This window comes from Streptomyces sp. NPDC012474 (assembly GCF_042955185.1).
Classification (GTDB): domain Bacteria; phylum Actinomycetota; class Actinomycetes; order Streptomycetales; family Streptomycetaceae; genus Streptomyces; species Streptomyces cahuitamycinicus.
This window is the reverse complement of sequence record NZ_JBIBEP010000011.1, coordinates 109,384-165,533: the sequence shown is the minus strand read 5'-3', so window position 1 is coordinate 165,533 and position 56,150 is coordinate 109,384. Positions and strand designations below refer to the sequence as shown.

Annotated in this window: 55 protein-coding genes and 1 riboswitch (2 of these 56 only partly in view); of the genes, 15 read left to right on the top strand and 40 right to left on the bottom strand. The window is 70.4% G+C overall.

Annotated elements, in window-relative coordinates:
• The 4 genes from ACFY9S_RS24190 to ACFY9S_RS24175 form a co-directional block, all read left to right on the top strand.
• Nucleotides 1–736, top strand: the 3' portion of a protein-coding gene (locus tag ACFY9S_RS24190) for a hypothetical protein (protein WP_391131838.1). The gene continues 950 nt to the left of window position 1, outside the view; 736 of the gene's 1,686 nt are visible here — the last part of the coding sequence; its start codon lies off the left edge, out of view; the stop codon is at nt 734–736.
• Between the two features lie 115 nt (nt 737–851).
• Nucleotides 852–1,259, top strand: coding sequence for a VOC family protein (locus ACFY9S_RS24185; protein ID WP_102907135.1), 408 nt, complete (start codon nt 852–854; stop codon nt 1,257–1,259).
• Between the two features lie 24 nt (nt 1,260–1,283).
• Complete coding sequence (locus ACFY9S_RS24180; RefSeq protein ID WP_391131836.1) at nt 1,284–2,405, top strand: LOG family protein; 1,122 nt, start codon at nt 1,284–1,286, stop codon at nt 2,403–2,405.
• A 153-nt stretch (nt 2,406–2,558) separates the two neighbouring features.
• Complete coding sequence (locus tag ACFY9S_RS24175; RefSeq protein WP_391131988.1) at nt 2,559–3,242, top strand: LAETG motif-containing sortase-dependent surface protein; 684 nt, start codon at nt 2,559–2,561, stop codon at nt 3,240–3,242.
• Between the two features lie 60 nt (nt 3,243–3,302).
• On the opposite strand, the gene ACFY9S_RS24170 is transcribed toward ACFY9S_RS24175, so the two are convergent.
• The 5 genes from ACFY9S_RS24170 to rlmN form a co-directional block, all read right to left on the bottom strand.
• Nucleotides 3,303–4,100, bottom strand: a complete 798-nt coding sequence (locus ACFY9S_RS24170; RefSeq protein WP_391131835.1) for a maleylpyruvate isomerase N-terminal domain-containing protein — start codon at nt 4,098–4,100, stop codon at nt 3,303–3,305.
• A 228-nt stretch (nt 4,101–4,328) separates the two neighbouring features.
• Complete coding sequence (locus ACFY9S_RS24165; protein WP_391131833.1) at nt 4,329–5,348, bottom strand: ATP-binding cassette domain-containing protein; 1,020 nt, start codon at nt 5,346–5,348, stop codon at nt 4,329–4,331.
• On the bottom strand, nt 5,348–6,949 hold the full coding sequence (locus ACFY9S_RS24160; protein WP_391131986.1) for an ABC transporter permease subunit: 1,602 nt from the start codon (nt 6,947–6,949) through the stop codon (nt 5,348–5,350). Before ACFY9S_RS24160 ends, ACFY9S_RS24165 begins: the two co-directional genes overlap by 1 nt.
• Nucleotides 6,950–6,987: 38 nt before the next feature.
• Complete coding sequence (locus ACFY9S_RS24155) at nt 6,988–8,025, bottom strand: thiamine ABC transporter substrate-binding protein (protein WP_391131984.1); 1,038 nt, start codon at nt 8,023–8,025, stop codon at nt 6,988–6,990.
• Between the two features lie 124 nt (nt 8,026–8,149).
• Nucleotides 8,150–8,256, bottom strand: a riboswitch (TPP riboswitch).
• 24 nt (nt 8,257–8,280) lie between these two features.
• Nucleotides 8,281–9,387, bottom strand: a complete 1,107-nt coding sequence (gene rlmN / locus ACFY9S_RS24150; RefSeq protein WP_102907140.1) for a 23S rRNA (adenine(2503)-C(2))-methyltransferase RlmN — start codon at nt 9,385–9,387, stop codon at nt 8,281–8,283.
• A 240-nt stretch (nt 9,388–9,627) separates the two neighbouring features.
• Between rlmN and ACFY9S_RS24145 the strand changes: the two genes are divergently transcribed.
• Both ACFY9S_RS24145 and ACFY9S_RS24140 read left to right on the top strand, forming a co-directional pair.
• Nucleotides 9,628–9,780: a hypothetical protein gene (locus tag ACFY9S_RS24145; RefSeq protein ID WP_391131831.1), complete on the top strand. Its 153-nt coding sequence runs from the start codon at nt 9,628–9,630 to the stop codon at nt 9,778–9,780.
• Between the two features lie 230 nt (nt 9,781–10,010).
• On the top strand, nt 10,011–10,475 hold the full coding sequence (locus ACFY9S_RS24140; protein WP_391131829.1) for a hypothetical protein: 465 nt from the start codon (nt 10,011–10,013) through the stop codon (nt 10,473–10,475).
• A 229-nt stretch (nt 10,476–10,704) separates the two neighbouring features.
• On the opposite strand, the gene ACFY9S_RS24135 is transcribed toward ACFY9S_RS24140, so the two are convergent.
• Nucleotides 10,705–10,914: an e9imm peptide gene (locus ACFY9S_RS24135; protein WP_391131828.1), complete on the bottom strand. Its 210-nt coding sequence runs from the start codon at nt 10,912–10,914 to the stop codon at nt 10,705–10,707.
• A 327-nt stretch (nt 10,915–11,241) separates the two neighbouring features.
• On the opposite strand from ACFY9S_RS24135, the gene murJ reads away from it, so the two are divergent.
• Together murJ and ACFY9S_RS24125 are read left to right on the top strand one after the other, a co-directional pair.
• Nucleotides 11,242–12,924 carry a murein biosynthesis integral membrane protein MurJ gene (gene murJ, locus ACFY9S_RS24130; RefSeq protein ID WP_391131826.1) on the top strand — a complete coding sequence of 561 codons (1,683 nt, stop codon included), beginning with the start codon at nt 11,242–11,244 and terminating at the stop codon, nt 12,922–12,924.
• 339 nt (nt 12,925–13,263) lie between these two features.
• Entirely contained in the window at nt 13,264–14,109 is an 846-nt protein-coding gene (locus ACFY9S_RS24125; protein WP_391131824.1) for a DUF3626 domain-containing protein, read from the top strand.
• A gap of 269 nt (nt 14,110–14,378) precedes the next feature.
• Here ACFY9S_RS24125 and ACFY9S_RS24120 read toward each other — a convergent pair whose 3' ends face one another.
• The 6 genes from ACFY9S_RS24120 to rpsB form a co-directional block, all read right to left on the bottom strand.
• Nucleotides 14,379–14,828 carry an SRPBCC family protein gene (locus tag ACFY9S_RS24120; RefSeq protein WP_391131822.1) on the bottom strand — a complete coding sequence of 150 codons (450 nt, stop codon included), beginning with the start codon at nt 14,826–14,828 and terminating at the stop codon, nt 14,379–14,381.
• Between the two features lie 115 nt (nt 14,829–14,943).
• A complete protein-coding gene (locus ACFY9S_RS24115; RefSeq protein WP_391131820.1) occupies nt 14,944–16,071 on the bottom strand; it encodes a phosphatidate cytidylyltransferase in 1,128 nt (375 codons plus the stop codon).
• Nucleotides 16,071–16,628, bottom strand: coding sequence for a ribosome recycling factor (gene frr, locus ACFY9S_RS24110; RefSeq protein WP_031120910.1), 558 nt, complete (start codon nt 16,626–16,628; stop codon nt 16,071–16,073). Before frr ends, ACFY9S_RS24115 begins: the two co-directional genes overlap by 1 nt.
• A 164-nt stretch (nt 16,629–16,792) precedes the next feature.
• Nucleotides 16,793–17,548 (bottom strand): UMP kinase, encoded by a 756-nt coding sequence (gene pyrH / locus ACFY9S_RS24105; RefSeq protein WP_391131818.1) that lies wholly within the window; start codon nt 17,546–17,548, stop codon nt 16,793–16,795.
• 184 nt (nt 17,549–17,732) lie between these two features.
• Nucleotides 17,733–18,569, bottom strand: coding sequence for a translation elongation factor Ts (tsf, locus tag ACFY9S_RS24100; protein ID WP_031103424.1), 837 nt, complete (start codon nt 18,567–18,569; stop codon nt 17,733–17,735).
• A gap of 185 nt (nt 18,570–18,754) precedes the next feature.
• Nucleotides 18,755–19,729, bottom strand: a complete 975-nt coding sequence (rpsB, locus tag ACFY9S_RS24095; protein ID WP_391131816.1) for a 30S ribosomal protein S2 — start codon at nt 19,727–19,729, stop codon at nt 18,755–18,757.
• 273 nt (nt 19,730–20,002) lie between these two features.
• Between rpsB and ACFY9S_RS24090 the strand changes: the two genes are divergently transcribed.
• Entirely contained in the window at nt 20,003–20,590 is a 588-nt protein-coding gene (locus ACFY9S_RS24090) for a peptidoglycan DD-metalloendopeptidase family protein (protein WP_391131814.1), read from the top strand.
• Nucleotides 20,591–20,735: 145 nt separating this feature from the next.
• Here the strand turns inward: ACFY9S_RS24090 and ACFY9S_RS24085 are convergent, their stop codons facing one another.
• The 17 genes from ACFY9S_RS24085 to ACFY9S_RS24005 all read right to left on the bottom strand — a co-directional run bounded on the left by ACFY9S_RS24085 (nt 20,736) and on the right by ACFY9S_RS24005 (nt 33,688).
• Nucleotides 20,736–21,293: a TetR family transcriptional regulator gene (locus ACFY9S_RS24085; RefSeq protein WP_391131982.1), complete on the bottom strand. Its 558-nt coding sequence runs from the start codon at nt 21,291–21,293 to the stop codon at nt 20,736–20,738.
• Nucleotides 21,294–21,386: 93 nt separating this feature from the next.
• A complete protein-coding gene (whiG, locus tag ACFY9S_RS24080; protein ID WP_102907147.1) occupies nt 21,387–22,229 on the bottom strand; it encodes an RNA polymerase sigma factor WhiG in 843 nt (280 codons plus the stop codon).
• Nucleotides 22,230–22,500: 271 nt separating this feature from the next.
• The gene (gene dprA / locus ACFY9S_RS24075) at nt 22,501–23,661 is read right to left on the bottom strand and encodes a DNA-processing protein DprA (protein WP_391131812.1); all 1,161 of its coding nucleotides are present in this window, start codon (nt 23,659–23,661) and stop codon (nt 22,501–22,503) included.
• On the bottom strand, nt 23,658–25,283 hold the full coding sequence (locus ACFY9S_RS24070) for an ATP-binding protein (RefSeq protein WP_391131810.1): 1,626 nt from the start codon (nt 25,281–25,283) through the stop codon (nt 23,658–23,660). Before ACFY9S_RS24070 ends, dprA begins: the two co-directional genes overlap by 4 nt.
• Nucleotides 25,284–25,685 (bottom strand): YraN family protein, encoded by a 402-nt coding sequence (locus tag ACFY9S_RS24065; protein ID WP_391131980.1) that lies wholly within the window; start codon nt 25,683–25,685, stop codon nt 25,284–25,286.
• Between the two features lie 85 nt (nt 25,686–25,770).
• A complete protein-coding gene (locus ACFY9S_RS24060) occupies nt 25,771–26,079 on the bottom strand; it encodes a DUF2469 domain-containing protein (protein ID WP_003993268.1) in 309 nt (102 codons plus the stop codon).
• Between the two features lie 56 nt (nt 26,080–26,135).
• Complete coding sequence (locus ACFY9S_RS24055) at nt 26,136–26,660, bottom strand: NUDIX domain-containing protein (protein WP_391131808.1); 525 nt, start codon at nt 26,658–26,660, stop codon at nt 26,136–26,138.
• Nucleotides 26,650–27,429 (bottom strand): signal peptidase I, encoded by a 780-nt coding sequence (lepB, locus tag ACFY9S_RS24050; RefSeq protein ID WP_391131806.1) that lies wholly within the window; start codon nt 27,427–27,429, stop codon nt 26,650–26,652. The genes ACFY9S_RS24055 and lepB (ACFY9S_RS24050) overlap by 11 nt, the downstream gene beginning before the upstream one ends.
• 51 nt (nt 27,430–27,480) lie before the next feature.
• Nucleotides 27,481–28,443, bottom strand: coding sequence for a signal peptidase I (lepB, locus tag ACFY9S_RS24045; protein WP_391131804.1), 963 nt, complete (start codon nt 28,441–28,443; stop codon nt 27,481–27,483).
• Nucleotides 28,331–29,422: a signal peptidase I gene (gene lepB, locus ACFY9S_RS24040; RefSeq protein ID WP_391131802.1), complete on the bottom strand. Its 1,092-nt coding sequence runs from the start codon at nt 29,420–29,422 to the stop codon at nt 28,331–28,333. Before lepB (ACFY9S_RS24040) ends, lepB (ACFY9S_RS24045) begins: the two co-directional genes overlap by 113 nt.
• Nucleotides 29,415–30,140 (bottom strand): signal peptidase I, encoded by a 726-nt coding sequence (lepB, locus tag ACFY9S_RS24035; protein ID WP_391131800.1) that lies wholly within the window; start codon nt 30,138–30,140, stop codon nt 29,415–29,417. The genes lepB (ACFY9S_RS24040) and lepB (ACFY9S_RS24035) overlap by 8 nt, the downstream gene beginning before the upstream one ends.
• 45 nt (nt 30,141–30,185) lie before the next feature.
• Entirely contained in the window at nt 30,186–30,536 is a 351-nt protein-coding gene (gene rplS, locus ACFY9S_RS24030; protein ID WP_184988735.1) for a 50S ribosomal protein L19, read from the bottom strand.
• A 135-nt stretch (nt 30,537–30,671) separates the two neighbouring features.
• A complete protein-coding gene (gene trmD, locus ACFY9S_RS24025) occupies nt 30,672–31,505 on the bottom strand; it encodes a tRNA (guanosine(37)-N1)-methyltransferase TrmD (RefSeq protein ID WP_391131798.1) in 834 nt (277 codons plus the stop codon).
• A complete protein-coding gene (gene rimM / locus ACFY9S_RS24020) occupies nt 31,506–32,048 on the bottom strand; it encodes a ribosome maturation factor RimM (protein ID WP_391131796.1) in 543 nt (180 codons plus the stop codon).
• Between the two features lie 81 nt (nt 32,049–32,129).
• Entirely contained in the window at nt 32,130–32,369 is a 240-nt protein-coding gene (locus ACFY9S_RS24015) for an RNA-binding protein (protein WP_005479813.1), read from the bottom strand.
• A 2-nt stretch (nt 32,370–32,371) separates the two neighbouring features.
• A complete protein-coding gene (gene rpsP, locus ACFY9S_RS24010; protein ID WP_102907158.1) occupies nt 32,372–32,791 on the bottom strand; it encodes a 30S ribosomal protein S16 in 420 nt (139 codons plus the stop codon).
• A gap of 294 nt (nt 32,792–33,085) precedes the next feature.
• Nucleotides 33,086–33,688 carry a hypothetical protein gene (locus ACFY9S_RS24005; RefSeq protein ID WP_031107038.1) on the bottom strand — a complete coding sequence of 201 codons (603 nt, stop codon included), beginning with the start codon at nt 33,686–33,688 and terminating at the stop codon, nt 33,086–33,088.
• 624 nt (nt 33,689–34,312) lie between these two features.
• Between ACFY9S_RS24005 and ACFY9S_RS24000 the strand changes: the two genes are divergently transcribed.
• Nucleotides 34,313–35,170, top strand: coding sequence for an SAM-dependent methyltransferase (locus tag ACFY9S_RS24000; RefSeq protein ID WP_391131793.1), 858 nt, complete (start codon nt 34,313–34,315; stop codon nt 35,168–35,170).
• 136 nt (nt 35,171–35,306) lie between these two features.
• Nucleotides 35,307–35,909, top strand: coding sequence for a hypothetical protein (locus ACFY9S_RS23995; protein ID WP_391131791.1), 603 nt, complete (start codon nt 35,307–35,309; stop codon nt 35,907–35,909).
• Nucleotides 35,910–35,987: 78 nt separating this feature from the next.
• Here ACFY9S_RS23995 and ffh read toward each other — a convergent pair whose 3' ends face one another.
• The 5 genes from ffh to ACFY9S_RS23970 all read right to left on the bottom strand — a co-directional run bounded on the left by ffh (nt 35,988) and on the right by ACFY9S_RS23970 (nt 43,614).
• Nucleotides 35,988–37,538, bottom strand: coding sequence for a signal recognition particle protein (gene ffh / locus ACFY9S_RS23990; protein WP_391131789.1), 1,551 nt, complete (start codon nt 37,536–37,538; stop codon nt 35,988–35,990).
• A gap of 80 nt (nt 37,539–37,618) precedes the next feature.
• Nucleotides 37,619–40,066, bottom strand: coding sequence for a [protein-PII] uridylyltransferase (locus ACFY9S_RS23985; RefSeq protein ID WP_391131787.1), 2,448 nt, complete (start codon nt 40,064–40,066; stop codon nt 37,619–37,621).
• 38 nt (nt 40,067–40,104) lie between these two features.
• Nucleotides 40,105–40,443: a P-II family nitrogen regulator gene (locus ACFY9S_RS23980; protein ID WP_003993253.1), complete on the bottom strand. Its 339-nt coding sequence runs from the start codon at nt 40,441–40,443 to the stop codon at nt 40,105–40,107.
• Nucleotides 40,440–41,780, bottom strand: a complete 1,341-nt coding sequence (locus ACFY9S_RS23975; protein WP_391131785.1) for an ammonium transporter — start codon at nt 41,778–41,780, stop codon at nt 40,440–40,442. Before ACFY9S_RS23975 ends, ACFY9S_RS23980 begins: the two co-directional genes overlap by 4 nt.
• A 337-nt stretch (nt 41,781–42,117) precedes the next feature.
• Nucleotides 42,118–43,614 carry a hypothetical protein gene (locus tag ACFY9S_RS23970; protein ID WP_391131784.1) on the bottom strand — a complete coding sequence of 499 codons (1,497 nt, stop codon included), beginning with the start codon at nt 43,612–43,614 and terminating at the stop codon, nt 42,118–42,120.
• Between the two features lie 445 nt (nt 43,615–44,059).
• On the opposite strand from ACFY9S_RS23970, the gene ACFY9S_RS23965 reads away from it, so the two are divergent.
• Nucleotides 44,060–44,725 carry a bifunctional DNA primase/polymerase gene (locus tag ACFY9S_RS23965; protein WP_391131782.1) on the top strand — a complete coding sequence of 222 codons (666 nt, stop codon included), beginning with the start codon at nt 44,060–44,062 and terminating at the stop codon, nt 44,723–44,725.
• Between the two features lie 121 nt (nt 44,726–44,846).
• Here the strand turns inward: ACFY9S_RS23965 and ftsY are convergent, their stop codons facing one another.
• Entirely contained in the window at nt 44,847–46,046 is a 1,200-nt protein-coding gene (gene ftsY / locus ACFY9S_RS23960; RefSeq protein ID WP_391131780.1) for a signal recognition particle-docking protein FtsY, read from the bottom strand.
• A 151-nt stretch (nt 46,047–46,197) separates the two neighbouring features.
• Here ftsY and ACFY9S_RS23955 point away from each other — a divergent pair, with 151 nt between their 5' ends.
• Nucleotides 46,198–47,169 (top strand): LLM class flavin-dependent oxidoreductase, encoded by a 972-nt coding sequence (locus tag ACFY9S_RS23955; protein WP_391131778.1) that lies wholly within the window; start codon nt 46,198–46,200, stop codon nt 47,167–47,169.
• Nucleotides 47,170–47,350: 181 nt separating this feature from the next.
• On the opposite strand, the gene ACFY9S_RS23950 is transcribed toward ACFY9S_RS23955, so the two are convergent.
• From ACFY9S_RS23950 to ACFY9S_RS23935, 4 genes are all read right to left on the bottom strand, one after another.
• Nucleotides 47,351–48,769 carry a sugar porter family MFS transporter gene (locus ACFY9S_RS23950; protein WP_391131776.1) on the bottom strand — a complete coding sequence of 473 codons (1,419 nt, stop codon included), beginning with the start codon at nt 48,767–48,769 and terminating at the stop codon, nt 47,351–47,353.
• A 222-nt stretch (nt 48,770–48,991) separates the two neighbouring features.
• Nucleotides 48,992–52,570, bottom strand: a complete 3,579-nt coding sequence (gene smc, locus ACFY9S_RS23945; RefSeq protein WP_391131774.1) for a chromosome segregation protein SMC — start codon at nt 52,568–52,570, stop codon at nt 48,992–48,994.
• 220 nt (nt 52,571–52,790) lie between these two features.
• Entirely contained in the window at nt 52,791–52,994 is a 204-nt protein-coding gene (locus ACFY9S_RS23940; protein ID WP_030852030.1) for a hypothetical protein, read from the bottom strand.
• 377 nt (nt 52,995–53,371) lie between these two features.
• Entirely contained in the window at nt 53,372–53,653 is a 282-nt protein-coding gene (locus tag ACFY9S_RS23935) for an acylphosphatase (protein WP_031138144.1), read from the bottom strand.
• 161 nt (nt 53,654–53,814) lie between these two features.
• Between ACFY9S_RS23935 and ACFY9S_RS23930 the strand changes: the two genes are divergently transcribed.
• Together ACFY9S_RS23930 and ACFY9S_RS23925 are read left to right on the top strand one after the other, a co-directional pair.
• The gene (locus tag ACFY9S_RS23930) at nt 53,815–54,948 is read left to right on the top strand and encodes a CAP domain-containing protein (RefSeq protein ID WP_391131772.1); all 1,134 of its coding nucleotides are present in this window, start codon (nt 53,815–53,817) and stop codon (nt 54,946–54,948) included.
• Between the two features lie 84 nt (nt 54,949–55,032).
• Complete coding sequence (locus tag ACFY9S_RS23925) at nt 55,033–55,431, top strand: winged helix-turn-helix transcriptional regulator (RefSeq protein ID WP_391131770.1); 399 nt, start codon at nt 55,033–55,035, stop codon at nt 55,429–55,431.
• Here the strand turns inward: ACFY9S_RS23925 and mutM are convergent.
• On the bottom strand, nt 55,421–56,150 hold the 3' portion of the coding sequence (gene mutM, locus ACFY9S_RS23920; protein ID WP_391131768.1) for a bifunctional DNA-formamidopyrimidine glycosylase/DNA-(apurinic or apyrimidinic site) lyase. Its footprint extends 131 nt past the window's final position; 730 of the gene's 861 nt are visible here — the last part of the coding sequence; the start codon falls outside the window, past its right edge; the stop codon is at nt 55,421–55,423. The genes ACFY9S_RS23925 and mutM overlap by 11 nt on opposite strands.

Here is a 56,150-nt window from a genome sequence, read left to right as displayed (position 1 = left end):
CCAGCGGCTCAGCGCGCACGCGGCGGCGCCGGACGCGGCCGGGGCCATCAGCCCCGCCGGGGCCCTGGCACAGCACCCGGGCCCCGAGGCGCCCGACACTCCCGATGAGGCCTCCGACGCGGCCCTGCCGGACACCATCGCCGCCCCCTCCGGTCTCCCCTGGGGCATCACCGTGCTGGCCGCGGGCCTCGCCGTGGTGAGCTACACGGGCCGTACCAGTCCGACACCCCCCGACCTCTCCTTCTCCGGCGCCTCCCCGGGCGTGCTGGCGGGCTGGGCGCTGGCCGCCGTCGGCCTGGCCCTGGCCGGTCCGGGCCTGACCCATCTGTGCGGACGGCTGCTCCAGGCGGCCCGCCCCGGCGCCCTGCGGCTCCTGGCCGGCCGCATCCTCATGGCGGAAGCCGTCCGCATCGGGCGCCCCCTGGGCGTCGTCTGCGCGGTGCTGTCCGCCGCCTGGGCCATGGCACTGCTGCACGCCCCGGACGGGCTCTCTCTCGGCCCGCTCACCACCCTCGGCGTGCTGCTCGTGACCGGCTGCACCACGGCGACGCTCCTCACGGCGGCCGTCGAGGCCAGGCAGGCCCGCGCCGGCACCACCGCCGCGCTGATGCGGCTCGGCGCCCCCGCCACGACACTGCGCGGCGCCGCCGCCCTCCGCGCGGGCGCGCTGCTCGCCGTGTTCGGTCCGCTCACCCTGACGGTCGCCGAACTGGCGGCGCTCCCCCTGGCACGCTGAGTCCCGCGGCGGCCGGAAAACCCGTACGAAAAACATCTCCGTGCGGCGATGAGTTCCGGCGGGGCGCCCGGTCTATACCCGCGTAACGACACGCACTTGATGGGAGAGACCTCGCATGTACCAGCAGATGATCTTCGTGAACCTGTGCACCGGCGACCTCGGCGCCTCCAAGAAGTTCTTCACGGAGCTGGGCTTCACGATCAACGAGCAGTTCAGCGACGACACCACCGCCTCGGTCGTGATCAGCGAGACCATCGTGGTGATGGTGCACACCAAGGAGAAGTACGCGCAGTTCACCAAGAAGGACATCGTGGACTCGACGAAGACCAGCGAGGTGCTGCTCGCGCTGAGCGCCGAGAGCCGCGAGAAGGTCGACGAGCTGGTCGAGAAGGCAGTCGCGGCGGGCGGTTCGGTCTCCGGCGAGACCCAGGACCACGGCTTCATGTACGGCCGCGCCTTCGACGACCTGGACGGCCACACCTTCGAGGTCGTGTGGATGGACCCGGCGGCCGTCCAGGGCTGACGGCGGCTGTGCCAGCATGGGCGCGTGCAGACGATGCCCGCCCATGCGGCCCACCACGACGACCGTGAGATCGAGACCCTCGAGGAGTTCGACGCGACCGTCTCGGCGCGGGGCACCCTCGCCGGATACCGCGTCCAGGCCGTCGATCTGACGGACCGTACCCGCGAGCTGCTCACCACGGACACGGCGGACGCGGTCTTCCTCGGCTGCGCGATGCGTGAGGACGCGGCCGCGAAGGTCCGCGGCGACGGCGCCCTGGTCTTCCCTCCGGTCCCGGGCCTGCCGTTCGACCCGTACCGCGGCCTGGTCTACTCGCCGGACGAACTCTTCGCGTCGCTGGCCGACGGCTACGAGGCCACGCCCGACGCCCTCGCCTACGCCTGGTTCCAGCGCACGAAGGCGGACCGCGACATCCACGCGTCGATGCTGCGCTCGATCCACGACGACTCCGTCTCGGACGCGCTCGACGAACTCCTGTCCGGCGCCCGGGTCGTGGGCGTCATGGGCGGCCACGCGATGGCCCGCGGCACCGAGGAGTACGCGGGCGCGGCGCGCCTCGGCCGGGAGCTGGCCCGCGCCGGCTTCACGATCGCCACCGGCGGCGGCCCGGGCGCGATGGAGGCGGCGAACCTCGGCGCGTACGCCGCCCCGTTCGGTGACGAGATGCTCAGCGAGTCGCTCGAACTCCTCGGCAAAACACCGCACTTCACCCCGTCGATCACCCAGTGGGCCGCGGCCGCCTTCGAGGTGCGCACCCGCTGGCCGCAGGGCGGCCGTTCGGTCGGCATCCCGACCTGGTTCTACGGCCACGAGCCGCCGAACGCCTTCGCCTCCCACATCGCCAAGTACTTCGCCAACGCCACCCGCGAGGACGGCCTGCTGGCCCGGTCCGACGCGGGTGTGGTGTTCCTGCCGGGCGCCGCCGGGACCGTACAGGAGATCTTCGACAACGCGACGCCCAACTACTACCAATCGCGCGGCGAGCCGACGCCCATGGTGCTGGTGAACCGCGTGCACTGGACGGAGAAGCTGCCCGCGTGGCCGCTGCTCCGGTCGCTGGCCCAGGGCCGCTCGATGGAGGCGCGCATCGCGCTGGTGGACCGGATCGAGGAGGCACCGGAGGCGCTGAAACGTCTCGGCGGTTAATAAGAAGGCAAAGCAAGTGCTTGCAACCTGCATATGCGTTGACACTGCTTATGCAGCGCTTATAGACCTGTGAGCCTCCGGTAGTGCTGATGTCCTGTCAACACTGCCTCAACCCCCCGCTTGAGCAATCCTGTAAGGACAAACGTGGCAGCTCTGTCCGTATCCCGCCGCGCACGTGCCGTGCGCGTCCTCGGTGTCGTCTCCGCCTCGGCCGCGCTCGCGCTCGGTACCGCCGGCAACGCGCTCGCCTGCGACATCAGCGAGTTCTCCGCCGAGGCGAAGTGCGATGGCGACAAGGGCGTCATCACCGTCACCGATGTCGACCCCGCCGGCATCGCGGCGACGGTCACCGTGTACCTGGAGAACAACGGTGCCGACGTCAAGAAGGTCGGCGAACAGGAGGTGAAGGGCTCGCGCGAGGGCACCACCATCACCTTCGCCGAGAACTGGAAGCCGAACGCCGAGTACCGCATCCACGTCAAGGCCGCCGGGTACGTCGACGAGGACATCAAGCCGAACCTCGTCACCCCGGCCACGGCCTGCAAGAAGGAAGAGGAGGAGCCTCCGGCTTCGACTCCCCCGGCGACGCCGACCCCGTCGGCGTCCCCCTCCAAGCCGGCCGAGAAGAGCGAGAACCCGGCTCCGGAACCGTCGGAGAGCCAGAGCACCTCGCCGGCGGGCAACGTGCCCGCCCCGGCCGGTGACTCCAACCTCGCCGAGACCGGTGCCGACTCCAACACCGGGATCATCGCCGGCATCGCGGCGGCCCTGGTCGTCGTCGGTGGCGGTGCGGTGTTCTTCGGCATGCGCCGTCGCGGGGCGAGCAGCGACAGCTGACGCCCGCGGCACACACCGGGACGTGGCCCGCCCCCGGCCGGGGGCGGGCCACGTCCCGTCTCAGCCGAAGGTGGCCCGCTCCAGCCAGAACTCCAGCAACTCCCGCTCGCCCAGGACCTCCAGCTCCTTCGCGTCCAGCGGCAGCCGGCGGTAGAACGCGAGCAGCACGAAGGTGAGCGGCCCGCGCAGGGCGACCGTGGCCTTCTCGTGGCCCCGGCGCCAGCGGACACCGTCCTCGGTGAGCTCGACGACCCATTCGGCGTTCAGGTCCGGTCCGGTGTCGGTGGCGTGCAGATGGATGCTGCGGCCGGGGCCGACCAGTTCCCCCACCACGTCCTGCGGCTCCGTCCGCTGCACGTACTCCACGATCTGGAGCCATTCGTCGATGGCGTCGGCGGCGACCTCGGGCGCGACCTCGTAGGGCAGCCCTGCGGCCAGTGCGGCGTCGGCGCGGTGCACGGTGATCTCGTGCGTCATCCTGCGGGCCCAGAACCCCGAGCTCTGTATCCCGGCCCAGCCCCACACCTTCGCGTCCGGTCCGGCCTCCCGCAGCGTGGCGACGATCTGCTCGCCCGTCTCCGCCAGCCAGGCGTCCAGTGCGGCGGCGTCACCGGCGGCCTGCGGACCGGCCCCGCCCGGCACCCGCTCCTCGGGCACCTCTTCCACGGCCCGGGTCCGCACCATCAGCTCCGCCCAGCGCAGGGCGGCGCCCGTGTGCCGGACGAGTTCCTCCAGCGACCAGTCCGGGCAGGTCGGCACCGTACCGGACAGGTCTGCCCCCGAGGTCACCACCTGTCGCAACAGGACGATCTGGTGGGCGATTTCGTCGCAGTAACGGTCGTGCGCGAGTGGCGTCATGCCTCGCACCCTAAGGGGTCCTTTCACTATGACCGTCCGGGTCGCGCGGCCTGGCACCGCACCTCGCCGCGTTGCCGAAACGCCCACGTGGCTCCTCCCCCAAGCTCTCGGCTTCGCTCGAACAGGGGGGACCCCCATCGAAGCCGCTCCGGCGCCTTGCGATGCACGGCACCAGACCACGCGACCTGATCGGACGCTCATAGTGAAAGGACCCCTGAGCGGGGACGGTCAGCCGAGCACCACGATTTCGGCGGCGTCGAAATCCACGCCGACCTCGTCCCCGACCTCCGGTGCCGCCCGCAGCGCGCAGGCCGCCTCCAGGCGCGGGGCGTCCTCGGGCTGGAGGTGCACGGCGACATGGGTGCCCCGGAAGGTACGCGCGGCCACCGTGCAGCGCAGGCCCGAGTCGGCGGGCACCAGGTGCACTCCGGCGGGCCGCACCAACAGGGTCCGCGCGCCCTGCGGAGCACCCTCCGGCACCGGCACCTTGCCCCAGGGCGTGTCCGCGGCCTCCGCCCCGACCGTCGCCTCGACCACGTTCTCGAACCCGAGGAAGCGGGCGACGAACGCGTCGGCGGGCCGCTGCCACACCTCCAGGGGCGTACCCGACTGGGCGATCCGCCCGTCCCGCATCACCACGACCCGGTCGGCCAGCGCGAAGGCTTCCCCCTGGTCGTGCGTCACGGCGAGCACGGTCGTGCCGAGCCGGCCGAACAGTTCCCTCAGTTCGACGACCAGCCGCTCCCGCAGCGACCGGTCGAGCTGCCCCAGCGGCTCGTCCAGCATCAGCAGCCGTGGACTCGGTGCGAGGGCCCGGGCCAGGGCGACGCGCTGCTGCTCTCCGCCGGACAGCGCGGCGACGGCCCGGCGGCCCGCGCCCGGCAGCCCCACGAGGTCCAGCAACTCCTTGACCCCATCGGCCTGTTGCCGCTTCGACTCGCCGTGCATCCGCAGCCCGAAGGCCACGTTCGCGCCCACGTCCCGCTGCGGGAACAGCTGGTGGTCCTGGAACATCAGCCCGACGCCCCGCTTGTGCGCGGGTACGCCCGCCTGGTCGCGACCGTCGAGCACCAGCCGCCCGGAGTCGAGGGGTTGCAGCCCTGCCACCGCCCGCAGCAGGGTCGACTTGCCGCTGCCGCTCGGGCCGAGCACGCACACGATCTCGTGCTCGGCGACCTCCAGATCGACGGCGTCCAGCACCGCCCGCCCACCGAAACGGACCGTCGCGCCCCGCAGAGCCAGCAGCATCAGAACTCCCCCGTCCGGTCCGTGCGAAGCCTCTCCAGTACCAGCAGGGCCACCGCGCACACCACCATCAGAATCGTCGAAAGGGCCATCGCCTGGCCGTAGTTGAGGTCACCGGGGCGTCCGAGCAGCCGGGCCACGGCCACCGGCAGCGTCGGCCGGTCGGGCCGTGCGATGAACACCGTCGCGCCGAACTCCCCGAGGGACACGGCGAAGGCGAACCCGGCCGCGATCAGCAGCGCCCGCCGCACGATCGGCAGGTCCACCTCCCGCCACACCCGCCAGGGCGAGGCCCCCAGCACGGAGGCCGCCTCCCGCAGCCGGACGTCCACCGCCCTCAGCACGGGCAGCATGGTCCGTACGACGAACGGCACCCCGACCAGGGCCTGCGCGAGCGGCACCAGGATCCAGGAGGACCTGAGGTCCAGCGGCGGCTCGTCGAGGGAGATCAGGAACCCGAAGCCGACGGTCACCGCCGATACCCCGAGCGGCAGCATCAGCAGCGCGTCGAAGCCGCGCACGAACCGCCCGGCGTCCCGGCGGGTGAGCGCGACCGCGGCGAGAGAGCCGATCACCACGGCGATCAGGGTGGCGGCGACGGCGTACGACAGGGAGTTGCCGATCGCCTCGATCGGCGGGACCAGGAAAACTCCGCCGTCCTCGCTGGTCAGCGCCCGGTAGTAGCCGAAGCCCGGCGCGCCCAGGGACCGCTGCACCAGGACGGCGAGCGGCAGCACGAGCAGCACGGCGACGGTGACGAGCACCCCGCCCAGCAGCGCCCACTGCCCCGCGCCACGCGGCCGGCGCGCCGTCACGGACGCGTCCACCAGCCGCAGTGCGGTCTCCCGCCGCCGCACGGTCCAGGCGTGCAGGGCGAGGATGGCGCCCACCGCGACGAACTGGATGAGGGTCAGCACGGCCGCCGTCGACAGGTCGAAGATCTCCGACGTCTGCCGGTAGATCTCCACCTCCAGGGTGGAGAAGGTGGGTCCGCCGAGGATCTGCACGACACCGAAGGAGGTGAAGGTGAACAGGAAGACCATGAGCGCGGCAGCGGCCACGGCCGGGGCGAGGGCAGGGAGCGTGACCTGCCGCCAGGCCCTCAGCGGAGACGCCCCGAGCATCCGCGCGGCCTCCTCCTGCCGCGGGTCCAGCTGCGCCCAGAGCCCGCCGACCGTCCGGACGACGACCGCGTAGTTGAAGAAGACGTGCGCGAGCAGGATCGCCCACACGGTGGTGTCCAGCCGTACGCCCCACTGCTCGTCGAGCAGCCCGCCCCGCCCGACCAGCGCCAGGAACGCCGTACCGACGACGACCGTCGGCAGCACGAAGGGCACGGTCACGACCGCCCGCAGGACCTGCTTGCCCGGGAAGTGGAAACGCGCGAAGACGTACGCGCCGGGGAGCGCGACGATCAGTGTGAGCGCGGTGGAGACGAACGCCTGCCAGGTGGTGAACCACAGCACGTGCCGGACGTCGGACTGCGCCAGTACCTCCCCGATCCGCCCGAGGTGCCAGGTCCCGTCGGCCTTCAGGCCGCGCGCGACGATCGCGGCGACGGGGTAGGCGAAGAAGACCGCGAAGAACGCGACGGGCACGGCCAGCAGGCCGGACCGAGCCGCCGCGCTCCGCCTCCGGGCGGCTACTTCAGTACGAGTGAGGTCCACGACTTGACCCACTGGTCACGGTGGTCGGCGATCTTCGCCGGGTCCATGGTCTCCGGGTCCTTCGCCTGCGGCCCGTACTTCACGAACTCCGGCGGCACCTGGACGCCCTCGCGCACCGGGTACACGAACATGTTCATCGGCATGTCCTCCTGGAACCTCTTGCCGACGAGGAAGTCGAGGAGGGCCTTGCCGCCCTTGGTGTTCTTGGCGTTGCTGAGCAGCCCCGCGTACTCGACCTGCCGGAAGCAGGTGCCCTCGGCGACCCCGGTCGGCGCCGTGCCGGGCCTGGGGTCGGCGAAGACGACCTCGGCGGGCGGCGAGGAGGCGTACGACACGACGAGCGGCCGGTCGCCCTTGGCCTTCCTGCCGCCGGCCGAGCCGGAGAACTCCTCGTTGTAGGCCTGCTCCCAGCCGTCGACGACCTTCACGCCGTTGGCCTTGAGCTTCTTCCAGTAGCCCTCCCAGCCGGAGTCGCCGTACTTCGCGGCGGTGCCGAGCAGGAAGCCGAGGCCGGGCGAGGAGGCGGAGGCGTTCTCGGTCACGAGCAGGTTCCTGTACTGCGGCTTCACCAGGTCGTCGAAGCTCTTCGGCGGCTCCAGCTTTTGGTCGGCGAAGTACTTCTTGTCGTAGTTGACACAGATGTCGCCGGTGTCGACGGGCGTGACACGGTGCTTGTCCTGGTCGACCCGGTACTCCGCCTTGATCCGGTCCGATCCCTTCGCCTCGTACGACTGGAAGAGGCCGTTGTCGAGGGCGCGGGACAGCAGGGTGTTGTCGACGCCGAAGAGGACGTCGCCCTGCGGGTTGTCCTTGGTCAGGATGGCCTTGTTCACGGCCTGCCCGGCGTCGCCGTCCTTGAGGACCCTGACCTTGTAGCCGGACTGCTTCTCGAAGGCCGCCATGACGTCCTTGGACGCGGCCCACGAGTCGTGGCTGACGAGCGTCACGGTCTTGGAGTCGCCGGATCCCTGGCCGCCGTCGGACGACCCGCACGCGGCGAGCGTGCCGGACATGCCGAGCGCGACGGCCGCCGCCGCCAGCCGCTTGATGTTGTTGCCCACTGGATTCCTCCTGGAGTGACCAGGAGAAGACGCGGCCCTGCCCGGGACCTCCGGGGTCCCGGGCAGGGCGCAACAGCTCGAGTGATGACCGATCTCCCTACCCAGAATGACCTGGGCCAGGTTCGGAGGGTCTGCGGCCGTGTGCCGCACTCTCAGCGCTGTGGCGCTCCCCTGTCGGAATATGCAGATGTTCTTATGGCGGTCAGACTACCGTTCGGTGGCCGCGAGCTGACCACACGCCCCGTCGATCTCCTGACCACGGGTGTCCCGGATCGTCACCGGCACACCATGGGCGGCGATCGCCTCCACGAACGCCTTCTCGTCCTCGGGCCGGGAGGCGGTCCATTTGGAGCCGGGTGTCGGGTTCAGCGGAATCAGGTTCACGTGCACGGGTTTGCCCTTGAGCAGCCGCCCGAGCCGGTCACCCCGCCAGGCCTGGTCGTTGATGTCCCGGATCAGCGCGTACTCGATGGACAGCCGCCGCCCCGACCTGGCGCTGTACTCGAAACCGGAGTCCAGCACCTCCCGGACCTTCCAGCGCGTGTTCACCGGCACGAGCGTGTCGCGCAGCTCGTCATCGGGGGCGTGCAGCGAGATGGCGAGGCGGCACTTGAAGCCCTCGTCGGAGAACCGGTGGATGGCCGGGACGAGCCCGACCGTCGAGACGGTGATGCCGCGCTGCGAGAGCCCCAGCCCGTCGGGCTCGGGGTCGGTGAGCCGCCGGATGGATCCGACGACCCGGTTGTAGTTGGCGAGCGGCTCACCCATGCCCATGAAGACGATGTTGCTGAGCCGCGCGGGACCGCCGGGAACCTCTCCGTCCCGCAGGGCCCGCATCCCGTCCACGATCTGATGGACGATCTCGGCGGTGGACAGGTTCCGGTCGAGGCCCGCCTGCCCGGTGGCACAGAACGGGCAGTTCATCCCGCACCCGGCCTGGGAGCTGATGCACATGGTCACCCGGTCCGGGTAGCGCATCAGCACGGACTCGACGAGCGTCCCGTCGAACAGCCGCCACAGCGTCTTGCGGGTGGTGCCCTGGTCGGTCGACAGATGCCGCACGACGGTCATCAGCTCGGGCAGCAGCGCCTCCTGCAGCCGCCCCCGGGCACCGGCCGGAATATCGGTCCACTGCTCCGGATCATGCGCGTACCGCGCGAAGTAGTGCTGCGAGAGCTGCTTGGCACGAAACGGCTTCTCCCCGACAGCGGCAACGGCCTCCTTGCGCTCGGCAGGAGTGAGATCGGCAAGATGCCGCGGCGGCTTCTTGGCTCCGCGGGGGGCGACGAATGTGAGTTCTCCGGGTGCAGGCATAACCCTCCCAGTGTCGCAGATCAACTCGGGGAGCCCAGGCCAGAGCGGGGTGGGGGTGGTCACCTGTGGGTGCCGCCCGTCGGCGTTGGTCGGCTTCGGACGGTCCAGGGACGGCCCAGGGACACCTGCTCCGGAGATGGGACGATCTCTCCGGAGGGGTGCGAGTGGACATGCTTGAGCTGATGGAGTGGCTGGCCGCGCGCGGAGTCACGACCGTCTTCAAGGTCGACGCCGGAGCGCATGGTCGAACGGAGGACGGCCTGGATGGTCATCGTCAGTGGTGGGCCGCTCGGCGAGGACTCGGTCTTCCGCTCTGACCTGGCCACGGCAGACGCCTGCCTTGACTCGTTGCTCGCGCACCTGGAGGGCAAGGGCCTGTCACCGCTCGCATGATCAGCATGACCAGTGCGGGCGTTGCCGGCGCTCGTAGCATTCGGCGAGTCGGGCATCCCGAGTGATCTCGAAAACCGGCGTGGCAGCGTTGTCACCGTGGGTCCAAATCCCACCGCCTCTGCGTGGTGAGCAGTGAGAACGGCCCCTGACCTGTGACTCCGGTCGGGGGCCGTTCTCATGCTGAGGCCCGCACACTGTGCACCCGCGTCTGACGCTTGTACCGTTCCGAAGTGGCCTGGATATCACTGCTTGCAACACTTACTGGTGGCGTGATTGCTCTGGGATCGGCACTTCTCGTGGAGCACAGAAGGGCGCGACGAGAGGCGGTGTCCGAGTGGCATAGGACACGGCGGGAGCTCTACTCAAGGTTTCTCGCGGCCCATGCCCAAGCTGGCAGCGATCTGCGGAACATTGCCGCCACGTCCGGCCTCGATGCGGGCGAGCGGTACCGGCTGACGCGGTCGGCCTACACCCACTGCTACGCATCACGCCATGAGTTGGAGCTCCTCGCGCCGCCCTCCGTCGTTCGCCCGGCTGAGGAATGCAGTCGGGCAGTGCGAATGATGCGCGATGCCGTGAGCGAGGGGGCGCGCCTTGACAGCGATGCGTTCGAGGAACTGACACGCAGGTACCTGGAACTGCGTCTGGAGACCAGAGGTGCCATGCGCTCGGACATCTCGGCGGACAACGACTGAGCTGCTTCGGGCTTTCGCCTGCGCTACGACGTTCGGCCTTGCCGAACCAAGCCAGAGGTCTCGGGGCTTTGGAGCGGGTGCGCAGGCCCTCGAATGCCCTCGGCCTGGTAGCGGCGGTACCAGGTGTAGTACGCCTGCCGGCTGATTTCGAAGTACCGGCAGGACATCGCGACATTCCCGGTGATCTCTTCGACGGTGTCAACGGTGATCGTCAGTTTTGGCCAGTCAGTTACAGGGCGAACGGCTCATAGGACAGAGCTCGGTCGACGATCTTTTCCGCCGTCAGCTGAGGATCGTGGTCCCAGAAGACGTAGTCGCTGATGTGTGGGCAGCCAAGTCCGCGCACGAGTGTCGCGATGATCTCGTCGGCTTCGGCCTCATCGACATGGTCGTCGTTCATGAGCCGCTGGATGAGGTGGATACCTTGCGCACGACTCATGTGGCGGGGCGTGTTCACGCCGCCCCGGTGCCGGGTGTCTGTCCGTACTCCGGGTAAACCGGCGCAACTGCGTCTCGAGCCTCTGTTGCAGCGATGATGCGCCGGGCCAGTCGCGGGATGGTGTGTTCCCCTTCAGTCGGCGCCATGCAGCCGAGGGTACCCGGCTCAGAAGACATGCGGCCTGTTGGCCAGGTCCGCCAGACTGCGGCTCGGCCGGCCTCGCCGGTTCCGGACCTATTGAGCACCAGCTCGTGCCGACGGTGCAATGAACTGTCGGGTCAGGCAAGCGAATTGGGGCCCTGAGACCTTGGGACATAGGTTGACGGCATGGTGGAGGGGGCGAACTCCGCGGCGCAGACCATGCCGCAGGAGCAGCAGACGAGGGGGCGGCATGCCGTCCGGCGGAAAAAGGACAAGGGCGGGCTGGCTCGTTCATCCTTGCTGATGGCTCTTGGCACGGTGGTGTCACGGGCGACGGGGCTGATCCGTCAGGTGCTGCAGGCCGCGGCGCTGGGCACGGGCCTGCTGGCCAGTACGTACAACACTGCGAACACCGTGCCGACGAGCCTGTACACGCTGCTGATCGGTGGTGCGCTCAATGCTGTGCTGGTGCCGCAGCTGGTGCGGGCCCGGACGACGCAGCCCGACGGCGGGCGGGCCTACGAGCAGCGTCTGGTCACGCTCGTGGTGTGCGTGCTGGGCGTGGGGACGGCGCTGGCGGTGTGGGCGGCGCCGCAGATCGTGGGCCTGTACATGCGGGACACTCCCGACAGTCATGATGCGTTTCGACTGACGGTGACGTTCGCCCGGTTCCTGCTGCCGCAGATCTTCTTCTACGGCCTGTTCAGCATCTACGGGCAGGTGTTGAACGCCCGCGAGAAGTTCGGCGCGATGATGTGGGCGCCGGTGCTGAACAATGTGGTGCTGGTCGGCATGTTCGCCGCCTACCTGGGGCTGATGACGGTGCCCGACCGGGTTGAGGACATCACCGCCGGCCAGGTGCGGCTGCTGGGGATCGGGACGACAGTTGGCATCGCCGTACAGGCTCTGGCTCTGATCCCGTTCGCGAGGGCGGCGGGTTTCCGGTTCCGGCCGCGGTTCGACTGGAGGGGCACCGGCCTGGGCAAGAGCGTCCACGCGGCGAAGTGGACGCTGCTGTTCGTCCTGGCCAACCAAGTTGCCCTGACCGTGGTCACGAACTACGCCAACGCCGCCGACCAGGAACTGCCCCAGGCCGGCGCGGGCTACTCGGCCTACACCTACGCGCAGACCATCTGGATGCTGCCGCAATCGATCGTGACCGTGTCCCTGGTCACGGCCCTGCTGCCGCGCATGAGCCGGGCCGTCGCCGAGGGACGCATCCCGGATCTGCGCACGGATTTGTCCCGGGCGCTGCGGATCAGCGGGGTGGTCATCGTGCCTGCCGCTTTCCTCTTCCTCGCCCTGGGCCCGCAGATTGCCTCGCTGCTGTTCGCCCACGGAGCGGCCGACGCCGCCTCGGTCCGTCCGTTGGGCTACATGCTGCAGGCCTTCGGGCTCGGGCTTGTCCCGTTCTCTGCCCAGTACCTGCTGCTGCGCGGCTTCTACGCATTCGAGGACACGCGCACGCCGTTCTTCATGGCTGCGTGGATAGCGGGCGTGAACATCGCCCTGGTCACGGCCTGTCATCTGCTGTTGCCCGCCCGCTGGGCGGTGGTGGGCATGGCCGGGGCCTACACCCTCTCCTACGTGGCCGGCCTCGCGCTCACCGCGTTCCTGCTACGCAGGCGGCTGGGAGGTCGTATCGACGACGGCGGCGTGCGCCGCACCTACGTGAAACTGTTTTGCGCCGCGGGCCCGGCTGCTGGGCTGGGCTGGGCCGCAGCGCGTACGTGCGCTGGTCTGGGAGATGGAACGTGGCCTACAGCCGTCGCATTGGCTGCCGGGACGCTCGCTACAGCCCTGGCGTACCTCCTTCTTGCCCGGCTGATGAAGGTCAACGAGCTCCGTCGCCTGCCAGGGATGCGTTGAGTCCGGGCAGGCGCTGCAAGGAGGCGTGCTTCATGGGCGGTCCTTCCTGCGGCTGGCTTTGCAGTCCGTCCAGTTGCGCTTGACGAAGTTCGCCCAGTCCATCGCGTTGTCGATACTGGGTCCGGTGAGGGCGGCAAGGATGGAGGCAGGCAGGCACGTCGGCCACCAGCGGGAGACGGCGGTATTGCGGTCGGCAAGAGCCCCGGTCCGAGACGCCGAGCTTTCCGGCGAACAGCCATCGGGTTATGCCTGATGCTGAGACCCATGGACTTCGGGCAAGGCAGCCCTGTCTCACAAACTGACGTGCGTTGAGCAGTGCCGTCCGTGCACACTCCACGCATGGGTGCTGACATCGTCGTTTCGCTGCAGGAAAAGGCTTTGCAACATGTCGCGGCTTCATGTAAAGGAGAGCCGCTCGCTGGGGACCTCCGGGTGACGATGCACTTTCATCCCGATCGTCCCGCAGGAGATCGTCTCGTCCTGGCGCAAATGGCGGAAGACGGCGTGTACCGGTCACAGTTCACGACAGGCACGAGCAACGGTGGTCTAACCGCTCATCCTGGTGGAGACCGGTGGCGCTGGGAGAACCGCATCTTCGGCGGTGCGTACGACGAGGCCCCGGCTGACCAACGCCCCGTATACGGTGCGCTGAACTACCGCCGTGATCCGGTCGGTGGTGCACCGCGGTTCGGCTCTTCGTACTTCAGACTCAACACCGAGACCCTGAGACGCACCACGTTCTGCTACCCGGACAGTTCCACCGGGCCTTCCGACTTCGGCAACGCCGACCGCTGCTCGCTTATCGAACTGGCGGAGGCAAGCGAGTTGGACGTCCTGGACTGTCACATTGAGGCACAGATCCACGGACTGGTCAGGTTCGGCTGTGACGTCGAGGCGCTGGTGCTGGACCCCAGCTATCGCGGCACAGAGGTTGAATTCGCAGCTCATCGCCTCGCGTGCCCCATCGAATGGCATCCAGGCTTCAGGCTCAGCGTGGCTGAACTACGACGTCACTCAAGCTACCGGGGACAGGAATACGTTGACCTGGGTACTGAGATCGCCGTTGATGACCTACTAAACCCCAAAGTAATCGGGGATGCAGCCCGAACAGGCCGTTATGACCTTCAGGAACTCAAGAAGGTCTGGCACTGTCTGGCGCGCTTCGGAGTGCGCACCGCCTGCTGAGTAGCAGTGCCACCTCGGGGCCGGACCGGCTGGCTGGCTGGCTGGCTGGCTGGCTGGCTGCCAAGGAATCACGACTCGGACTGCGACCCGGGCTACTAGTAGGGCGGTATTCGGTAGCTCTGAGGGCGGCGAGGCAGCCGGCCCAGCGCGGGCAGTATCCGGTCGGGAAGCCACACTCAGGCCACCGTTGGGTCCATGATTCCTTCGGCAGCCTTCAGCCGTGCTCGGTCAGTCCGACGGTGATGCCCTCAGAGCCACTGCGGTGGCATCTACCCGCCCGGCTCCTCCAGCCGGTCCTTGAGGAGCTGCTCGTTGCGCGGTAGTTCCTTGCGGACCTGGGGGCGTACCACGAGGGGGACCAGGACCTTGCCCATGCCGTGGCCCTCGAAGTCGATGTCGATGGTGACATGGGAGCGCCGGCCCTCGTCGTACGGTTCGACCTCGCCGTGCACCTGCGCCCGGACGGGGCCGTCGACGCCGCGCATGCCCCAGCTGTGCGGCGGGTCGTACTCGGTGACCTCCATGGTCATCGGCATGACACGACGGCCGACGTGCCGGGTCACCCGGACCTGGGTGCCGACGCCGACGGGCCCTTCGTCGAGGCGCTCCGCGGAGACGGCGCTCAGCTGCCACTCCGGCATGCGCTGAGGGTCCATGACGTACTGGTAGACCTCCTCCGGACGGCGGTCGACATCGATGCTCTCTCGGATGATGGCCATGATGGCCTCCTTTGGGAGGTACATCTGAATCGTCCCACTTCAGGCCCCCGGGCGTCTCCCCGAGACGACAGCGAGCCCCTGCCCATCAGGGCAGGGGCTCGTCGACGAGGTCGTCTCAGCCCGACCCGACGAACACCACGAACAGCAGCCACACCACCGGAGCCGTGGGCAGCAGCGAGTCGAGCCGGTCCATGATGCCGCCGTGGCCCGGCAGCAGCGTGCCCATGTCCTTGATGCCGAGGTCCCGCTTGATCATGGACTCGCCGAGGTCGCCGAGCGTGGCGGTGACCGCGACCGCGAGGCCCAGCACCAGTCCCTGCCACCAGGCACCGTCCTCGATGAGGAACTGCATGCACAGGGCCCCCGCGACCATGGCGAAGGAGACCGCACCGAGCAGGCCCTCGCGGGTCTTGCCGGGGCTGATGCGCGGGGCGAGCTTGTGCCGGCCGAACCGCCAGCCGACGGCGTAGGCCCCGGTGTCGCTGACGACCGTGAGCAGCAGGAAGGTGAGCACCCGCCGCGGTCCGTCGTCCGCGGTCAGCATCATCGCTACGAAGGTCGCCAGGAACGGCACGTAGAACGCCGCGAAGACGCCCGCGGTGACGTCCCTCAGGTAGTTCTCGGGCGGTTCCGTCATGCGCCAGACCAGGACGGCCAGTGCTGTGAGCGCCATCGCCACCCACGCGCCCTCGGCGCCCCGGACGTACCCGGCGACGACCATCGCCGCCCCGCCGAGCGCGAGCGGCACGAGCGGCGCCCGGATGCCCTTGCGTTCCTCCAGCCGCTTGGTCAGCTCCCAGAGGCCGACCACGACGGCGACCGCGACGACACCGACGAAGACGGCCTTGACGACGAACAGCGACGCGACGATCACCGCGCCCAGCCCGACACCGACCCCTATCGCGGCGCTCAGGTCGCGACCCGCGCTCTTCTTCGGCGGCTTGGGCGCCGGCTGCGAGGCGTCGGGCATGGGCTCCGGATTCGTGTCGTTCCGGACCGGGGTGCCGCTCAGCCGAGCAGCTCCCCGGTCGTCATCCTGGTTTCCGCCGAAGTCGGTCACGTCGGGCACGATGGGCATGGGGCGAGTCTGAGGCGCTTCATACGCATCGTATGCGGGACCCGCCGGGGCGGCCCCTTGGACGTGCCCGGGGCCGGGTCCCTGGATGTGCCCCTGACCATGCCCTTGGTCAGTGGGTCCCCAGTACCCGGCCTGTGGCGGCGCCCCCCAGGAAGAGTCGTTCATCAGACCTCGAGCAGCTCCGCTTCCTTGTGCTTCAGGAGCTCGTCCACCTGCGCGACGTACTTCGCGGTGGTGTCGTCGAGCTCCTTCTCCGCACGGCGGCCCTCGTCCTCGCCGACCTCGCCGTCCTTGATCAGCTTGTCGATGGCGTCCTTGGCCTTGCGGCGCACGGAGCGGATGGAGACCTTGGCGTCCTCACCCTTGCTCTTGGCGACCTTGATGTACTCGCGGCGGCGCTCCTCGGTGAGCTCGGGGAACACCACCCGGATGATGTTGCCGTCGTTGCTCGGGTTGACGCCCAGGTCGGAGTCGCGGATCGCCTGCTCGATGTTGCGCAGCGCGCTCTTGTCGAAGGGGGTCACCACGGCCATACGCGGCTCGGGCACGGAGAACGAGGCCAGCTGGTTGATCGGCGTCGGCGCGCCGTAGTAGTCGGCCACGATCTTGTTGAACATCGCCGGGTGCGCACGGCCGGTGCGGATCGCGGCGAAGTCCTCCTTGGCGACCACGACGGCCTTCTCCATCTTCTCCTCGGCCTCGAGGAGGGTCTCTTCGATCACCACTTGCTCCTGCGTGTCTTGAGTAGGCCCGGCTGCGGTTCCATGTGGGGCGGCGGCCGGCTGCGTCGCGTCTTCTTCTGAACGGTTCCCGACCGGCGGGACATTGTCCATCCCCCGGCCCGGCTCCGTCCCGTCCGTCCCCCGGACGGGGTGGTTCTCGGGTCTCAGTCCCGGCTGCCGGGGTCCCCCACCAGCGTGCCGATCTTCTCACCCTTGACGGCGCGTGCGATGTTGCCCTCCGCCAGCAGCTCGAAGACGACGATCGGGAGCTTGTTGTCGCGGCACAGCGTCACGGCCGTGGCGTCGGCGACCTTCAGATCGCGCGTGATGACCTCGCCGTAGCCGAGGTGGTCGAACTTCACCGCGTCCGGGTTGGTCTTCGGGTCGGAGTCGTAGACCCCGTCCACGCCGTTCTTGCCCATCAGCAGCGCCTCGGCGTCGATCTCCAGGGCGCGCTGGGCGGCGGTGGTGTCGGTGGAGAAGTACGGCATGCCCATCCCGGCGCCGAAGATCACCACACGGCCCTTCTCCAGGTGCCGTACGGCGCGCAGCGGGATGTACGGCTCGGCGACCTGGCCCATGGTGATGGCGGTCTGCACGCGGCAGTCCACGCCCTCCTTCTCCAGGAAGTCCTGGAGGGCGAGGCAGTTCATGACGGTGCCGAGCATGCCCATGTAGTCGGAGCGGGCCCGGTCCATGCCGCGCTGCTGGAGTTCGGCGCCGCGGAAGAAGTTGCCGCCGCCGATGACGATCGCGATCTCCGCACCGTCGCGCACGACGGCCGCGATCTCGCGGGCGATCTTGTGCACCACGTCGGGGTCGACGCCAAGGCCGCCGCCGCCGGAGAAGGCCTCTCCGGACAGCTTCAGCAGAAACCGGCCGCGCACTTTGCCGTCGTCGCTCTTCTGGGCCTTGGTCATGGGGGATCCCGCCTCTTTCACGTGTTGCACATACCAAGAAGGCCATTGCCGGTGGGGCGTGTTTCGCATCCCATACGGCAATGGCCTCCTTGTCAGATCTGCTGTCGTCCGCCACCCATGCGACGGCGTACGCGGACGACTGCTGTCGACCTTATCGGGGTCGGGCGTCGAGCGCGGTACGGACTCAGATGCCGACCTTGATGCGCGTGAAGCGCTTCAGGGTGACACCGGCCTCGTCCAGGACCTTCTGGACGGACTTCTTGTTGTCGAGCGCGTACGGCTGGCCGAGCAGCGTGGCGTCCTTGAAGAAGCCGTTGAGGCGACCCTCGACGATCTTCGGCAGGGCGGCCTCGGGCTTGCCCTCGGCGCGGGTGGTCTCCTCGGCGACGCGGCGCTCGGACTCGACGACCTCGGCCGGCACGTCCTCCTTGGAGAGGTACTTCGGCGCGAAGGCGGCGATGTGCTGGGCGACGCCCTTGGCGATCTCCGCGTTCGGCTTGTCCAGCTCGACGAGGACACCGATCTGCGGGGGCAGGTCGGGCATCGTGCGGTGCATGTACGCCGTCACGAAGCCGTCGGCGTACTGCGCGAAGCGGTCCAGGACGATCTTCTCGCCCAGGTTGGCGTTGGCCTCGTCGACGAACGCCTGGACGGTCTTGCCGGCCTCGATCTCGGAGGCGAGCAGGGCCTCCAGGTCGGCCGGGGAGGTCTTGGCGACGTGCTCGGCGATGGTCTTGGCCACGGCCTGGAACTTGTCACCCTTGGCGACGAAGTCCGTCTCGCACTTCAGCTCGACGAGGACACCGGAGGAGTTGTCGTCGGCGATGATCGAGACGACGGCACCGTTCTCGGCGGAACGGCCCTCGCGCTTGGCGACGCCCTTCTGGCCCTTGATGCGGAGCGCCTCGACGGCCTTCTCGACGTTGCCCTCGGCCTCGTCCAGCGCCTTCTTGCAGTCCATCATGCCGGCGCCCGTGAGCTCACGGAGCTTCTTGACGTCGGCGGCGGTGTAGTTCGCCATGAGTCTGTGAATCTCTCTCGAAGTCTGGAAGATCGAAGATCTGCGCTGCGGATGCGCCCTCCAAATGGAGCCGGAGGGCGCTGTCCTTCCGCTGACCTACGGGTGAACGGCGGGAGCGGACTTCACCGCGCCGAGGGCGCTGGTGGATGCGGTACCGCTCCCGCCGTCACCACGGGACTGACGGGTCAGGCCTGCTCGGCCTCGGCCGGCTTCTCGCCCTCGGCCGGCTTCTCGCCCTCGGCAGCGGGGGCCTCGTCGGCCGGAGCAGCCTCAGCGGCGGGGGCAGCCTCGGCGGCCGGAGCAGCCTCAGCAGCGGGGGCGGCCTCAGCGGCCGGAGCAGCCTCGGCGGCCGGAGCAGCCTCGGCGGCGGGGGCCTCGTCGGCCTTCTTCTCGCCCTCGAGCAGGTCGCGCTCCCACGCGGCCAGCGGCTCGCCCGCGGCCTTGTCGCCCTTGCCCTCGGTGGCGACACCGGAGCGGGAGATGAGGCCCTCGGCGACCGCGTCAGCGATCACACGGGTGAGCAGGGTGACGGAGCGGATCGCGTCGTCGTTGCCCGGGATCTTGTAGTCGACCTCGTCGGGGTCGCAGTTGGTGTCGAGGATCGCGACGACCGGGATGTTCAGCTTCCGGGCCTCACCAACGGCGATGTGCTCCTTCTTGGTGTCCACGATCCAGACGGCGCTGGGCACCTTGGACATCTCGCGGATACCGCCGAGGGTCTTCTCCAGCTTGGCCTTCTCGCGGGAGAGGACCAGCAGCTCCTTCTTGGTGAGGCCGGAAGCGGCCACGTCCTCGAAGTCGATCTGCTCGAGCTCCTTCAGGCGCTGCAGGCGCTTGTAGACGGTCGAGAAGTTGGTGAGCATGCCGCCCAGCCAGCGCTGGTTGACGAAGGGCATGCCGACGCGGGTGGCCTGCTCGGCGATGGCCTCCTGCGCCTGCTTCTTCGTGCCGACGAACATGACCGTGCCGCCGTGGGCGACGGTCTCCTTGACGAACTCGAAGGCGCGGTCGATGTACGACAGCGACTGGAGCAGGTCGATGATGTAGATGCCGTTGCGCTCCGTGAAGATGAAGCGCTTCATCTTCGGGTTCCAACGACGGGTCTGGTGACCGAAGTGGACGCCGCTTTCCAGCAGCTCCCGCATCGTGACGACGGCCATGGCCGTATCTCCTTGATTTTCTCGGTTGTGCCGCGGACGCCGGACGGCCTCCGCGCCTGACGCCCACTGCGCGCCGTTCCACTAGGGACCGAGGGGCGCTGACACGGGCCCGTTGCCGGGGTTCGTGTCGGGGCGTGCGAAGTCGACCCGATGGCTCGGGTCGCCACCAGAAGTGTACGGGACCCGTGGGGTGCCGGGTGACGCCGTTGTCCACAACCGCGCACCCGCCCACAGCCGGGAGCGGCGGCACCGGCGCTCCGGGACGCTTTCCGCATGCGAGCGAACCGATGTGCACGCCTGTGTGCGCGCCTGATCCTGCTGCTGATCGTCACGGCGGCGGCCCTGCTGGCCCCGCCACCACCGCTGTTCGCGGCGGACGCGCCCCCCGCGGACGCGCCCCCCGCGGACGCCACCGTGCCGGCGATCGGCCGCACCTGGCCCGTCGGCTCGCGCCCCCGGGTCCTGCGGGGCTGGGAGCCCCCGGCTACGCCCTACGGCCCCGGCCATCGCGGGGTGGACCTGGCAGCGCCCGCGGGCACACCGGTTCGAGCGGTGACCGCGGGCCGCGTCTCCTTCGCGGGCCGGGTGGCCGGCAAGGGAGTCGTCTCGGTGGACCTCACGGGGACGGGCGATCCGCCCTTGCGCACGACGTACGAACCGGTGACGGCGACGGTCGAGGAGGGCGAGGAGGTGGAACCGGGCGAGGTGATCGGCACGGTGGACGCCAGCGGCTCACACTGCACGGCGGCCCCGTGCGTCCACTGGGGACTGCGGCGCGGCACGGTGTACTTGAACCCGCTGTCGCTGCTGCCGCCATGGCTCCTGCACACAGGCCCGTCGAGGCTGCTGCCGCTCGCCTGACTTTCCGCAGGTGGGCGTGCCCTGACTTTCCGCAGGTGGGCGTGCCCTTCGGGCCGACACGGGTTGCCCTGCCGGCAACCCCCGGCCGGCTGCGGGAGGGGTACTCCTAGCCCCGGACCCACCCCCGGCTACGGGACGGCGCCTCCTAGCCCCGGACCCCCCGCAGAGCCATGGAAACCGCCGCATCGACAATGGCGGCCGGTTCCTCCGCGGCTCCCAGCTCGATCCTCCGCACGGCCACGTCCACGACCCCCTGCAACAGCATCGCCGCCAGCCGGGGCTGCGCATGCCCCAGCTCGCCCAGCGCCTCGACGATCATCGCGACCAGTCCGCCGTGCGCCGCCCTGATCTTCTCCCGCGCTCCCGCGTCCAGCTCACTCGCGGAGATCGCGACCACGGCCCGGTGCCTCCGGTCCCCGACCAGCTCCAGTTGCTGCCGTACATACGCCTCGACCTTGGCCTCGGCCGTGCCGGCCCGCTCCATCGCCGCCGACACGTCCGCCGCCCAGACCGGGAAGTCGACCTCGCACAGCTCCTCGACCACGGCCGCCCGCGACCGGAAGTACTCGTAGACGGACGATCGCGCGAGGCCCGTCCGCTCGGCGAGGGCCGGGAAGGTCAGCGCCTCCGTACCGCCCTCGGACAACAAGGAACGAGCCGCGTCCAGCAGGGCGGCTCGCTGCATCGACCGGTGCTCGGCCACGGAGGCCGCTCGAATCCTTGGCACGTCAACACTCTACGGACGCGGCCCGCCGTGCGGGAGTGGTTGATGCCGAACCGAGGGCATCCGGCCTGGTCAGCGGCCGAAGCTCGCCAGCTTCGCTCTCAGCTGCAGCACCGACTTGGTGTGGATCTGGCTGACCCGGCTCTCGGTCACACCCAGCACGTTCCCGATCTCGGCCAGGGTAAGGCCCTCGTAGTAGTACAGCGTGACCACGGTCTTCTCCCGGTCGGGCAGCGTGTTGATCGCCCTGGCCAGGAACCTCCTGAGCTCCCGGTCCTCGGCGACCTCGACGGGGTTGTCGGCGGTGGTGTCCTCCAGCGTGTCCATGACGCTGAGCCCGTCGCCGCCCTCACCACTCCCGTGCAGCAGCTCCTCCAGGGCCACCACGTTGGCCAGCGACAACTGGCTGAAGACCGCGTGGAGTTCCTCGACGGCGATGCCCATCTCGGAGGCCACCTCGCCCTCGCTCGGGGTCCGCCGCAGCCGGGCCTCCAGCGTGGCGTACGCACGCTCGACGTTGCGCGCCTTCTGCCGCACCGAGCGGGGGATCCAGTCCAGCGCCCGGAGTTCGTCGATCATCGCGCCACGGATCCGGGTGATCGCGTACGTCTCGAACTTGATCTCGCGGTCGACGTCGAACTTCTCGATCGCGTCGATCAGTCCGAACACTCCGGACGAGACGAAGTCCGCCTGCTCGACGTTGGACGGCAGGCCCACGCTGACCCGTCCCGCGACGTACTTGACGAGCGGCGAGTAGTGCAGGATCAGCTGCTCCCGCAGCCGCTCGTCCCCCGTCGCCTTGTACGACCGCCACAGCTCGTCGAGCGTCGAGGGAGCGGGCGGCCGCACGCTGCCACCGTCACGGGCGGCTGGGGGGATCGCCGCCCGGTCGGACCCGGAGGTGTGCTGGGGCATTCGTCGCCTTGTGCCGTTCTGCTGCGGAGTGGTGCTGCTGAGATGAGCTGTCTGTCTGATGTCGAGTTGCCTGTCCGTGTCGGGATCCTCGTGAGCGTAGCGTGACTGCGGAGTCGCGGTGCGCGAAGGAAGGAGGCCAAGGCGGGCGCAGATGCGTTCCCGAGGACGTCCCGCCGGGGCGTGGCGGTGGCCCGGTGTGATCACCCGAAGGCTCAACTGGGCGCATTTCCAAGGGTTGTCGGGATTCCCCCGGACGGCCGAACGGGCACGGTCAGCCCGGCCCGCGGCCGTCGCGGACCGACATCACCGCCTGGCGTGTCAACTTCCAGCCGTCGCCGTGTCGTTCGACGTAACCGAGTGCTCGGAGTTCGTACAGTCTCGCGATCGCGTCGTCCTGTGCGGTCTGTGCGGAGCGAGCGATCTCGTCCGGTCGGGCCACCCCACGCCCGGGCAGTGCCGCGAGTACCTGCCGGGTGGCCGGTTCCAGCAGGTCCCGGGGCAGGACGGGACCGCGCCGGTCGGGGGCCAGCTCCCCGATCTCGCCGACCAGTTCGACGACGTCCGCGACGTCGGTGACCAGGACGGCCTCCCCGCGCAGCAGATCGTGCACGCCGGCGGAGAGCCCGCTGGTGGCGGGCCCCGGCACGCCCATCGTGTGCCGGCCGAGGCGCTGTGCCGCCCGCGCGGTGACCAGGGAGCCGCTGCGGTGGGCGGCCTCGACGACGACCGTGCCGCGGGTGAGTGCGGCGATCAGTCTGTTCCGCAGGATGAACCGGCTCGGTGTCGGGTGATCACCGGGTGGCAACTCGCCGATCACCAACCCCTGTTCGGCGATCCTGTTGATCAGCCGGGTGTGGCCGCGGGGGTAGGGCCGGTCGACGCCGCAGGCGAGGACGGCGACGGTGGCGCCGCCGGCTCCGAGCGCTCCGCGATGGGCGGCACCGTCGACTCCGTAGGCGCCGCCGGACACCACGACCCAGCCCTGCTCCGCGAGGCCGGCGGCGAGGGTCGCGGCCATGTGCGCCCCGTACTCGGTGCAGGCCCGGGCGCCGACCACGGCGACCGACCTCAGCGCCCACATCCGCAGACTGGGCCGCCCGCGCACCCACAGCCCCAGAGGCCGTGCATCCCCGAGATCGTCGAGCTGCCCCGGCCACTCGGCGTCCCCGGGAGACACGAACCGCACTCCGGCGTCCCGGGCGGCCTCCAGATCCCGTCGCGGCCGGGCGGCCTGTGCCCTGGCCACCAGCCCGGCCCACCGTGTCCCGCTCACACCCGGCAGCGGGGGCCCGCCCTTCGCGAGCCGCCGCACCACCTCCCCGATGCCGAGCTCCCGGACCCACCGCCCGCCGGCCTCGTCGCCGGGCTCGATGACCCGGGTGAGCAGGACCCGGCCCAGCAGCTCACCGCCCGGTTCACCGGTGACGCTCATGTCAGCGCCCCGATCGCCATGGGGACGCCTCGCGGCACTCCGGTGCGCAGCTGGAGCGCGAGGGCGACGTCCGTGGCGTCGGGTCGGTCGTGGCCGACGAGATCGGCGACGGTCCAGGCCACCCGCAGGACGCGATCGAGGCCGCGGACGGTGAGGACACCCCGCTCCAGGTTCCGCTCGGCCTCGTCCATCGCGCCCGGCACGGCGTACCAGCGGTCGCGCAGTTCGCGGCCCGGCACCTCGCTGTTCGTGCACCAGGGGGTGCCGGCGAGGCGGCCCGAGGCCCGTTCCCGGGCGGCCCTCACCCGGTCGGCGACCGTCGCGGTCGACTCGCCTCCGGCGCCGGAGGCGGTCAGCTGGGTGCGGGTGACGCGGTCCACCTCGACACGCAGGTCGACCCGGTCGAGCAGCGGGCCGGAGAGCCTGGCCTGATAGCGGCGGATGGCCGAGGGCGGGCACTCGCACAGGTCGTCTCGCTGTGAGAACCGGCCGCACGGGCAGGGATTGGCCGCGAGCACCATGAGGAACTTCGCGGGGAAGCGCACGACTCCCGCACTGCGCGCGATCACGACGTGCCCCGCCTCCAGCGGCTGCCGCAGCGCGTCCAGGACGTGACTGCTGAATTCCGGCGTCTCGTCCAGGAACAGCACCCCACGATGGGACAACGACACCGCGCCGGGCCGGGCGACGCCCGGGCCACCGCCGACGAGTGCCTGCATGGTGGCCGAGTGGTGCGGGGCGCAGTAGGGGGCGACGTCGATCAGCGGCTTGCCCGGGGGCAGCAGGCCCGCCACCGAGTGGACCGCGGTGACCTCCAGCGACTCCTGCCGGCCGAGCCGGGGCAGGACGGTCGGCAGCCGCTCGGCGAGCATCGTCTTCCCGGCGCCGGGCGGTCCTTCGAGGAAGAGATGGTGCCCGCCCGCCGCGGCCACCTCCACCGCTGTGCGCGCCGAGGTCTGCCCGACGACGTCGGCCAGGTCATGGCCGTGGTCGTGCTGGGCAGCGCCGACGCTGGACATGCCCGTGGCCGCGCCGGTCCCCGGCATGCGCAGCCCGGCGAGCAGGGGGTCCGGGCGGCCCTGCTCGTCCGGATCCTCGTCGGGCACCGGTTCGTCGGCCAGGATGGCGATCAGCTGCCGCAGGCTGCGGACGCCGAGCACCGACACGCCGGGCACGAGGGACGCCTCGACGGCGGCGCACTCCGGCACCACCACCTGCTCGTACCCGGCACCGGCCGCGGCCAGGACCGCCGGCAGCACTCCGCGCACCGGCCGCACCCGACCGTCCAGCCCGAGTTCGCCGATCATCACGATGTCGGCGAGGACGCGCGGGTCGATGCGCTCCGCCGCGCCGAGGACCGCCGCCGCGATGGCCAGGTCGAAACCGCTGCCGGACTTCGGCACGGAGGCCGGGCTGAGGCCGACGGTGAGCTTCTTCTGCGGCCAGGCCGCGCCCGAGTTGACGACCGCTGCGCGTACCCGGTCCCGGCTCTCCGTGAGGCTCTTGTCGGGCAGCCCCACCAGGGTGAAGGCCGCGACGCCCGGTTCCAGGTCCGCCTGGACCTCGACGACCACGCCCTCGACGCCCACCAGCGCGACCGAACACGTACGGGCGAATGCCATTCAGGCCACCCCCCGCACATGCTCGACCACGGCGGCGCCGCGGGCGGGCAGCAGCACGCCGACCAGGTCGATGCGGACTCCGCCGGGCGGTGCGCCTCCGTGGGCCTGGATCCACCGCTCGGCCAGGTCCCGCAGCCGCTCCGCCTTCTGGGGGGTCACGGCCGCCATCGGATGCTCGAAGGGGCCCTGCCTGCGGGTCTTCACCTCGCAGACGACCAGGACGTCCCCGTCCCTGGCCACGATGTCGATCTCGCCGGTCCGGCCGGAGCGCCAGTTGCGCTCCAGGATCGCCAGACCTGTCTCGGCCAGCCGCCGTGCGGCCAGGCTCTCCCCGTACTTGCCCAGGGCACTGCGTGCCAGATATGCGGTCATGTCGGCACCACCTCCGGTGCCAACGATCAGCCGCCCGCCGCCGCGAAGTGGATCTTGGTGGACAGCTCGGCGACTGTGGACAACCTCGTCACCCTTCGGGGTGGCCGGGTGGGCTTCACCCGCTCGGCAGCTCCAGGTCGCTCTTGTTCAGCTCCTCAATGTTCACGTCCTTGAACGTGAGGACCCGGACCTGCTTCACGAACCGGGCCGGCCGGTACATGTCCCACACCCAGGCATCCGCCATGGACACCTCGAAGAACACCTCACCCTGGACCGAGTGCACCTGCATCTCGTAGTCATTGGTCAGGTAGAAGCGCCGTTCGGTCTCGATCACGTATTTGAACAGACCGACGACATCGCGGTACTCCCGGTAGAGCTTCAGCTCCATCTCGGTCTCGTACTTTTCGAGGTCCTCGGCGCTCATGGCATGTTCCCCTTCAGCCGTGCGATCCCCCCATTGTGCGCCAGTCCCGTGAGCCCCTAGACGATTTCCGGGTCAAGGATCACAGGCCTGGCCGGGGGACCTTCGTCGAGCAGCGTGCGCAGCAGCCCGGCGAGTCTGGTCGGATACACCGTCTCATGTGCCCGGCTCAGTTCCGGACACGTCCACCAGCGCGCTCCGGCGACACTGCGCCGTTCCAGCTCGGTCAGCCCGGTGGCGGCCACCTCCGTACGGTCCGTGCGGGCCAGGTAGTACCACTCGTCCTGGTCCCAGCGGCGTCCGGCGAAGGGGAAGGAGCACCTGCGCCGCCACAGCACCGGGCCGAGCTCGACCTCGGTGATGCCCGTCTCCTCGGCGAGTTCCCGCAGGGCGGCCTGCTCACGGGTCTCGTCGCCCTCCACACCCCCGCCGGGGGTGAACCACCAGTCGTCGGCCGGATCGTCCGGCTCGTGCCCGTGGAGGAGCAGGATGCGGTCCTGCGGGTCGAGCAGCACGACCCGGGCGACCTTGCGCAGCCCGCCCGCGTAGGTGTCCTCGCCCGTTTCCGCGGCCTCAGCGGGCACCGGTGGGCTCCGCACTCCCCCGCCGGGCCCGGGCCGCGCCCGCGCGCTTGGCGACGGGCCCGTAGGCGCCTCCGCCCAGGACGAGCACGGCGCCGGCGATCACAAGGAGGGTGATCGTCCGCAGCGGGCCGGGTGAGGAGAGGGTGCTGAGCGCCTCGAAGCCGGTGGGGCGCTCCAGCATGCCCTTCATGGGCCAGACGACGGCGTCGACGCGTGCGTCCACGGCGGTACGCGCCACCGTGCCGCTGGCGGCGTCGGTCAGGTGGGCGGTGGAGTCCACGGAGTTGCCACGCTCGTCGCCGAGCAGGAAGAGGCGGCCCTTGGGGACGGTCACGGTCGGGAAGTTGCTCATCTCGGCCGGTGTGCCCTTGGGCAGGTACGTTTCGTCGATTTCCTTGCCGTTGACCTTGAGCCTGCCGTCCTGGCAGCAGGAGACCGTGTCTCCGCCGACGGCGACCACGCGCTTGACCATGGGCGCGTTGGCCCAGGTCGCGTCCTTGAAGACGACGACGTCGCCGCGGCGCACCTCGCCGCCGTCGACGCGCTGCGCCAGGATCCTGTCGCCCGCGTCGATCGTCGGTGTCATCGAACTGGTGGGGACGGTGTACGGCCGGTAGACCACCGCTCCCCAGGCGAATCCGCCGAGGAACAGCACAAGGCCCAGTGCGACGGCCAGTCCGGACAACCGCTGTCCGGTCCGGCTGCCCACCGGGCCCGTCCCTGAGCCGCCGCTGCGCGGGGCCGTGTGCGTCATGCTCTCGCCACCCATGGGTCCGCACCCTACCGGGGGGTACCGGCCAGGGTCAGCCCATGGCCGGGATCACTGCTTCCGGCGACGCCAGAGCACCACCGGCACCACACCGAGGAGCGCGATCCCCTGCGGCGCGACCGGCAGGCCCGCCGCGTTCGGCTGGGCGTTCAGACCGGACTGGTCGAAGGTGTCCGGCACCGGCAGGGTGCCCCAGCGGTTGATCGGCCAGGCGACGACGACGGCGCGTCCGACGACGTCCTTCACCGGAACCATGCCGTGGTTCTTGTCGGACTGGTTGTAGCGGGAGTCCCGCGAGTTCTGCCGGTGGTCGCCCATGACCCAGATGTAGCCCTCGGGGAGCTTCACCTTGAACTGGCCGCCCTGGTCGTCGGCGCTGCACGGCGTGTTGCCCGCGTAGACGTAGGAGCGCTCGTCCAGTGCCTTGCCGTTCACCGTGAGCGGGCCGGTGCCCTTGCACTCGATGGTGTCACCGCCGACACCGATGACACGCTTGATGAGGTCCTTCTCCTCCGCGGACGGCATGAGGCCGATCCAGCTGAGGAAGGTCTGCAGGGCGTTCGGGTCCGTGGTCGGCTCACCGGCCAGCCAGTTGTCCGGGTCGTGGAAGACCACGACCTCGCCGCGCTCGGGCTCGGAGCCGAACCAGGGGGTGAGTTTGTCGACCAGGACGCGGTCACCCTGCTGGAGGGTGTTCTGCATCGAGTCGGAGGGGATGGAGAAGGCCTGCACCAGGAAGGTCTTGATCAGCAGCGCCAGCACCAGCGCGATACCGATCAGAATGGGCAGCTCCTTCCAGAAGGAGCGCGGCTTCTTCGGTGTCCGGGTCGGTCCGCCCGGCCCCTCGTCATCGGCTGTCGTGTGTTCGCCCGTCACCCTGCCGTCCTCGGCTGCCCCGGAGTCACTCCCGGAGGTCACGGCGCTGTCCGCGGCCGGGACGGCGGATTCCGCGGGGTGTCCGCGATGCTCCTCGCCGTCGTGTCCGGACCGTGCGCCAACCGCCACATCCCCCACGCCAACTCCTCACTCTGTGCCGCCGCCTGCCCCACACACGGCGCAGGCCCACCACTCCCATAACGAGCGGGAGTTCCGCAGGGGTCGGGAGCTGGATCGTTCCGTTCGAATCGTAAGGGGCAACCCTATGCGACAGTCCGGGAGCGGCGGTCGACCCGGGGGCCGAGTCGGACACGGAGGCGTACGTATTCGGTTCCTCCAGCATGTTCCAGTGCCCGAAGGGCCAGGCGATGACCATGGCGCGGCCCACCACCTCGTCCTCGGAGACGGTGCCCCCGTAGTCGGTGTCCTGGTGGGCGCGGGAGTCCGCGGAGTTGTTCCGGTGGTCGCCCATCACCCACAGCCGCCCCTGGGGGACGGTGATGTCGAACGGCGTGTCGGACGGGGCGATGCCGGGATACAGGTAGTCCTCGACCAGCGGGACGCCGTTGACGGTCACGCGCCCCTGCGTGTCGCAGCACTGGACGCGGTCGCCGCCGACGCCGACGACCCGCTTGATGAGGTCCTTCTCGTTCTCGGACGGCAGCAGGCCGATGAAGGTGAGCCCTTCCTTGACCTGCTTGATGACGACGGGGTCGGCCTTCTGCGTGGTGGGCTGCTCGTCCTGGAGCCAGCCGCCGGGGTCCTTGAAGACGACGACGTCCCCGCGCTGCGGCTTCGAGCCGAACCACGGGGTGAGTTTGTCGACCAGGACGCGGTCGCCGATCTGGATCGTCTGCTCCATGGAGCCGGACGGGATGACGAAGGCCTGCACGAGGAACGTCTTCAGCACGAGCGCTATCAGGACGGCCACGCCCACGAGGAGCGGTATCTCCTTGACGGCACCGCGCCTGCGGCGCCGCTTGACCTTGCGCTGGAGCTTGCGCCGCTCGGCGCGTGTCCGGCCACTGGAGGCGCCGGCGGCGCGCCGGGCGCCGGTGGGCAGCAGGTTCTCCGCTGGGCTCGCGGGGACGCCACGCGGTTTGCCGCGGTTACCCATGGGCGCCCGCCCTTCCGGCGGCGGGCACGCGCGCGTAGGCGTCGGGGCGGTGCAGCCGGGTGGCGTGGCCGAAGGGCCAGATGATCCAGTCGGCGCGTCCGATGACGTCGTCGACGGGGATCATGCCGCCGCCCGGCGAGCCGAGGTGGTCGCGGGAGTCGCTGGAGTGGCTGCGGTGGTCGCCGAGGACGAACAGGGTGCCGCCGGGCACGACGACGTCGAAGGGCACGGCGGACGGACTGTCGCCGGGATACAGGAAGCCCGACTCGTCAACCGGCCGGCCGTTCACCTGGATCCTCCCCTCCCTGTCGCAGCAGACCACGCGGTCTCCCCCCACACCGGCAACGCGTTTGATGTAGTCCGCGTGCCCGAAGTACCCGGTCCCGTCGAACACGACGATGTCTCCCCGCTGCGGCACGGCACCGAAACGGTACGCCAACTTATTTACGAGAACCCGGTCCCCGATCCTCAATCCCTGCTCCATGGATCCGCTGGGGATCTGGAACGGGCGCAGCACGAACGTGCTGAGCAGCAGCAGGAAAAGCAGACAGACGAGCAGGGTGAGAGTGATCCGGCCGCCCGGGATCCAGGCACTGACACGCGACACCAACGCGAAACGCGACCGGTCCTCCGACCCTGCGGCCTCCGAGGTGGTTCCCTCGGATGCGGAAGGGCGGGAGGAGCGGTCGCGCTCCGTCGGCTGTGCTTCGGTGTCCATCGGAGCCAGATGCTATCCGGCCCCGGCGTGAACCCCGGAGAGCGCTCAGTTCTCGCGCTTCTCCTTGATCTTCGCGGCCTTGCCGCGAAGCTCGCGCAGGTAGTAAAGCTTGGCGCGGCGGACATCACCCTTGGTGACGAGCTCGATCTTCTCCACGATCGGGGTGTGCACCGGGAAGGTGCGCTCGACGCCGACGGAGAAGGAGACCTTGCGGACCGTGAAGGACTCGCGCACGCCGGATCCCTGGCGGCGGATCACGACGCCCTTGAACTGCTGCACACGGGAGCGATTGCCCTCGATGACGCGGACGTGGACGTTGACCGTGTCGCCCGGGCGGAAGGCGGGGACGTCGCTGCGCAGCGACGCGGAGTCGACGGTGTCGAGCAGGTGAGACATTTCGTCTGCTTTCCTCGCTGATGCCACAGGTCATCAACGGAAACTAGGTGTTTCGGGATCAGGTGTGTGCGGTCGGGGCGGACGTCGTCTCCCCCTGTGGCAGGGGCGCACGCCGGACGGACGCACAACAGCTGGCTATTCTTCCACGCCGTCGGTCCTGCGCCAAAATCGGCCGTACGGCTCCCCCGCCGGGTCGGGTGCCCAGCCGAGGATGGAGAGCATCTCGCGGTCCTTCTTGTCGAAGGCCTCGGGGTCGCACCGCTCGATGAGGTCGGGCCGGTGGGCGGTGGTGCGCTTGAGGGCCTCGTCGCGGCGCCAGCGGGCGATCTTCCCGTGGTGGCCGCTGAGCAGCACGTCGGGGATGTCCCGGCCGCGCCACTCGGGCGGCTTGGTGTAGACGGGCCCCTCCAGCAGGCTCGCCATCGCGCCGGGCGCGAAGGAGTCGTCCCGGTGGGACTCGGCGTTGCCCAGGACCCCGGGCAGCAGCCGCGCCACGGCCTCCGTGACGACGAGGACGGCCGCCTCGCCGCCGGCCAGCACGTAGTCGCCGATGGACACCTCGTAGACCGGCATCCGTGTCGCGTACTCGTCGACGACGCGGCGGTCGATGCCCTCGTAGCGGGCCGGCGTGAAGATCAGCCAGGGGCGCTCGGAGAGGTGGACGGCGAGTTCCTGGGTGAAGGGGCGGCCGCTGGGCGTGGGCACGATGAGGGCGGGCGCCCGGGAGCCCGTCTCGTAGCCGTCGGCCAGGACGGAGTCCAGCGCGTCCCCCCATGGCCCGGTCTTCATGACCATGCCGGGCCCGCCGCCGTACGGGGTGTCGTCGACGGTGTTGTGGCGGTCGTAGGTCCACGCGCGCAGGTCGTGGACGTGCACGTCCAGCTGTCCCCGCGCGCGCGCCTTGCCGACGAGGGAGACGTTCAGCGGTTCCAGGTACTCGGGGAAGATCGTGACGACGTCGAGGCGCATCTACGGCTCTTCCCGGCTGGACGCGATCTCGGCACGGTCGTCGATCAGGCCGGGCGGCGGGGTGATGACGGCCCTCTGCTCCTCCAGGTCGATCTCGGTGACGATCTCCTCGACGAAGGGGATCAGCACCTCACCGCCGTCGGGGCGCTCCACGATGAACAGGTCCTGCGAGGGCAGGTGGGAGATCTCCGTGATCCGGCCGACCTCGGTGCCGTCCGCGGTGACCACGTCGAGGTCGATGAGCTGGTGGTCGTAGTACTCGTCGTCGTCCTCGGGGCGTTCCTCGGGATCGACCTCGGCGATCAGGAGCGTGTTGCGCAGAGCCTCGGCGCCGCTGCGGTCGCTGACGCCCTCGAAGCGCAGCAGGAGGCGGCCGCTGTGGACGCGGCCCGTCTCGATGGTGAGCGGTCCCGTGGTGGCGGGATCGGTGGCGAGCACGGCACCGGGGGCGAGCCTCAGCTCCGGCTCGTCGGTCCGTACCTCGACGGTGACCTCACCCTTGATGCCATGGGCACGGCCGATCCGTGCGACTACCAGCTGCACGTGTCCAAGTCTCCTGTCATACAGCGACGGGCCGGGGACGGCCCTCAGGCCCTCCCCGGCCCGAGCCGGTTGCGATAAGCGTCAGCGGACGTGATCCACGTCGACGAGGTCGACGCGGACTCCGCGACCGCCGATGGCGCCCACGACGGTACGCAGGGCGCGTGCGGTGCGGCCGTTGCGGCCGATCACCTTGCCGAGGTCGTCCGGGTGGACCCGGACCTCGAGCACGCGACCGCGGCGCAGGTCGCGCGAGGCGACCTGCACATCGTCAGGGTTGTCGACGATGCCCTTCACGAGGTGCTCGAGAGCCTCCTCGAGCATGCTCAGGCCTCGGTCGAAGCGGACTCAGCGGCGGCGTCGTCCTTCTTCTCAGCCTTCTTCTTCTGGGTGATCGCCTCACCCTTGCCCTCGTCGTCGCCGCCGATGGCCTCGAACGACGGACGCGCGGCCTTCTCCGGCTGCGTCAGCAGCGGAGCCGGGGCGGGCTCGCCCTTGAACTTCTGCCAGTCGCCGGTCTTCTTGAGGATGGCCATCACGGGCTCGGTCGGCTGCGCGCCGACACCGAGCCAGTACGCCACACGCTCGGCGTCGACCTCCATCACCGACGGGTTGTACGTCGGGTGGTACTTGCCGATCTCCTCGATGGCCCGGCCGTCACGGCGGGTACGGGAGTCGGCGACGACGATGCGGTAGTGAGGCGAACGGATCTTGCCCAGACGCTTCAGCTTGATCTTGACTGCCACGGGAGTGGGTTCTCCTGGTTTTGACGTGGTTGGGCACGGCGGAGATGCCGCGTGGGGTTGCGGTACCCGAGTGCCCGATGGACGCGTCAGCCGGAGGCGAGAGGGTTCCTGTGCGGCTGTCGAGTACAGCTAGCCATTGTGCCACACCCCGGGGGCCGCTCCGGGCCGGGGGCCTGCTCCGGTGCGCGGGCATGCCGACGGCGCACCCGGCGTGGTGGTGAGGCACGACGGGTGCGCGACACGGCTCGAGCCCTGCGCCGACGACCGGCAGCCACGAGATGCCGGTGGAGGGCCTCAGCTCGCTACCGCTCCGACGACGTCCGGGATCCGGAACGGCTTGCCGCAGCCGCCGCAGACGATCGGGGCCTGGGCGAGGACCGACGGGACGACCCGCACGTTGCGGCCGCAGTCGCACACCGCCTTGACGCGGACGCCGCCGCCGGAGGAGCCGTGCCGGGCGGCCGGCCCTCGGAAGGTGCGGGAGGTGTCGGAGGAGGTCGCGGCGGTGTGCGCCTTCAGGGCGCGCTGGAGACGCTCCATCGTCGGGCGGTAGCGCCGCTTCGCCTCGGGGGTGAGCGTGACCAGGGAGAAGCCGCTGCTGGGGTGCGGTTCCTCGGGGTGGTCCAGGCCCAGCTCCTCGGCGATCGCGAGGAATCTGCGGTTGTGGTAGCGGCCGGCACGGGAGGTGTCGCGGACGCCGCGCGAGGCGGCGATGCCATGGACTGCCTCATGGAGCAGTCGCTCGAAGGAGAGTTCGTGACCGCACGCGGACGACGACTCCCCGATCAGGGACTCTGGCGCGGCAAGGTCGGGCAGCTCGGGGTGGTACCGCTGAATGTCGGCCCACGCCTGTGCCAGCTCTGCGGCGAGAACAGGTGGTGTCTGTGTCGTGCTCACGTAATGACAACGAGCCGGGGTGCCTCAGTGTTCCGATTCCGGGCCATCCCAAATAATTTGCACGTACCCGTCAGTTGCCTCTGATGCGTCCCGACGAGGGCGGGTGCGCTGATCTGTGGAGAAGCCACGCAGCTCACCACAAGGTGGTGCGTAGTCCCGCGTACGCCCGCCCGTCTCCCGCACCGCCCTCAGACGAGGCCCTTCGGGCCGCCCGCCGCATCGGCGCGTAGTGGACATCCGCACGCCGGGGCACCAGCGGCGCGGGACGCAAGAGGGGTTTCGGCCGCCTTGCGCCTCACGCGGTCAGCGCGTGCGACACATCAGCAAGCGGGTGCGACGACCGCGACGTTACCGGGGATGTCGTCGGCGTCCGGCACCGCCCCGCCCTCGGCGACCGGACGGAGTGAGAACGGGTGCCTCGGCCATGGCGGGACGGACGGGCCCAGGTTGCCGGAATGTGAAATCTCGCCATAGGCACATGACAACTCATAAGCCCTGCCGCATTCCACTGGACGACAGGTCGAGGGGGGAGTTTCCTGGCATACGGGGGTAGTGCGAGCGCACTGTCACGGGGGCCATGGAATCGGGCAAGAGGCAACTCTCGGCGGATTGGGGCGCTTACTTATGACACCTACGCTCGTGCGGCAGCACCTGCCTCACGCGGGGGCCGCACCCCGCGTGGACCTGCGTGCACGCGCGCGTGACTGGTCCGAGATCCAGGAGCGGATGCTCGTACCGCTCTACGAGGCCGTCTACGAGCGACTGGAAGTGGGTCCGGCCACGCGGCTGCTCGGCCTCGGCTGCGGTTCCGGACTCTCCCTGCTGATGGCCGTCGTCCGGGGAGCGGCGGTCACCGGTGTCGACGCTTCTCCCGAAAGAATGGCCCTGGCACGGGAGCGGCTGCTTCCCGGGACGCCGGGCACGCGGTCGGGCCAGGACGCCCGGCGGCTGGTCGACGGCTCACCCCGGGACACCGCGGTGCCCGGCGCTCCCGGCTACACCCTGGTGACCGCTTTCGAGCCGATCGGCTGCCTGGCGGGCGACTCGGAGGGCCTGGGCGGGCTGCTCGCGGAGGCGACTCCGCTCACGCAGCGCGGTGCCGCCGTGGTGCTGGCCGGCTGGGGTCCGCCGGAGCGCTGCGCCACGGCGTCCGTGATGCGGGTGGCCACGAAGCTGGCGGAGCCGCTGCGCGCCTCGGGCAGCTGGCGTCCGGCCTGCCGCGACGATCTGGAGGACGTCGCCCAGCGGGCCGGGCTCAGGCCGGACGGTTCGGGGCGGGTGGCGTGCCCCTTCGGTTACGCCGATGTGGACAGCGCGGTGCGCGGCCTGAAGTCGACAGGCCTGTTCGACGCGGCGATGACGGCGACGGACCAGGTGCAGGTGGACAAGGAGCTGACCGAGGCCCTGCATCCGCACCGGCGGCAGGACGGCACGGTGTGGATGCCGAATGTGTTCCGGTATCTGATCGCCCGGACTCCCTGATGAACGGGTTTCCGATGCAGGTGTGAATGGTGTGAAGAAAGCACCATGGGGTGCTTTTGATTTCACCAAGTAGATCATGAACGCCTAATGTGATCCACCGCTCGAGTGATCTACACATCTGCATACAGGAGTTGCTGTGCCGCACCACCAGACCGCGCTGCGTCTCGTCGCGCCCGTCGCCGTCCTCGCTCTGACGCTCACCGCCTGCGGGGGCGGCGACGACACCGCCGACGCGAAGAGCGCGGGCACCGCCCAGGCCAAGTCCTCCCCGTCGCCGGAGCCCACCTCCGGCGGCGAGATGGGGACCGGCGAGAGCGCGACGGGCAAGGTCGCGGAGGACCCGGGCAAGGTCACCTACGAGGTGCTGGCGCAGAAGGTCGACGTGGGCACCGAGGCGGAGGCGGCGAAGGCCGTCTCGGAGCCCGACAAGGTGAAGGGCAAGGTGCTGGCCGTCGCGCACCTGAAGTACACGCACAAGAGCGGGCCCGCCCTCACCGACGGTTCCGACGTGCACGACGGCACCACGGTCTTCGCCGACGGGCAGCGCGGCACCGTCCTGATCGGCGCGTCCGAGGATGCGGCGGGCTGTGAGGACCCGTACGACGTCGACAGTTGGAAGCAGGGCGAGAGCCATGTCTTCTGCGAGACGTACGTGATCCCGGCGAACGCCAAGAGCGTCGAGGTCCACTGGTCCGAGGAGGACGGCGAGCCGTTCATCTGGAAGTTCCCGAACGGCTGACCGGCGAGCCGCCGGCACAACCACTGAGGGCGCCCTCCTGGTCAGGGGGGGCGCCCTCAGTGCGGTTCGGACGGGACGTCAGCCCATGAACTTCTTGAACTCGTCGGGGAGTTCGAAGTCCTTGCCGCCCTGCTGCGGGAGTCCGAAGGCGCCGCCGCCCTCGGCCGCGGCGGCCCGGCGTGCGGCCTCCTCCTGCTCCTGCTGCTTGCGCTTCATCGGGTTGCCGGAGCGCTGCTTGCCCTTGGCCTGCTTCTGCTTCTTCTTCGCCCGCCCGGGGCCGCCACCCATGCCGGGCATCCCCGGCATCCCGGGCATGCCGCCGCCCTGGGCCATCCGGGACATCATCTTGCGGGCCTCGAAGAACCGCTCGACCAGGTTCTTGACCGCGCTGACCTCGACGCCGGAACCCTTGGCGATACGGGCGCGGCGCGAGCCGTTGATGATCGTCGGCTCCTGGCGCTCGGCCGGGGTCATCGACTTGATGATGGCGGCCGTGCGGTCGACGTCCCGCTCGTCGAGGTTGTTGATCTGGTCCTTCATCTGGCCCATGCCCGGCAGCATGCCGAGCAGCTTGGAGATCGAGCCCATCTTGCGGACCTGCTCCATCTGGGCCAGGAAATCGTCCAGGGTGAAGTCCTGGCCCTTCTTGGACGCCAGCTTGGAGGCCATCTTCTCGGCCTCTTCCTGGCTGAACGTCTTCTCCGCCTGCTCGATCAGGGTGAGCAGGTCACCCATGTCGAGGATGCGGGAGGCCATCCGGTCAGGGTGGAAGGCGTCGAAGTCGTCGAGCTTCTCGCCGTTCGACGCGAACATGATCGGCTTGCCGGTGATCTGCCGGATCGACAGGGCCGCACCACCGCGGGCGTCACCGTCGAGCTTGGAGAGCACCACGCCGTCGAAGCCCACGCCGTCGCGGAAGGCCTCGGCGGTGTTGACGGCGTCCTGGCCGATCATCGCGTCGACGACGAACAGGATCTCGTCCGGAGAGACGGCGTCGCGGATGTCCGCGGCCTGCTGCATCATCTCCTGGTCGATGCCGAGGCGGCCGGCGGTGTCCACGATCACGATGTCGTGGACCTTCGACTTGGCGTGCTCGATGGAGTCCTTGGCGACCTTGACCGGGTCACCGACGCCGTTGCCCGGCTCGGGGGCGTAGACCGCGACACCGGCGCGCTCGGCGACGACGCTGAGCTGGTTCACGGCGTTGGGGCGCTGGAGGTCACAGGCGACGAGCAGCGGCGAGTGGCCCTGCTCCTTGAGCCAGCGGCCGAGCTTGCCCGCGAGGGTGGTCTTACCGGCACCCTGCAGACCCGCCAGCATGATCACGGTGGGGGGCTGCTTGGCGAAGCGCAGACGCCGGGTCTCGCCGCCGAGGATGGTGACCAGTTCCTCGTTGACGATCTTGAGGACCTGCTGGGCCGGGTTCAGCGCCTTGCTGACCTCGGCACCGAGGGCACGCTCCTTGACATTCTTGATGAACGTCCGGACGACCGGAAGGGCCACGTCCGCCTCAAGGAGCGCGATCCGGATCTCGCGCGCCGTGGCGTCGATGTCCGCCTCGGAGAGCCGTCCCTTGCCGCGCAGGTTCTTGAAGGTCGCTGAGAGGCGATCGGAAAGAGTATCGAACACGGCGCTCGCGGTCCTCGGGGTCGGTGGCTAAGGGAATCGCCCTCCAGGGTATCCCGGCGTGACAAGTCGCCGGGTCGGCCTCACCCCCGCAGTGTCTCCTCCAGCTTCCGCGCCACCGCCGCCGCCTCGTCCCCGGGCAGGGGGGCGCCCTCCGGGCCGGTCGCGTAGAAGGCGTCGACGGCGTTGGCGCCGAGCGTCGAGACATGCGCGCTGCGCACCCGTACGCTCGCGTCCTCCAGGGCGCGGCCGATGCGGAACAGCAGGCCAGGGGCGTCCTGGGAGCGGACCTCGATGACCGTGGCCAGTCGGGAGGCGGCCGGGTGGACGGACACCCTGGCCGCGGGCGCGATCACGCCCCGCCGGCGCGGATAGGCCGCGTCCCGTTCGGCGAGGCGGCCGGCGATGTCAAGGGAGCCGTCCAGCGCCCGGACGAGGTCCGAGCGCAGGCGGGCGGCCTGCGGCAGGGAGCCGTACTCGGCGGCGACCCGCCAGTCCAGCAGCAGGACGGAACCGTCGACGCCGTCCGGGAGGTGCAGGGAGCGCAGCTCGGCGGTGCGTACGGTCAGCCGGTGCATGGCGAGGACACCGGCCACCGCGGGCAGCACCCCGGGCTGGTCGGGGACGGCGATGAGCAGCTCCACGCCGAGCGGCTCGGGGTCACCGGACGGCTCCTGCCCGGCGGGCGGCTCGGTCTGGGCCCGCAGGGCGAGCACGGGGCTGCCCGTGGCGGCCGCCTCCAGGGCGAGCCGCTCCTGCTCGGCGGTCGGTGCGGCCTCCTCGGGATCGTCCGGGGTGTCTCCGGCGAGCACCGCCGCAACCCGTTTGACCAGGTCGGCGACGAGCGAGCCGCGCCAGGACGACCAGGCGGCCGGGCCGGTCGCGAGGGCGTCGGCCTCGGTGAGCGCGTGCAGCAGCTCCAGGGTGCCCTGGGAGCCGACGGCCTCGGCGACGGAGCGCACGGTGGCCGGATCCTCGAGGTCGCGCCTGGTGGCGGTGTCGATGAGCAGCAGGTGGTGGCGTACGAGGGTGGCGACGACGGTCACGTCGTGGCGGTCGAAGCCGATGCGGGCGGCCACGTCCTTGGCGATGATCTCGCCCGCCACGGAGTGGTCGCCGGGCCAGCCCTTGCCGATGTCGTGCAGCAGCGCGGCGACCAGCAGCAGGTCGGGGCGGCTGACCCGGCGGGTGAACTCGGAGGCACGCACCGCGGTCTCGATCAAATGCCGGTCGACGGTCCACAGGTGCACGGCGTTGCGCTGCGGGCGGCAGCGCACCCGCTCCCAGTCGGGCAGCAGCCGGGTGATCAGCCCCTCGGCCTCCAGCGCCTCCCACACCTCGATGGTGGGTCGGCCGGAGCCGAGCAGGGTGACGAGCTGTTCGCGGGCCTCGGCGGGCCAGGGCGTGGGCAGCGGGCGCACGGTGGCCGCCAGGCGCCGTACGGCGTGCAGGGAGAGGGGCAGTCCGGCCTGTGCGGCGGCGGCTGCGGCGCGCAGCGGCAGCACGGGGTCACGCTCGGGGCGCGCGGCGCGGGCGAGGACCACCTCGCCGTCCTGCTCCACCACGCCCTCGGCCAGCGGGGACCGCTCGGTGGTCGGCTTCCCGCCGCCCAGCATGGCGCGCAGCCTTGGCCGCACGGCGCGCGAGCGCAGCACGCGACCCACCTCGCGCCAGGTGACGTCGCTGGCGTACGAGATCAGCCGCGCCGCCTCGTACACCTGCCGCAGCAGCGTGTCCGCGTCGAGCAGGCCCAGCTCGGCTGCCACCTGGTCCTGCTCCTGGAGCGCGAGCCGGTCGGTCGCGCGCCCGGTGGCCAGGTGCAGTGCGTCCCGGACGTCGAGGAGCCGGCGCCGGGCATCGGCCAGGCCCTCGCGCGGGGCGTCGGCGAGCCAGGAGGCGGCGACGGCCCGCAGGGCGGTGGCGTCGCGCAGGCCGCCGCGGGCCTCCTTCAGATCGGGCTCCAGCAGGTACTGCAGCTCGCCCTGGCGCTCGGCGCGCTCGGCGCACAGTTCCTGGAGTTCGGGGAGGCGTCTGGGCGCCTGGTTGCGCCAGTCGGCCAGGACTGCGGTGCGCAGTGAGGCGGTGAGGCCGAGGTCACCGGTGATGTGCCGGGCGTCCAGGAGGCCGAGCTGCACCTTGAGGTCCTCGCCCGCGGTCTTGCGGGCCTCGGCCGGTGTGCGGACGGAGTGGTCGAGGTCCAGGCCCAGGTCCCAGACGGGGTACCAGAGCCGGTCGGCGAGGGTGGCGACGGCCTTGGTGTCACTGCCGTCGTGCAGCAGAAGCAGGTCGAGGTCGCTGCGCGGGGACAGCTCACCCCGTCCGTAGCCGCCGACGGCGACCAGTGAGGCACCGCGCAGCCCATCGGCACCGGCCGCGAACAGGCCGGTCAGCCAGTCGTCGGTCAGTTCGGCCAGGGCCGCACGGCGCGGCGGCCCGGACCGCGCCTCCTCGGTGAGGAGACGCAGCCGGGCCGCCGCGTAGCCGCTGGGTCCCGAGTCCTCTGCTTCCTTCTGCACGTCCGTACCCGTCACCCGGCGACTCCTGTTCTGTTTGCCTGCCTCGAGGGCTTTCAGAGCGCGTCGGGACCGCGCTCGCCGGTCCTGACCCGTACGGCCGTGTCGACCGGGATGGACCAGACCTTGCCGTCACCGATCTTGCCGGTGCGGGCCGCCTTGACCACCACGTCGATCAGCTGCTCGGCGTCGTCGTCCTCGACCAGGACCTCGATGCGGATCTTGGGGACGAGGTCGACGGTGTACTCGGCACCGCGGTAGACCTCGGTGTGGCCCCGCTGACGACCGTAGCCGCTGGCCTCGGTGACCGTGAGGCCGTGTACTCCGAAGGCCTGCAGGGCCTCCTTGATCTCGTCGAGCCGGTGCGGCTTCACGACGGCGGTGATGAGCTTCATGCGTCCACCTTCTTGCTCGCGGCTGCGGCGACCGGGGCCGTGACGGCCGTCTTGGCGGCACCGCCACCGGCGCCGCTGAAGTCGTATGCGGTCTCGGCGTGCTCGGCCTGGTCGATGCCGGCGACCTCGTCGTCCTCGGGGACCCGCATGCCCATGGTCTTGTCGAGGATGAAGGCGAGGATCGCGGAGACGATCAGGGAGTAGGCGAGCACCGCGAAGACACCAGCGCACTGCTTCCAGAACTGGGTCAGGCCGCCGCCGTAGAAGAGGCCCTCGACGGTGGACTGGCCCTTGCCGCTGGCGAAGAGGCCGATCAGCAGGGAGCCGGCGACACCGCCGACCAGGTGGACGCCGACGACGTCCAGGGAGTCGTCGTAACCGAACTTGTACTTCAGGCCGACGGCCATGGCGCACAGCACACCGGCGATGGCACCGACCGCGATCGCGCCCATCGGGCTGACGGCCCCGCCGGCCGGGGTGATGGCGACCAGGCCCGCGACCGCGCCGGAGGCGGCGCCCAGCGTGGTGAACGCGCCGTGGCGGATCTTCTCGTAGATGAGCCAGGCCAGCATGGCGGCGGCGGTGGCGACCTGCGTGTTGACGAACATCAGCGCGCCGACGCCGTCGTCGTTGCCGAGCCAGGAGCCGGCGTTGAAGCCGAACCAGCCGAACCACAGCAGACCGGCGCCGAGCATGACCAGCGGCAGGCTGTGCGGGCGCATCGGGTCCTTCTTGAAGCCGACGCGCTTGCCGATGACGAGGATCACGCCGAGCGCCGCGGCACCCGCGTTGATGTGCACCGCCGTACCACCGGCGAAGTCGATGACGCCCAGCTCGAAGGCCCAGCCGCCGGCACCCCACACCCAGTGCGCGACCGGGAAGTAGACGACCGTGGCCCACAGGGCGATGAACAGCGCCCACGCGCTGAACTTCACGCGGTCCGCGAGGGCGCCGCTGATCAGGGCGGGGGTGATGATCGCGAACATCAGCTGGAAGACCAGGAACACGAACACCGGGATCGTGTAGCCGGGCCACAGCTCCGTCAGGCCGATGTTGCCCAGGCCGACCCAGTCGGAGTTCCAGCCGATGAGGCTGCCGGAGTCGGTGCCGAACGCCATGGAGAAGCCGTACAGCACCCACAGGATGGTGACGATCCCGAGGCTGATGAAACTCATCATCAGCATGTTGAGGGTGCTCTTGACGCGGACCATGCCTCCGTAGAAGAAGGCCAGACCCGGGGTCATGAGCATCACCAGGGCGGAACAGATGAGCATGAACCCTGTGTTCGCGGCAGAGAGCTTGGGCGCCTCTGCGGCAAGGGTGATGGCTGGTGCCATCGGCGTCTCCTCGTCATTGGTACGGCCCCGTGCGGGCGAAGCCTCGAGCGGATTGAGGGGCAGGCCGGTTATGCGCCACGAGATTGGCGCAGCGCGGTTTCGGTGAAAGCCCCTCGTTGTTTCGCGGCCGTGACGAAGGCGCCTGCTGTGTTACGCGTCGATGAACTGCCGGATTGCGGGTGCGCCGATCGTTATCGTGGCGCAACCTTCGGCTTCAGGGGAGCCGTGGGCACGGGGACCGGCCGCGGTCGGCCTTCCGATGACCTGGCATGGGGGAGCCGAGTCGGGCAGTTCGGGAGGGCCGGCCGCGGCCGGGGTTCTGGGGCTGTACGGCTTCTCAGACCGCCTCGGCGGTCTCGGGCAGTTCGACGGCGAGCCGCTCGGTGAGGTCGACGACCTCACCCAGGTCGCCGAAGTCGCGGGCGGCGGTGTCGACCGTCTTCCGGATACGGGTGTTGACGCGCTCGGAGCGGACCTTCTTCGCGACCTGCATGGCCTCGGTGGCGAAGACCGTGCTCCGCTCCGGCTCGCGCTGCAGGAGGTGCACCGTGGCCATGCCGATCAGGTTCAGCGCGTACGACCGCTGGTGCTCGTCGTCCTCGGCGAAGAGCTCCACGGCCCGGTTCATCAGGGGCTCGGCCAGCGAGGCGTAGGTGGGGCTGCGCCCGGCGACGTAGGCCAGGTCGCGGTAGGAGTGGGAGTTCTCGCCGTACAGCTCGGCCTCGGAGAAGAAGCGGATCCAGTCGGGGTCCGGCTCGTCCCACTCGTCGGCTTCGGCGAAGGTGTCCTCGGCCATCCGGACCGCCCGCTTGCACTTGCCGGGCTGCCCCATGTTGGCGTAGGCGCGGGCCTCCATCGCATACAGCATCGACTGCGTGCGCGGGCTCGCGCAGTCCCGGCTGCCGTACTGCGCGAGGTGGATCAGCTCCAGCGCGTCGTCGGGCCGGCCGAGGTGGATCATCTGGCGGCTCATGCTGGACAGCACGTACGAGCCGAGGGGCCGGTCACCGGCCTCCTTGGCGGCGTGCAGCGCGAGGACGAAGTACTTCTGCGCGGTCGGCTGGAGACCGATGTCGTACGACATCCAGCCGGCCAGCTCGGCGAGCTCGGCGGCGACCTTGAACAGCCGGCGGGTGGTGGACTCCGGCTGGGGCTCCTGGAGGAGGTCGGTCACCTCGTGCAGCTGGCCGACGACCGCTTTGCGGCGCAGGCCGCCGCCGCACTGGGCGTCCCACTGCCGGAACATCACCGTCGTGGACTCCAGGAGGTCCAGTTCGGGCCTGGAGAGTCGGCCGCGGGCGCGACCGGAGCCGCCCGCGGGCTCGGGCTCGGAGCGCGGGGCGGCGGGCGAGGGGACGAGCCAGCGCTGCATGGGCTCGATGAGGGCCGGGCCCGCGGACAGGACCAGCGAGCTCCCGAGGAAGCCGCGCCGCGCCAGCATGAGGTCGCTGCGCGAGAACTCGCTGAGCAGGGCCACTGTTTGCGGGCCCGTCCAGGGGAGGTCGACGCCGGTCGCGGAGGGTGACTGGCGGGCGGTGCGCAGCCCCAGGTCCTCGACGGAGACGACGACGCCGAAGCGCTCCGAGAACAGCTCGGAGAGGATCCTGGGGATCGGCTCACGGGGGTTCTCGCCGTCGAGCCAGCGGCGCACACGGGAGGTGTCCGTGGAGATGTGGTTGGCGCCCAACTGCCGTGCCCTGCGGTTGACCTGGCGGGCGAGCTCGCCCTTGGACCAGCCGCTGCGCACGAACCAGGAGGTGAGCAGCTCGTTCGGGCGCTTGTCAGCGTGCGTCGCGCTCGCAGCGTTCGTTCCGCTTCCGCCGTTGCCGCTCACTGGAACGCCCCCATCCCTGAGACCACTTGTCGCCGAGTGCGCCAAGCCCTATCAGCATGCCGGTTCGTACGGCCGTCCGTCCGGCCCTTGTCACCCTTCGAACGGAATGACGACTTGCCTCCGGCATACCCACGAGCGCATGTGCCCCCAGGACTCGTGCACACAAAGTAATCCTACGATCACCCGTCCAGCCACGGCTCACACGGAAACGCCACCATTCGCCACCCCTTCGAATGAACTCACGTACGGCTACGCGCGATTGACTTGACACAGCACAACCGGAAGCGGGTGCAGTGATGCACTCGGGGGCGCGCGCCGCCGGGCACGCAACCGTGGGCACGTCCGGGCGCCGAGTGAACCGGACGCCGCCGGGAAGGCGGAAGCAGAGAGTCACGCACCGCGATCGCAGCGTAACCACCGGTGCGGCGGACCCGTTGGAGGGGGCATGGGCTTCACGATCGGCATCAGCCGGGGCATGCGCGACATCCGGTCCGGCTCACGCCGCCGCGGCCGCACGTCGGACGGTACGGCCGTGGCCGAGTACACCGGCCTGTGGGGCTGGGACGTGGTGCCGGGCGCCCGGGCCTCGGCGGGCGCCTGCTCCTGCGGCCGCGGCGACTGCCCGGCGCCGGGCGCGCACCCCCTGGACTTCGCGCCGGTGCTCGCCGCCGGGGCGACGCTGGACGACGTGACGGAATGCTGGGGCGAGTTCCCCGGCGCCTCGGTGATGCTCCCGGTCGGCCGGGCGTTCGACGTCATCGAGGTGGCCGAGCCCGCCGGCTGCCGCGCACTGGCCCGCCTGGAGCGCATGGGCCTGCCCGTGGGGCCGGTCGCGGCCACCCCTGACGGCCGCGCCCACTTCTTCGTCGCCCCCGGCGCCGCCGCCGACCTGCCCGGCCTGCTCTACCGCATGGGCTGGGACGACCCGGACTCCCTCGACCTGCGCGGTCTCGGCCCTGGCGCGCACATCACGGCACCGCCCTCCGACCGCGGTGGCCTCGGCCCGGTCCGCTGGCTGCGCTCCCCCGCCCTGGACTCGGCCTCCGGGCCGCCGGAGGCCCGCCTGGTGCTGGGCACGCTGGCCTACGTGGCGCACCGGTCACGGGCGTAGGCGCGGCAAGGACAAGGACAAGGGCACAGAGCGAAGCGCCCGGCCCCGACTGCATCTCGGGGGCGGGCGCTTCTCGCGCAGGTACGGTACTTCGCAGGTCGTGCCGCGGCTGGTGCCGAGCTCACTCCCCGATAAGGGCGTCAACGAACGCCTCCGGCTCGAACGGCGCCAGGTCGTCCGCGCCCTCGCCGAGCCCGACGAGCTTGACCGGCACGCCCAGCTCGCGCTGGACCGCGACCACGATGCCGCCCTTGGCTGTGCCGTCCAGCTTGGTGAGCACGATGCCGGTGATGTCGACGACCTCGGAGAAGACCCGGGCCTGGACCAGGCCGTTCTGGCCGGTGGTGGCGTCCAGGACGAGCAGCACCTCGTCGACCGGGGCCTGCTTCTCCACGACCCGCTTGACCTTGCCGAGCTCGTCCATGAGGCCGGTCTTGGTGTGCAGGCGGCCGGCGGTGTCGATGAGCACGACGTTCGCACCCATCTCCTTGCCCTCCTTGACCGCGTCGAAGGCGACGGAGGCGGGGTCGCCGCCCTCCGGTCCGCGCACGGTGTGGGCGCCGACCCGCTCACCCCAGGTCTGGAGCTGGTCGGCGGCGGCGGCCCGGAAGGTGTCCGCGGCGCCGAGGACCACGCTCTGGCCGTCGGCCACCAGGACCCGGGCGAGCTTGCCGGTGGTGGTGGTCTTGCCGGTGCCGTTGACGCCGACGACCATGACGATGCCGGGCTTGCGGTCCTCCGGCTCGGTCTTGACCACGCGGTCCATGTCGCGGCCGACCAGCGTGACCAGCTCCTCACGGAGCAGGGTGCGCAGCTCCTCGGGGGAGCGGGTGCCGAGCACCTTCACCCGCTCGCGCAGCCGCTCGACCAGTTCCTGGGTGGGCCGCACGCCGACGTCGGCCGTGAGCAGCGTGTCCTCGATCTCCTCCCAGGTGTCCTCGTCGAGGTGCTCGCGGGACAGCAGGGTGAGCAGCCCCTTGCCGAGGGCGTTCTGCGAGCGCGAGAGCCGGGTGCGCAGCCGTACCAGACGGCCGGCCGTGGGTTCCGGGATCTCGATCTCGGGAGCTTCGGCGGGCGGCTCCTCGACTACGACCGGAGCCGAGCCGTCCGGGAGATCCACCTCCTCTATCGTGCGCCGCGGTTCCTCCCGCGGCGTCTCGGCCTCGTCGCCGACGTGCGGCTCGGCCGGTGGGGCGGTGATGTCGGGCGCTGCGGGCGGGGGCGGGGGCAGCTGCTTCTTGCGCCGGCTGCCGACGATGAGCCCGCCGAGCGCGCCGAGCACGACCACGGCGATGACTACAGCAAGGATGACGATGTCCATAACGGGTCCAGTATCGGTCATGAGCCCCCGGGACACCCCGCTCGCACCGCCCCGCGAGGTCGCGGGGCGCCGGATCTCCACACCCCTGGCTGTCTGACGCATCGTCAGCTAACGTCTCCCGGACACCCGCCCGGTGGAGGGAGACGCCGCCATGCCCGTCACGGTCGCACGCTTCAACCTCGTCGCTCCCGGGGCCGGCCCCGCCGAGCTCGGCGCCCGGTACCGGGCGGCTCTGGAGATGGCCGCGTACGCCGACGACCGGGGCGTCAGCACGGTCCAGACGGAGGAGCACCACGGGGCGGAGAACAACTGGCTGCCGTCGCCGTTCGTCTTCGCCGGTGCGGTCTTCGGCGCCACCCGGCGTATCGCGGTCACGGTCTCGGCGATCATCGGACCGCTGCACGACCCGCTGCGACTGGCCGAGGAGATCGCCGTACTGGACCTGCTGAGCGGCGGCCGGCTGGTGACGGTCGCCGGGATCGGGTACCGGCCCGAGGAGTACGACCTGTTCGGCGTGGACTTCGCCCGGCGCGGGCGGCTGCAGGACGAACTGCTCCAGACCCTGCTGCGGGCGTGGACCGGCGAACCCTTCTCCTACCGGGGCCGCACGGTCCGTGTCACACCGCGCCCGTACACCGAACCGCACCCGCTGCTCCTGGTCGGCGGCTCCTCGAAGGCAGCCGCCCGCCGGGCCGCCCGGCTGGGCCTGCCCTTCTTCCCCAGTGCGCACCTGCCGGAGCTGGAGGCGTACTACAAGGAGAGGCTCGCCGAGTACGGCACCGAGGGCTGGGTCATGATGCCCGCCGCCGAGACGCCCCTGCTGCACGTGGCCGAGGACCCCGACCGGGCCTGGGCGCGGTACGGGCGGCACTTCCTGCACGAGGCGCGGACGTACGCCTCCTGGCAGTCGGGCGGAGTGCGCTCGGCGGTGAAATCGTGCGCGACGACGGTCGAGGACCTGCGCGCGGAGGGCGTGTACCGGATCCTCACCCCGGACGCGTGCGTCGCGCTCGGGCTGGACTCCTACGTCCTGCATCCGCTGTCGGGCGGGATGCCGGTGGAGGAGGGGTGGCGGAGTCTGCAGCTGTTCTGCGAGCGGGTGCTGCCGGAGCTGGCGGGCTGACGCGCCCTCGACGCCCCCGAGAAGTGCGACGGCCGGGCCGCTTCGAGGTCCGGCGTCCCGGTCCGGTGCACGACGGACCGCCGCCCCGGCTCGGGCAGTGGCCGAACCGGGGCGGCGGCGGGTTACGGGGAGAAGGGCGGCGGGGACTTTGGCCCTTCTCCCCGAGTGTGCGGGACGGGGCTCAGCCCATCTCCTCCAGCGCCTTGCCCTTGGTCTCCTTGACGAACTTCAGGACGAACGGGATCGAGAGCGCGGCGAACGCGGTGTAGATCACGTACGTGACGGAGAGGTTCCAGTCGGCCAGCGACGGGAAGCTCGCGGTGATGGCCCAGTTGGCGATCCACTGCGCGGCGGCGGCCACGCCCAGCGCGGCGGCGCGGATCCGGTTGGGGAACATCTCGCCGAGCATGACCCAGACGACCACACCCCAGGACAGGGCGAAGAAGAGGACGAAGATGTGCGCGGCGATCAGGGCGACCCAGCCCTGCGTGGCCGGCAGCTTGCCGTCGACCAGGTGGTACGAGAACGCCCAGGCCTCCAGTGCGAGGCCGACGACCATGCCGACCGAGCCGATGATCGCCAGCGGCCTGCGTCCGATGCGGTCGACGAAGATCATCGCGATGACGGTGCCGAGGATGTTGATGATCGACGTGGTGAAGGAGTAGAAGAACGAGTCCGTCGGGTCCACGCCGACCGACTGCCACAGCGTAGAGGAGTAGTAGAACGCGACGTTGATGCCGACGAACTGCTGGAAGACCGACAGGCCGATACCGACCCAGACGATCGGCTTGAAGAAGAAGCTGCCGCCGAGCAGGTCCTTGAAGCTCGACTTGTGCTCGCTCTTCATGGCGCCTTCGATCTCGGCGACGCGAGCGTCCAGGTCGATGTCCTTGCCCTCGACCTCGATGAGGATCTCCCGGGCGCGCTCGTGCTTGCCGACGGAGATGAGGAAGCGCGGGGACTCGGGGATGGCGAAGGAGAGCAGCCCGTAGAGGATGGCCGGGACGACCATGACGCCGAGCATGACCTGCCAGGCCTCCAGGCCCATCAGCTTGCCGCGCTGGTCACCGTCGGCGGCGTTCAGCAGACCCCAGTTGACCAGCTGCGACACGGCGATGCCGATGACGATGGCGGCCTGCTGGAAGGATCCGAGCCTGCCGCGGTAGGCGGGCGGGGCGACCTCGGCGATGTAGGCCGGGCCGATCACGGAGGCCATGCCGATGGCGAAGCCGCCGACGACGCGCCAGAAGGCGAGGTCCCACAGCGCGAAGGGGAGCGCGGAGCCGACGGCGCTGACGGTGAAGAGGACCGCGGCGATCTGCATGCACCGGATGCGGCCGATGCGGTCGGCTATGCGGCCGGCGGTGGCGGCGCCGATGGCGCAGCCGATGAGGGCGATGGCGATGACCTGGGCCAGGGCCGCCGAGCCGACGTCGTAGCGGCCACGAATGGCTTCGACGGCGCCGTTGATCACGGAACTGTCGTAGCCGAAGAGGAAACCGCCCATCGCGGCCGCCGCCGCGATGAAGATGACGTGCCCGAGATGATCGGGGTGAGCCGTACCGGCTCCTGACTTGGGTGCCTGCGCTGTGCTGGTCACGTGTACTCCTCGGGCCACCGGCAACGCTGCCGGAGGGGATCAGCCCTTCGAGGTCCACCTGAAGGTACCTGAAGGTAAACGGAACGTTGCCGAGACTATTCCTTCAAGTTTCGAAGTCAATAGGTCCGCAGCTGTGAATCCAGGCATGAGTGTGGGGGCTATGTGTTCAAGTGTTGAAGCCATCGAGACCGTGCAGGTGGGGCAGGTGTAGAGCACACACATCTAACGGAGGCGCTGGCTGATGACCTTCGACACACCGTCGCCCTGCATGGAGACGCCGTAGAGGGCGTCGGCGACCTCCATCGTGCGCTTCTGGTGGGTGATCACGATCAGCTGGGAGGCTTCCTGGAGCTCCTGCATGATCCGGATGAGCCGCTGGAGGTTGGTGTCGTCGAGCGCGGCCTCGACCTCGTCCATGACGTAGAAGGGACTGGGTCGCGCCTTGAAGATCGACACGAGCATGGCCACCGCGGTCAGCGACCGCTCCCCGCCCGAGAGCAGCGACAGCCGCTTGACCTTCTTGCCCGGCGGACGGGCCTCGACGTCCACGCCCGTGGTGAGCATGTTGTCGGGGTCGGTCAGGATCAGCCGTCCCTCACCACCGGGGAACAGGCGGGAGAACACGCCCTCGAACTCCCGGGCCGTGTCCCGGTAGGCCTCGGTGAAGACCTGCTCGACGCGCTCGTCGACCTCCTTCACCACCTGCAGGAGGTCCGCCCGTGTCTTCTTCAGGTCTTCCAGCTGCTCACTGAGGAACTGGTGGCGTTCCTCCAGCGCCGCGAACTCCTCCAGGGCGAGCGGGTTCACCTTGCCGAGCTGCTGGTAAGCGCGTTCGGCCGACTTCAGGCGCTTCTCCTGCTCGGACCGGACATACGGCCTCGGGCGGTTGCGCGGGTGCTCCGGGTCCTCCGGCAGCTCCTCGCCCTCGGCGGGGGGCGAGGGCGGCACGAGCTGGTGCGGTCCGTACTCCGCCACCAGTCCGGCCGGTTCGACACCCAGCTCCTCCAGCGCCTTGGTCTCCAACTGCTCGATGCGCAGCCGCTTCTCGGCGCCGAGTACCTCGCCCCGGTGAACCGAATCCGTCAACTTGTCGAGTTCCGCCTTGAGATCGCGCCCTTCGGTGCGGGCCCGGGTCAGTTCCTGCTCGCGTCGGGCCTTGGCCGCCTCGGCGGCGGTGCGCTCCTCGTCGGCACGGGCCAGGGAGACCTCCACGTGCGCGAGCAGCTGCCTCGCACCCGCGCCGACGGCCTCGGCGACGGCCGCCTCGTGCCGGAGCCGAGCCCGACGCTGCTCGGCACGCGCGCGTGCCTCGCGTTCCGCGCGGGCGGCCCGGTCCAGCGAGTCGGCCCGTCCGGCCAGGCCCTTGACGCGTTCCTCGTGCGTACGGGCCTGAAGACGGGCCTCCATCTCCGTCTGGCGTGCGTTGGCGCCGTCGGCGGCCAGCCGGTCCCGGACGGAGGTGTCGGGCTCCTCCTCGAACGGCATCTCCTCGGCGACGGCGAGCCGCTCGGCGAGTTCCTCGACCTCCTGGAGCGCCTTGTCGAGGGCGTCCTGGGCACGGGCCGCGGCTGCGGTGGCACGTTCCGCCTCGCCGGTGGCGCCGCGCGCCTGGCCCGCGAGCCGCCCGAGCTGCTGCGCGACGCCCGACTTCTCCCGGTCGGCGGCCCGGCGCCGCTCCCCCAGCTCCTCCACCAGTGCGGCACACTCCTTGCGGCGCCCGGCCGCCGCGTGCTGCGTCTCGGTGAGCTCCGCGCAGCGGACGGCCAGCTCTTCCAGCTCGGCGGCGGCCTCGTCGACGGAGGCCTGCACTTCGAGGAGGCTGGGGGCGCCGGCGGAGCCACCGTGGGCGAAATGGGTGCCGAGGAGGTCGCCTTCGGCGGTGACCGCGGTGAGGTGGGGGTGACCGTATACGAGGTCTTCCGCGTCCTCGAGGGTGCCGACGACGACGATGCCGTGGAGCAGCCGGCGGACGGCCGGCATGAGGTCGGACGGGCCGCGGACCAGGTCGGCGGCGAAGGGGTGCCGTGTGCCTGCGGGTCCGTCGTGGCTGGTCACGCGGTTCCCCGCGTCCCCGGGGTGAGGATCTCCGGCCAGGAGCAGGGTCGCCCGGCCTCCGTCCTGCTTGCGAAGGAGTCTGATCGCGTCCGCCGCCGAAGACGGGCTGGTCGTCGCGATCGCGTCCGCCGCGGCACCGAAGGCAGCCGCGAGGGCGACTTCGTGACCCGGGGTCACCGTCAGCAGTTCCGCCGCCGGGCCGAGGATGCCGGAGAGACGGTCCTTCGCCGCGAGCAGTATCCCGGTGCCGTCCTTGCGGCGCAGACCGAGGGCGAGGGTCTCGTGGCGTGCCTGCGTGGCGGCGCGTTCACGTTCCGCCGCCGTGGCCTCCTCGCGGGCTGTCGTGAGGGCGGCCTCGGCCTCTGCCAGCTGCTGCTTCGCCGCCTCGTGCCGCGCGGAGAGTTCCGCGTCACCGGCGTCGAGGCCGTCGACCTCGGCCTTGAGTGCCTCGTACTCCTCCTGCGCGGCGACGGCACGTTCCCGCGCTGCGTCGCGGGCGGCCGCCAGACGTTCGATCTCGGCCTGGGCGGAGGCCGCGCGGGACCGGGCGGCGTTGACCTGGCCACTGAGCCGCGCCAGGCCCTCACGCCGGTCGGCGATGGCGCGGGCGGCGTCCTTCAGGCGCCGCTCCTCCTGCGTGAGCGCGCGTTCCAGCTCGGCGCGGTGGGCGACCGTGTCCTCCAGGGCCCGTTCGGCCGCCTCCAGGGCCGCCTCCAGCTCGGCCTCCTGCTCGCGGATGCGGGCGGCCTCGCGCTCCATGTCCTCGGGGTCGCGGCCGCGCCGCTCCTCGGGGGGCGCGGAGGTGGCGCTCTTCACGCGGGCGTCGGCCAGCGAGATCGTGCCCCGTACGCGTTCGGCGAGCTGGGAGAGGTCGTACCAGGTCTGCTGGGCGCGCTGGAGCCGCGGCGTGAGCTGCCGTACCTCGTCCTCCAGGAGCGCCTCGCGCTGGAGCGCCCTGCGCAGTTCCTGTTCGGCGGACTCCTTGCGCTCCTTCAGCGCGGCCTCGTCGGCGACCTCGGCCTTGAGTGCCTCCCGGAGCCGTACGAGGTCGTCGGCCAGGAGGCGCAGGCGGGCGTCGCGAAGGTCGGCCTGGATGACGGCGGCCCTGCGCGCGACGGCGGCCTGGCGGCCGAGCGGCTTGAGCTGCCGTCTGAGCTCGTCGGTGAGGTCCTGCACGCGCGCGAGGTTGGCCTGCATCGCGTCCAGCTTGCGCAGCGCCTTCTCCTTGCGCTTGCGGTGCTTGAGGACGCCGGCGGCCTCCTCGATGAAGGCGCGCCGGCCCATGGGATCGGCGTGCAGTACGGAGTCGAGCTGGCCCTGCCCGACGATCACGTGCATCTCGCGGCCGATGCCGGAGTCGGAGAGGAGCTCCTGGATGTCGAGGAGGCGGCAGGTGTCGCCGTTGATCTGGTACTCGCTGCCGCCGTTGCGGAACATGATCCGCGTGATGGTGACCTCGGCGTACTCGATGGGCAGGGCCCCGTCGGAGTTGTCGATGGTCAGGGACACCTCGGCACGGCCCAGCGGGGGGCGGCCGGTGGTGCCGGCGAAGATGACGTCCTCCATCTTGCCGCCGCGCAGCGACTTGGCGCCCTGCTCGCCCATGACCCAGCTGAGCGCGTCGACGACGTTGGACTTGCCCGAGCCGTTCGGTCCGACGACGCACGTGATCCCCGGCTCGAACCGGAGGGTGGTCGCGGAGGCGAACGACTTGAACCCGCGGAGGGTCAGGGCCTTGAGGTGCACGCCGCCGGACTCTACCGCCCGGGTCCGTCTCACTCCATGAAGCCGCGGTTTCACCGCTGAACGCGCAGGGCACATCAGACGTTAAAGACGGTGAAAGGATGCGGGGGCAAGAAGGCAAGAAAGAAGGGACGCCGACAGGGCGTCCCTTGCACTTCAGACAACTAGGCGGTTGTGACGGGCGGCCCAACCACTGCTGTGCTGTTGTGGAGCGGTGCAGTGATCAGGTGAGCGCAGGCTCCGCCTGGTGTGCGTCAACGCTCTCCATGATCCTGTCGTGAGAAGCGGCAGCCGTCAGCGCTTCGTTCTCCGCCTGGATTCGTCCGAGTTCGGATTCCAGGTCCTGGACGCGCTGCTGGAGCCGTCGCATCTCGGCGAGGAGTCGAGGGTCGGAGCCGCCGACGTAACCGAGAAGCGCCTTTGCCATGATGGATGGTCCTCCACAATGCGTGACCGACCGCTGCGGTGTGGGTCGTGAGGGATTCGCACCCGCGGCTTGGCAGGGCCTGGAGTTGTGCTGCCGTTCAGCCATGCCAAACAGCTAAGGTGCGCGGGGCTTTCAGCGTCTCACCAAAAAGTTTGACGGTCAACACGATCACGCCCCGTCTTGGGGGCGGCCCGGGCGCGCGCGGCCTGGAACGGCCGTACTGCGGCTTCTGCGGGGCCCTCGGGGCGTGGCGATCATCCTTGCGGGTGGAGCGCGCCGAGGCAAGCTGTTCTCGGCAATAACCAGCGAGTTTCCGTCCGGGGCGGCCCCCCGCGAGCCGTCCGCGGGCGGCCTCGGAGCCCGCCCGGCGATTGCGCTCAGCGGATGGCGAAGCCGTCGTAACCGCCGCGCGGTGTGTCCCAGATCTCGGTGACGCCGTCCACGCGGCCGGGCGTGTCGTCACTCTGAAGCCACTCCAGGAGCCCCTCGCACCCCTCGCGCCCGCCCTCGGCGACCACTTGGACCCGCCCGTCGCCCAAATTGAGAGCAAAGCCACTCAGGCCGCCGATCTCCAGAGCCTTGGCCCGCGTGAACCAGCGGAAACCCACACCTTGGACGCGTCCACGCACCCAGGCGACCAATCGCACATCCTCGCTCATGACTGCAACCTAACCGCCCAATCTCCCTCCGGGCACTTCCTCCACTTGCGCCATGCGGTACCGTCCCCCCTCAACGAATCTCATATGAAACTCACACGATCGAGTGAGTTTGGTGTTGATCTCGAGGATGAGTCGACCGCCAGGACGAGGAAGGCCAGGACATGGGACGCCACCGACGCTCCGACGCCGGCCGCGCCGCCACGGGCCGCGCCACGGGAATCACCCACGCCGACGGCTTCACGGAGGGGCACGATCCGCTGTACCCCACCGCGGACGACGCCCCGACGATGGGCATCGCGCCCTATCTGAACCCCGAGGCGCACGACGGCAGCTACGCGAAGAGCGAGGCCTACCTGTTCGGGGCCGAGGGGTCCGCCGCGGGTGACCACTACGGCGACACGGCCGTCTTCGCGAGCGACGGCTTCACGCCCGACGGCGGCGCCCGCCGCTCGGGTTCCCACCGGCGCCGCAAGAAGACCGCCCGGCCGATGCGCACCGGCCTCCTCGGCGTTTCCGCCGCCGTCGCCCTCGGCACGGTCGCGGTCGCCACCGGCGCCGTGCCCGGCCTCGACGACTACAAGCTCGGCGGCAACGGCGGGGCCGACAAGGTCCAGGCCGGGGACACGCCGACGAACACCCCGATCGAGCAGGGCGGCACCTCCGGCAGCGCCGACAGCCGGGACGACACGTCCACCAGTCGGGACGCCGAGCGCTCCGGCTCCCCGTCGCCCTCCGCCTCGAAGTCCTCGGCCGCACCGACGAAGACGCCGGAGAAGACGGAGAAGACGGAGAAGACGGAGAAGGCCCCGGAGAAGAAGAAGCCGGCGGCCACCCCGAGCGAGAAGCCGGACAGCACGCCCTCCCGTACGGCCACCAAGGCTCCGAAGGCTCCCGGGGCCTCAGCCGCTCTGGCCGGCGAATCCGCCGCCGCGGCTCAGGTGCTCAGCCTCGTGAACGAGGAGCGGGCCAAGGTGGGCTGCAGCCCGGTCGCCGCCAACAGCGCCCTGACCGGTCTGGCCCAGAGCTACAGCGAGGACATGGCCGCACGGGGCTTCTTCGACCACACCGACCCGGATGGCCGCACGCCGTGGGACCGGGCCGAGAAGGCCGGGATATCCAACCTCGGCGGCGAGAACATCGCCCGCGGCCAGGCCGACGCCGCGGCCGTGATGGATGCCTGGATGAACAGCCCCGGCCACCGCGCGAACATACTGAACTGCGACTTCAAGACGCTGGGCGTCGGTGTCGAGCGCGGCTCCGGCGGCCCCTGGTGGACGCAGAACTTCGGCTACTAGGACGCCGTGAGCAGGTCGACGAAGGCGCTAACTCTTGGTTAGTGCCTTCTGTCGGTTAGCGCTGTGCTGGCGTAGGCTGGGCCCATGACCACCCCCCAGGAGCTCGCGGAAGGGCTCGACGACCTTCCGTACAACGTGTTCGCCAAGGCCTGTCCGTCGCGCGGCACGCTGGAGCATGTCACGGGCCGCTGGGGCGGCCTGGCGCTCGGCGCCCTGTACGAGGGTTCGCTGCGCTTCAACGAGCTGCGCCGCCGCGTCGACGGGGTGAGCGAGAAGATGCTGTCCCAGACGCTGCACGCCCTGGAGCGCGACGGCCTGGTCCACCGCGAGGCCCAGCCGACGAATCCGCCCCGGGTGGACTACGAGCTGACGCCCCTGGGGCGCGAGGTGGCGCAGCGGCTGCTCGCCCTGATCCACTTCGTGGAGGGCAGCATGGACGAGGTCCTGGCCGCCCGCGAGCGGTACGACTCCGCTAGGGCGTGATCCGCGGCGGCCGCTGGCACTTCGGGCAGAAGTAGCTGGACCGGTTCATCCAGGGCCGCCGCCGCATGGGCGTGCCGCAGCGCCGGCAGGGCAGGCCCTCACGGCCGTACGCGTCGAGCGACCGGTCGAAGTAGCCCGACTCCCCGTTGACGTTGACGTACAGGCTGTCGAAACTGGTGCCCCCCACCGCGAGGGCCGCGTTCATCACGTCCCGCACATGTCCCAGGAGCATCAGGGTGCGCGGGCGCGTGAAGGTCGCGGTGGGGCGCTCGTAGTGGATGCGGGCGCGCCACAGGGCCTCGTCCGCGTAGATGTTGCCGACGCCGCTGATCAGCGACTGGTCGAGCAGGGCCCGCTTGATCGTGGACCGCTTGCGGCGCAGCGCCCGGTGGAAGGCCTCGTCGTCGAAGAGCGGATCCAGCGGGTCGCGGGCGATGTGCGCGATGACGTCGGGCAGGCCGTCGGGGGTGTTCTCGTGCAGCGAGAGGCCGCCGAAGGTGCGCTGGTCGACGAAGCGGAGTTCGGTGTCGAGGGCGTCGGTGAAGCGGACGCGGATGCGCAGGTGCTTCTCGTCCGGGGCCGTGTGCGGCTGGACAAGGAGCTGGCCACTCATGCCGAGATGGGCCAGGATCGACTGGTCCGTGTCCTCCAGGGGCAGCCACAGGTACTTGCCGCGGCGGCTGGGCACGCCGATGCGGTGGCCCTTCAGGCGGTGTGCG

Bases quoted from the DNA above. Each gene is read 5' to 3' on its own strand.
- ACFY9S_RS24185 (WP_102907135.1), top strand. From the start codon at position 852: ATGTACCAGCAGATGATCTTCGTGAACCTGTGCACCGGCGACCTCGGC.
- ACFY9S_RS24170 (WP_391131835.1), bottom strand. From the start codon at position 4,100: ATGACGCCACTCGCGCACGACCGTTACTGCGACGAAATCGCCCACCAG.
- ACFY9S_RS24165 (WP_391131833.1), bottom strand. From the start codon at position 5,348: ATGCTGCTGGCTCTGCGGGGCGCGACGGTCCGTTTCGGTGGGCGGGCG.
- ACFY9S_RS24155 (WP_391131984.1), bottom strand. From the start codon at position 8,025: ATGTCCGGCACGCTCGCCGCGTGCGGGTCGTCCGACGGCGGCCAGGGA.
- rlmN (WP_102907140.1), bottom strand. From the start codon at position 9,387: ATGCCTGCACCCGGAGAACTCACATTCGTCGCCCCCCGCGGAGCCAAG.
- ACFY9S_RS24145 (WP_391131831.1), top strand. From the start codon at position 9,628: ATGGTCGAACGGAGGACGGCCTGGATGGTCATCGTCAGTGGTGGGCCG.
- ACFY9S_RS24135 (WP_391131828.1), bottom strand. From the start codon at position 10,914: ATGAGTCGTGCGCAAGGTATCCACCTCATCCAGCGGCTCATGAACGAC.
- murJ (WP_391131826.1), top strand. From the start codon at position 11,242: ATGGTGGAGGGGGCGAACTCCGCGGCGCAGACCATGCCGCAGGAGCAG.
- ACFY9S_RS24125 (WP_391131824.1), top strand. From the start codon at position 13,264: ATGGGTGCTGACATCGTCGTTTCGCTGCAGGAAAAGGCTTTGCAACAT.
- ACFY9S_RS24120 (WP_391131822.1), bottom strand. From the start codon at position 14,828: ATGGCCATCATCCGAGAGAGCATCGATGTCGACCGCCGTCCGGAGGAG.
- ACFY9S_RS24115 (WP_391131820.1), bottom strand. From the start codon at position 16,071: ATGAACGACTCTTCCTGGGGGGCGCCGCCACAGGCCGGGTACTGGGGA.
- pyrH (WP_391131818.1), bottom strand. From the start codon at position 17,548: ATGACCAAGGCCCAGAAGAGCGACGACGGCAAAGTGCGCGGCCGGTTT.
- tsf (WP_031103424.1), bottom strand. From the start codon at position 18,569: ATGGCGAACTACACCGCCGCCGACGTCAAGAAGCTCCGTGAGCTCACG.
- rpsB (WP_391131816.1), bottom strand. From the start codon at position 19,729: ATGGCCGTCGTCACGATGCGGGAGCTGCTGGAAAGCGGCGTCCACTTC.
- ACFY9S_RS24090 (WP_391131814.1), top strand. From the start codon at position 20,003: ATGCGAGCGAACCGATGTGCACGCCTGTGTGCGCGCCTGATCCTGCTG.
- whiG (WP_102907147.1), bottom strand. From the start codon at position 22,229: ATGCCCCAGCACACCTCCGGGTCCGACCGGGCGGCGATCCCCCCAGCC.
- dprA (WP_391131812.1), bottom strand. From the start codon at position 23,661: ATGAGCGTCACCGGTGAACCGGGCGGTGAGCTGCTGGGCCGGGTCCTG.
- ACFY9S_RS24070 (WP_391131810.1), bottom strand. From the start codon at position 25,283: ATGGCATTCGCCCGTACGTGTTCGGTCGCGCTGGTGGGCGTCGAGGGC.
- ACFY9S_RS24060 (WP_003993268.1), bottom strand. From the start codon at position 26,079: ATGAGCGCCGAGGACCTCGAAAAGTACGAGACCGAGATGGAGCTGAAG.
- lepB (WP_391131806.1), bottom strand. From the start codon at position 27,429: ATGGGTGGCGAGAGCATGACGCACACGGCCCCGCGCAGCGGCGGCTCA.
- lepB (WP_391131802.1), bottom strand. From the start codon at position 29,422: ATGGGTAACCGCGGCAAACCGCGTGGCGTCCCCGCGAGCCCAGCGGAG.
- lepB (WP_391131800.1), bottom strand. From the start codon at position 30,140: ATGGACACCGAAGCACAGCCGACGGAGCGCGACCGCTCCTCCCGCCCT.
- rplS (WP_184988735.1), bottom strand. From the start codon at position 30,536: ATGTCTCACCTGCTCGACACCGTCGACTCCGCGTCGCTGCGCAGCGAC.
- trmD (WP_391131798.1), bottom strand. From the start codon at position 31,505: ATGCGCCTCGACGTCGTCACGATCTTCCCCGAGTACCTGGAACCGCTG.
- ACFY9S_RS24015 (WP_005479813.1), bottom strand. From the start codon at position 32,369: ATGCTCGAGGAGGCTCTCGAGCACCTCGTGAAGGGCATCGTCGACAAC.
- ACFY9S_RS24000 (WP_391131793.1), top strand. From the start codon at position 34,313: ATGACACCTACGCTCGTGCGGCAGCACCTGCCTCACGCGGGGGCCGCA.
- ACFY9S_RS23980 (WP_003993253.1), bottom strand. From the start codon at position 40,443: ATGAAGCTCATCACCGCCGTCGTGAAGCCGCACCGGCTCGACGAGATC.
- ACFY9S_RS23975 (WP_391131785.1), bottom strand. From the start codon at position 41,780: ATGGCACCAGCCATCACCCTTGCCGCAGAGGCGCCCAAGCTCTCTGCC.
- ACFY9S_RS23965 (WP_391131782.1), top strand. From the start codon at position 44,060: ATGGGCTTCACGATCGGCATCAGCCGGGGCATGCGCGACATCCGGTCC.
- ftsY (WP_391131780.1), bottom strand. From the start codon at position 46,046: ATGGACATCGTCATCCTTGCTGTAGTCATCGCCGTGGTCGTGCTCGGC.
- ACFY9S_RS23955 (WP_391131778.1), top strand. From the start codon at position 46,198: ATGCCCGTCACGGTCGCACGCTTCAACCTCGTCGCTCCCGGGGCCGGC.
- ACFY9S_RS23940 (WP_030852030.1), bottom strand. From the start codon at position 52,994: ATGGCAAAGGCGCTTCTCGGTTACGTCGGCGGCTCCGACCCTCGACTC.
- ACFY9S_RS23935 (WP_031138144.1), bottom strand. From the start codon at position 53,653: ATGAGCGAGGATGTGCGATTGGTCGCCTGGGTGCGTGGACGCGTCCAA.
- ACFY9S_RS23930 (WP_391131772.1), top strand. From the start codon at position 53,815: ATGGGACGCCACCGACGCTCCGACGCCGGCCGCGCCGCCACGGGCCGC.
- ACFY9S_RS23925 (WP_391131770.1), top strand. From the start codon at position 55,033: ATGACCACCCCCCAGGAGCTCGCGGAAGGGCTCGACGACCTTCCGTAC.